Source organism: Streptomyces sp. NPDC057010 (genome assembly GCF_042673805.1).
GTDB lineage: Bacteria > Actinomycetota > Actinomycetes > Streptomycetales > Streptomycetaceae > Streptomyces.
Genome location: NZ_JBHUSC010000018.1, coordinates 1 through 56,767 on the forward strand (window position 1 = coordinate 1; position 56,767 = coordinate 56,767).

General features: G+C 72.1%; 45 protein-coding genes and 1 pseudogene (1 of these 46 cut by a window edge). 27 read left to right on the forward strand and 19 right to left on the reverse strand.

What is annotated here, in order from left to right; genetic code table 11:
• Nucleotides 1-401: 401 nt before the first annotated feature.
• Nucleotides 402-1,373, reverse strand: a complete 972-nt coding sequence (iolC, locus tag ACFTXQ_RS17465; RefSeq protein ID WP_382641615.1) for a 5-dehydro-2-deoxygluconokinase — start codon at nt 1,371-1,373, stop codon at nt 402-404.
• Nucleotides 1,374-1,415: 42 nt separating this feature from the next.
• Here iolC and ACFTXQ_RS17470 point away from each other — a divergent pair, with 42 nt between their 5' ends.
• The 3 genes from ACFTXQ_RS17470 (at nt 1,416) to ACFTXQ_RS17480 (ending at nt 3,805) form a co-directional block, all read left to right on the forward strand.
• Nucleotides 1,416-2,330, forward strand: a complete 915-nt coding sequence (locus tag ACFTXQ_RS17470) for a sugar phosphate isomerase/epimerase family protein (protein WP_382641617.1) — start codon at nt 1,416-1,418, stop codon at nt 2,328-2,330.
• A gap of 20 nt (nt 2,331-2,350) precedes the next feature.
• Nucleotides 2,351-3,361 carry a Gfo/Idh/MocA family protein gene (locus ACFTXQ_RS17475; RefSeq protein ID WP_382641619.1) on the forward strand — a complete coding sequence of 337 codons (1,011 nt, stop codon included), beginning with the start codon at nt 2,351-2,353 and terminating at the stop codon, nt 3,359-3,361.
• 243 nt (nt 3,362-3,604) lie between these two features.
• Nucleotides 3,605-3,805: an AlpA family transcriptional regulator gene (locus tag ACFTXQ_RS17480; RefSeq protein WP_030710687.1), complete on the forward strand. Its 201-nt coding sequence runs from the start codon at nt 3,605-3,607 to the stop codon at nt 3,803-3,805.
• Between the two features lie 64 nt (nt 3,806-3,869).
• On the opposite strand, the gene ACFTXQ_RS17485 is transcribed toward ACFTXQ_RS17480, so the two are convergent.
• Nucleotides 3,870-6,137: an MMPL family transporter gene (locus ACFTXQ_RS17485; RefSeq protein ID WP_382641621.1), complete on the reverse strand. Its 2,268-nt coding sequence runs from the start codon at nt 6,135-6,137 to the stop codon at nt 3,870-3,872.
• Nucleotides 6,138-6,268: 131 nt separating this feature from the next.
• Between ACFTXQ_RS17485 and ACFTXQ_RS17490 the strand changes: the two genes are divergently transcribed.
• Complete coding sequence (locus tag ACFTXQ_RS17490; protein ID WP_382641623.1) at nt 6,269-6,940, forward strand: TetR family transcriptional regulator; 672 nt, start codon at nt 6,269-6,271, stop codon at nt 6,938-6,940.
• Here ACFTXQ_RS17490 and ACFTXQ_RS17495 read toward each other — a convergent pair.
• Nucleotides 6,918-8,153 carry a cation:proton antiporter gene (locus ACFTXQ_RS17495; RefSeq protein ID WP_382641625.1) on the reverse strand — a complete coding sequence of 412 codons (1,236 nt, stop codon included), beginning with the start codon at nt 8,151-8,153 and terminating at the stop codon, nt 6,918-6,920. The two genes, ACFTXQ_RS17490 and ACFTXQ_RS17495, sit on opposite strands and share 23 nt — an antisense overlap.
• 165 nt (nt 8,154-8,318) lie before the next feature.
• Here ACFTXQ_RS17495 and ACFTXQ_RS17500 point away from each other — a divergent pair, with 165 nt between their 5' ends.
• The gene (locus ACFTXQ_RS17500) at nt 8,319-8,549 is read left to right on the forward strand and encodes a heavy-metal-associated domain-containing protein (RefSeq protein ID WP_382641627.1); all 231 of its coding nucleotides are present in this window, start codon (nt 8,319-8,321) and stop codon (nt 8,547-8,549) included.
• Between the two features lie 124 nt (nt 8,550-8,673).
• The gene (locus ACFTXQ_RS17505) at nt 8,674-10,938 is read left to right on the forward strand and encodes a heavy metal translocating P-type ATPase (protein ID WP_382641629.1); all 2,265 of its coding nucleotides are present in this window, start codon (nt 8,674-8,676) and stop codon (nt 10,936-10,938) included.
• A gap of 368 nt (nt 10,939-11,306) precedes the next feature.
• Here ACFTXQ_RS17505 and ACFTXQ_RS17510 read toward each other — a convergent pair whose 3' ends face one another.
• Both ACFTXQ_RS17510 and ACFTXQ_RS17515 read right to left on the reverse strand, forming a co-directional pair.
• On the reverse strand, nt 11,307-12,596 hold the full coding sequence (locus tag ACFTXQ_RS17510) for a citrate synthase (protein WP_031149943.1): 1,290 nt from the start codon (nt 12,594-12,596) through the stop codon (nt 11,307-11,309).
• A gap of 183 nt (nt 12,597-12,779) precedes the next feature.
• Entirely contained in the window at nt 12,780-15,026 is a 2,247-nt protein-coding gene (locus ACFTXQ_RS17515; protein ID WP_382641631.1) for an ATP-dependent RecD-like DNA helicase, read from the reverse strand.
• A gap of 300 nt (nt 15,027-15,326) precedes the next feature.
• On the opposite strand from ACFTXQ_RS17515, the gene ACFTXQ_RS17520 reads away from it, so the two are divergent.
• Nucleotides 15,327-15,851: a DUF937 domain-containing protein gene (locus ACFTXQ_RS17520; RefSeq protein ID WP_382641633.1), complete on the forward strand. Its 525-nt coding sequence runs from the start codon at nt 15,327-15,329 to the stop codon at nt 15,849-15,851.
• A gap of 108 nt (nt 15,852-15,959) precedes the next feature.
• A pseudogene (locus ACFTXQ_RS17525) lies at nt 15,960-16,457 on the forward strand (GNAT family N-acetyltransferase); the annotation flags it as partial.
• Here the strand turns inward: ACFTXQ_RS17525 and ACFTXQ_RS17530 are convergent.
• On the reverse strand, nt 16,408-17,343 hold the full coding sequence (locus tag ACFTXQ_RS17530) for an EamA family transporter (protein WP_382641635.1): 936 nt from the start codon (nt 17,341-17,343) through the stop codon (nt 16,408-16,410). The pseudogene ACFTXQ_RS17525 and the gene ACFTXQ_RS17530 sit on opposite strands and share 50 nt — an antisense overlap.
• Before the next feature lie 101 nt (nt 17,344-17,444).
• On the opposite strand from ACFTXQ_RS17530, the gene ACFTXQ_RS17535 reads away from it, so the two are divergent.
• Complete coding sequence (locus ACFTXQ_RS17535) at nt 17,445-18,359, forward strand: LysR substrate-binding domain-containing protein (protein WP_382641637.1); 915 nt, start codon at nt 17,445-17,447, stop codon at nt 18,357-18,359.
• Here ACFTXQ_RS17535 and ACFTXQ_RS17540 read toward each other — a convergent pair.
• Complete coding sequence (locus tag ACFTXQ_RS17540) at nt 18,298-19,299, reverse strand: GlxA family transcriptional regulator (RefSeq protein WP_382641639.1); 1,002 nt, start codon at nt 19,297-19,299, stop codon at nt 18,298-18,300. The genes ACFTXQ_RS17535 and ACFTXQ_RS17540 overlap by 62 nt on opposite strands.
• Nucleotides 19,300-19,402: 103 nt before the next feature.
• Here ACFTXQ_RS17540 and ACFTXQ_RS17545 point away from each other — a divergent pair, with 103 nt between their 5' ends.
• Together ACFTXQ_RS17545 and ACFTXQ_RS17550 are read left to right on the forward strand one after the other, a co-directional pair.
• Complete coding sequence (locus ACFTXQ_RS17545; protein ID WP_382641641.1) at nt 19,403-19,999, forward strand: MBL fold metallo-hydrolase; 597 nt, start codon at nt 19,403-19,405, stop codon at nt 19,997-19,999.
• 155 nt (nt 20,000-20,154) lie between these two features.
• Complete coding sequence (locus tag ACFTXQ_RS17550) at nt 20,155-21,951, forward strand: glycoside hydrolase family 3 protein (RefSeq protein WP_382641800.1); 1,797 nt, start codon at nt 20,155-20,157, stop codon at nt 21,949-21,951.
• On the opposite strand, the gene ACFTXQ_RS17555 is transcribed toward ACFTXQ_RS17550, so the two are convergent.
• Nucleotides 21,948-23,378 carry a S28 family serine protease gene (locus ACFTXQ_RS17555; protein WP_382641643.1) on the reverse strand — a complete coding sequence of 477 codons (1,431 nt, stop codon included), beginning with the start codon at nt 23,376-23,378 and terminating at the stop codon, nt 21,948-21,950. The two genes, ACFTXQ_RS17550 and ACFTXQ_RS17555, sit on opposite strands and share 4 nt — an antisense overlap.
• A 151-nt stretch (nt 23,379-23,529) precedes the next feature.
• Between ACFTXQ_RS17555 and ACFTXQ_RS17560 the strand changes: the two genes are divergently transcribed.
• Together ACFTXQ_RS17560 and ACFTXQ_RS17565 are read left to right on the forward strand one after the other, a co-directional pair.
• On the forward strand, nt 23,530-23,814 hold the full coding sequence (locus ACFTXQ_RS17560) for a hypothetical protein (protein ID WP_382641645.1): 285 nt from the start codon (nt 23,530-23,532) through the stop codon (nt 23,812-23,814).
• 350 nt (nt 23,815-24,164) lie between these two features.
• Nucleotides 24,165-24,719: an EF-hand domain-containing protein gene (locus tag ACFTXQ_RS17565; protein WP_382641646.1), complete on the forward strand. Its 555-nt coding sequence runs from the start codon at nt 24,165-24,167 to the stop codon at nt 24,717-24,719.
• A gap of 40 nt (nt 24,720-24,759) precedes the next feature.
• Here the strand turns inward: ACFTXQ_RS17565 and ACFTXQ_RS17570 are convergent, their stop codons facing one another.
• Nucleotides 24,760-28,542 (reverse strand): ABC transporter ATP-binding protein, encoded by a 3,783-nt coding sequence (locus ACFTXQ_RS17570; RefSeq protein ID WP_382641647.1) that lies wholly within the window; start codon nt 28,540-28,542, stop codon nt 24,760-24,762.
• A 225-nt stretch (nt 28,543-28,767) separates the two neighbouring features.
• Here ACFTXQ_RS17570 and ACFTXQ_RS17575 point away from each other — a divergent pair, with 225 nt between their 5' ends.
• The gene (locus ACFTXQ_RS17575; RefSeq protein ID WP_382641649.1) at nt 28,768-29,817 is read left to right on the forward strand and encodes a hypothetical protein; all 1,050 of its coding nucleotides are present in this window, start codon (nt 28,768-28,770) and stop codon (nt 29,815-29,817) included.
• Here the strand turns inward: ACFTXQ_RS17575 and ACFTXQ_RS17580 are convergent.
• The 6 genes from ACFTXQ_RS17580 to speB form a co-directional block, all read right to left on the reverse strand.
• On the reverse strand, nt 29,795-30,409 hold the full coding sequence (locus tag ACFTXQ_RS17580) for a hypothetical protein (protein WP_382641651.1): 615 nt from the start codon (nt 30,407-30,409) through the stop codon (nt 29,795-29,797). The two genes, ACFTXQ_RS17575 and ACFTXQ_RS17580, sit on opposite strands and share 23 nt — an antisense overlap.
• 87 nt (nt 30,410-30,496) lie before the next feature.
• Nucleotides 30,497-31,165 carry a hypothetical protein gene (locus ACFTXQ_RS17585; protein WP_382641653.1) on the reverse strand — a complete coding sequence of 223 codons (669 nt, stop codon included), beginning with the start codon at nt 31,163-31,165 and terminating at the stop codon, nt 30,497-30,499.
• The gene (locus ACFTXQ_RS17590; protein WP_382641655.1) at nt 31,146-33,302 is read right to left on the reverse strand and encodes a hypothetical protein; all 2,157 of its coding nucleotides are present in this window, start codon (nt 33,300-33,302) and stop codon (nt 31,146-31,148) included. Before ACFTXQ_RS17590 ends, ACFTXQ_RS17585 begins: the two co-directional genes overlap by 20 nt.
• Nucleotides 33,303-33,321: 19 nt before the next feature.
• Nucleotides 33,322-33,744, reverse strand: a complete 423-nt coding sequence (locus ACFTXQ_RS17595; protein WP_382641657.1) for a hypothetical protein — start codon at nt 33,742-33,744, stop codon at nt 33,322-33,324.
• Between the two features lie 61 nt (nt 33,745-33,805).
• Nucleotides 33,806-35,476: a thiamine pyrophosphate-binding protein gene (locus tag ACFTXQ_RS17600; protein WP_382641659.1), complete on the reverse strand. Its 1,671-nt coding sequence runs from the start codon at nt 35,474-35,476 to the stop codon at nt 33,806-33,808.
• 25 nt (nt 35,477-35,501) lie between these two features.
• On the reverse strand, nt 35,502-36,464 hold the full coding sequence (gene speB, locus ACFTXQ_RS17605) for an agmatinase (protein WP_363054390.1): 963 nt from the start codon (nt 36,462-36,464) through the stop codon (nt 35,502-35,504).
• A gap of 130 nt (nt 36,465-36,594) precedes the next feature.
• Here speB and ACFTXQ_RS17610 point away from each other — a divergent pair, with 130 nt between their 5' ends.
• Complete coding sequence (locus ACFTXQ_RS17610) at nt 36,595-38,154, forward strand: helix-turn-helix domain-containing protein (protein ID WP_382641661.1); 1,560 nt, start codon at nt 36,595-36,597, stop codon at nt 38,152-38,154.
• A gap of 15 nt (nt 38,155-38,169) precedes the next feature.
• Here the strand turns inward: ACFTXQ_RS17610 and ACFTXQ_RS17615 are convergent, their stop codons facing one another.
• The gene (locus tag ACFTXQ_RS17615; RefSeq protein WP_382641663.1) at nt 38,170-39,045 is read right to left on the reverse strand and encodes a hypothetical protein; all 876 of its coding nucleotides are present in this window, start codon (nt 39,043-39,045) and stop codon (nt 38,170-38,172) included.
• A gap of 305 nt (nt 39,046-39,350) precedes the next feature.
• Between ACFTXQ_RS17615 and ACFTXQ_RS17620 the strand changes: the two genes are divergently transcribed.
• Nucleotides 39,351-40,508, forward strand: a complete 1,158-nt coding sequence (locus ACFTXQ_RS17620) for an acyl-CoA dehydrogenase family protein (RefSeq protein WP_382641665.1) — start codon at nt 39,351-39,353, stop codon at nt 40,506-40,508.
• 25 nt (nt 40,509-40,533) lie between these two features.
• Nucleotides 40,534-41,421 carry an acyl-CoA thioesterase II gene (gene tesB / locus ACFTXQ_RS17625; protein WP_382641667.1) on the forward strand — a complete coding sequence of 296 codons (888 nt, stop codon included), beginning with the start codon at nt 40,534-40,536 and terminating at the stop codon, nt 41,419-41,421.
• Nucleotides 41,422-41,482: 61 nt separating this feature from the next.
• Here the strand turns inward: tesB and ACFTXQ_RS17630 are convergent, their stop codons facing one another.
• Nucleotides 41,483-42,295 (reverse strand): phosphatase, encoded by an 813-nt coding sequence (locus tag ACFTXQ_RS17630; RefSeq protein ID WP_382641669.1) that lies wholly within the window; start codon nt 42,293-42,295, stop codon nt 41,483-41,485.
• A 56-nt stretch (nt 42,296-42,351) separates the two neighbouring features.
• The gene (locus tag ACFTXQ_RS17635) at nt 42,352-42,930 is read right to left on the reverse strand and encodes a TetR/AcrR family transcriptional regulator (RefSeq protein WP_382641671.1); all 579 of its coding nucleotides are present in this window, start codon (nt 42,928-42,930) and stop codon (nt 42,352-42,354) included.
• Between the two features lie 99 nt (nt 42,931-43,029).
• Here ACFTXQ_RS17635 and ACFTXQ_RS17640 point away from each other — a divergent pair, with 99 nt between their 5' ends.
• From ACFTXQ_RS17640 to ACFTXQ_RS17685, 10 genes are all read left to right on the forward strand, one after another.
• Nucleotides 43,030-44,646 (forward strand): carboxyl transferase domain-containing protein, encoded by a 1,617-nt coding sequence (locus ACFTXQ_RS17640; protein ID WP_382641673.1) that lies wholly within the window; start codon nt 43,030-43,032, stop codon nt 44,644-44,646.
• Nucleotides 44,647-44,671: 25 nt separating this feature from the next.
• The gene (locus tag ACFTXQ_RS17645) at nt 44,672-46,774 is read left to right on the forward strand and encodes an acetyl-CoA carboxylase biotin carboxylase subunit (protein ID WP_382641675.1); all 2,103 of its coding nucleotides are present in this window, start codon (nt 44,672-44,674) and stop codon (nt 46,772-46,774) included.
• A complete protein-coding gene (locus tag ACFTXQ_RS17650; protein WP_382641677.1) occupies nt 46,771-47,703 on the forward strand; it encodes a hydroxymethylglutaryl-CoA lyase in 933 nt (310 codons plus the stop codon). The genes ACFTXQ_RS17645 and ACFTXQ_RS17650 overlap by 4 nt, the downstream gene beginning before the upstream one ends.
• An 8-nt stretch (nt 47,704-47,711) precedes the next feature.
• Complete coding sequence (locus ACFTXQ_RS17655) at nt 47,712-48,872, forward strand: acyl-CoA dehydrogenase family protein (RefSeq protein ID WP_382641679.1); 1,161 nt, start codon at nt 47,712-47,714, stop codon at nt 48,870-48,872.
• Between the two features lie 150 nt (nt 48,873-49,022).
• Nucleotides 49,023-50,060, forward strand: coding sequence for an ABC transporter substrate-binding protein (locus tag ACFTXQ_RS17660; protein WP_382641681.1), 1,038 nt, complete (start codon nt 49,023-49,025; stop codon nt 50,058-50,060).
• Nucleotides 50,061-50,178: 118 nt separating this feature from the next.
• Nucleotides 50,179-51,084, forward strand: a complete 906-nt coding sequence (locus tag ACFTXQ_RS17665; RefSeq protein ID WP_382641683.1) for a siderophore-interacting protein — start codon at nt 50,179-50,181, stop codon at nt 51,082-51,084.
• A 154-nt stretch (nt 51,085-51,238) separates the two neighbouring features.
• Nucleotides 51,239-52,729 carry a pyridoxal phosphate-dependent decarboxylase family protein gene (locus ACFTXQ_RS17670; RefSeq protein WP_382641685.1) on the forward strand — a complete coding sequence of 497 codons (1,491 nt, stop codon included), beginning with the start codon at nt 51,239-51,241 and terminating at the stop codon, nt 52,727-52,729.
• Nucleotides 52,713-54,014, forward strand: a complete 1,302-nt coding sequence (locus ACFTXQ_RS17675) for a lysine N(6)-hydroxylase/L-ornithine N(5)-oxygenase family protein (protein ID WP_382641687.1) — start codon at nt 52,713-52,715, stop codon at nt 54,012-54,014. The genes ACFTXQ_RS17670 and ACFTXQ_RS17675 overlap by 17 nt, the downstream gene beginning before the upstream one ends.
• A complete protein-coding gene (locus ACFTXQ_RS17680; protein WP_382641689.1) occupies nt 54,011-54,601 on the forward strand; it encodes a GNAT family N-acetyltransferase in 591 nt (196 codons plus the stop codon). Before ACFTXQ_RS17675 ends, ACFTXQ_RS17680 begins: the two co-directional genes overlap by 4 nt.
• Nucleotides 54,598-56,379, forward strand: a complete 1,782-nt coding sequence (locus ACFTXQ_RS17685) for an IucA/IucC family protein (RefSeq protein WP_382641691.1) — start codon at nt 54,598-54,600, stop codon at nt 56,377-56,379. The genes ACFTXQ_RS17680 and ACFTXQ_RS17685 overlap by 4 nt, the downstream gene beginning before the upstream one ends.
• A gap of 11 nt (nt 56,380-56,390) precedes the next feature.
• On the opposite strand, the gene ACFTXQ_RS17690 is transcribed toward ACFTXQ_RS17685, so the two are convergent.
• On the reverse strand, nt 56,391-56,767 hold the 3' portion of the coding sequence (locus ACFTXQ_RS17690; RefSeq protein ID WP_382641693.1) for a hypothetical protein. Its footprint extends 118 nt past the window's final position; only the last 377 of its 495 coding nucleotides appear in the window; the start codon falls outside the window, past its right edge — the gene reads right to left on this strand; its stop codon occupies nt 56,391-56,393.

Below are 56,767 nucleotides of genomic sequence, written 5' to 3' on the forward strand. Positions count from 1 at the left end.
GATTTGCCCCGCCCGACGCCGCCGGAACGGCGCTCCGCGCGCCCTCTCCGCCAGGTGGCGCGGCGGCCGGGTTGCCGCGCAGCGGCAATTCCGCGCCCGCCACACCATCCAGCCCCGCCGGCGCTCGAGGCACGGGGCCCGGGGCGGAGCCCCGATCGGTAGCCCGCACCGAACCACCAGGCCCCGCCACATCCAGCCCCGCCGGCGTTTGAGGCGCGGGGCCCGGGGCGGGGCCCCGGTGTCCCGGCTCCGCATCACCCGGCACGCCAGGCTCCGCGCAGCGGACCTGGCAGGGGCCCGAGAGCGGGAGCACGATCCATTCCGACTCCCCGCACCGGTGTGCGTAGGACTCCCCCGGAGCGAGGTCGAGGACGACCAGCCTCGTCCACTCCATCCCCCACTCAGCAACCACCGGCACGGCCGAGCACCTCCTCCACCTCGTCCGGGAACGGCATCGCCGACGAGCACGCCAGCCGCGAAGCCACGATCGCCCCGGCCGCGTTGGCGAACCGCATCACCCGCTCCAGCCCCCACCCCGCGAGCAGCCCGTGGCACAGCGCGCCGCCGAACGCGTCCCCGGCCCCCAGCCCGTTCACCACCTCCACCGGCACCGGCGGCACCTCCGCCACCGTCCCGTCGCGGTGCACCGCCAGCACGCCCTCCGGCCCCCGCTTGACCACCGCCAGCTCCACGCCGGCGGCGAGCAGCGCCCTCGCCGCCGCGTACGGCTCGGCCGCCCCCGTGGCGATCTCGCACTCCTCGAGGTTGCCGACGGCCACCGTCGCCCCGGCTAGCGCCCGCTCGTAGTACGGCCCGGGTTTCTCCCGCCACAGCATGGGCCGCCAGTCCAGGTCGAACACGGTCGTCCCGGAGCGGCCCCGGGCCTCCAGCGCCGCCAGTGTGGCCGCCCGCGAGGGCTCCTCGCTCAGGCCGGTCCCCGTCATCCAGAACACCCGCGCGTCGCGTACCGCCGCCAGGTCCAGTTCCTCCGCCGCGATCTCCAGGTCGGGAGCCTTCGGCAGCCGGTAGAAGTACAGCGGGAAGCGGTCGGGCGGGAAGATCTCGCAGAAGGTGATCGGGGTGGGGAAGTCCGCGACCTCGGCCACCCACCGGTCGTCCACCCCGAACCCCCGCAGCTCCGCCCGCAGATACGCCCCGAAGGGGTCCGCCCCGGTACGGGTGATCATCGCCACGCGCCGCCCCAGCCGGGCTGCGGCGACGGCCACGTTGGCCGGGGAGCCGCCCAGGAACCTGCCGAAGGTGTCCGCGTCCGCCAGTGCTACGCCCGTCGTCAACGGGTAGAGATCCACCCCGATCCGTCCCATCGTGATCAGGTCGAACGCGAACGGATCGCCGGTGCCTGTGCCGGTCACAGTCGGACCTCCCATTTCGTCTCGCACCCTAAGGTGGCCGCCATGACGTCCTCCCCGCCCGCGTTGACCCGTATCCGCATCGGATCGGCTCCGGACTCCTGGGGTGTCTGGTTCCCCGACGACCCCCGGCAGACCCCTTGGGAGCGGTTCCTCGACGAGGTCGCCGACGCGGGATACGAGTGGATCGAGCTCGGCCCCTACGGGTATCTGCCCACGGATCCCGCCCGACTCGCCGAGGAAACCGCCAAACGCGGACTGCGGGTCTCGGCCGGAACCGTCTTCACGGGACTCCATCACGGGCCCGCCGTGTGGGAGGACACCTGGGAGCACGTGTCGCGGATCGCGGCGCTCACCGAGGCCATGGGGGCTGCGCATCTCGTGGTCATCCCCTCCTTCTGGCGGGACGACAAGACCGGAGAGGTGCTGGAGGACCGCACCCTCACCCCCGGCCAGTGGCGGGAACTGGCCGCCCAGACCGAGCGGCTGGGCCGTGAGGTGCGGGACCGGTACGGGTTGCGGATCGTGGTCCACCCGCATGCCGACACGCACATCGACACCCCTGAGAACGTGGCCCGCTTCCTGGACGCCACCGACCCCGGCCTCGTCTCGCTGTGCCTGGACACCGGGCACTACGCGTACTGCGGCGGCGACAGCGTCCAGGCGATCGAGACCTTCGCCGAGCGCATCGGGTACCTCCACCTCAAGCAGGTGGATCCGCGGATCCTCGCCGAAGTCGTCGCCGGGCAGGTGCCCTTCGGCCCGGCCGTGGCCCGCGGGGTGATGTGCGAACCGCCCTCGGGGGTGCCCGCCCTGGAACCGGTGCTGGCGGCGGCCCAGCGGCTCGGCGTGGACCTGTTCGCCATCGTGGAGCAGGACATGTACCCCTGCGAGCCGGACCGGCCGCTGCCGATCGCCCGCCGCACCCGTGACTACCTGCGCTCCTGCGGCGCCCGCTGACTCCCCGGGAGGGATACGACATGAGCACGCTCGCCATCGCCGTGATCGGCACCGGGAAGATGGGAACGGACCACGTCCGCCGGATCGGCCGGACCGTCGGCGGGGCCCGGGTCGTGGCCGTGGCCGACCCGGACGGGGACCGGGTCAAGGAGGTCGCCGCCGGCCTCCACGGGGCCGGCGCGTACACCGACCCGGCGGCCGCGATAGCCGCGCCCGGAGTGCAGGCCGTGCTCATCGCCTCCCCCGGGCCCGCCCACGAGGAGGCGATCGGGCACGCGCTGGCGCGGGAGCTGCCGGTGCTGTGCGAGAAGCCGCTCACCCCGGACCCGGAGGGAGCCCTGCGGATCATGGAGGCCGAGCGGCGGCTGGGACGGCGGCTGGTCCAGGTGGGGTTCATGCGCCGGTACGACGCCGAGTACGAGCGCCTCAAGGAGTTGCTGGACGCGGGCGGGATCGGGCGGCCGCTCTTCCTGCACTGCCGGCACCGCAACGCCTCCTCGCCGTCCTTCTTCACCAGCGACATGCTGATCAGCGACTCGGTGGTGCACGAAGTGGACGCGGCCCGCTGGCTGCTGGGGCAGGAGGTCACGGCCGTCACGGTGCTCTCCCCGGCCTCCACGGCAGCCGCCCCCGAGGGGCTGCGCGATCCCCGGCTGGTGCTGCTGGAGACCTCCGGCGGGGCCGTCGTCGACGTGGAGATCTTCGTGAACTGCGGTTTCGGCTACCAGGTGCAGTGTGAGGCGGTCGGCGAGTCGGGCAGCGCCCGGATCGGTGACGGCCACGCGATGGTGGTGCAGTCGGGGGGCCGCTGGGGCGGTGCGATCGACCAGGACTTCACGGTGCGCTTCGCCGACGCCTACGACCGGCAGCTGCGCAGCTGGGTGGCCGCGGCGGCGCGGGGCCGGGTGGCGGGCCCGGACGCGTGGGACGGCTACGCCGCGGCCGCCGTGTCCGAGGCGGGCCTGGCGGCCGCGCGCAGCGGCGTACGGACCCTGGTGGAGCTGGCGGAGAAGCCGGCCCTGTACCGCTGATCCTCCCCGGCGTTCCGTTTCCCCCCGTGCGACCCCTGTGCCACGTCTGTCACAGGGGTCGCCCTTGTGTCACGCATGTCCGCATTACACGGGTCTTCCGTCACAGGCGGTCGACAGCCCCTCCCCTGCGCTCACCCGGCCTCGTTCCCCCGGGCAGAACCCCGAGTGATCGTCAGTGTCCGCGCGCCGGCTCCCCCGACGGCCTCCCGGCCGGCCCCGCGGCGTGGACAAGGAGGTGTCGTCATGAGCGACCGACAGCTGTGGTCGTACAAGGAGATCGCTGCCCACATCCGGGTCCAGCCGGACACCGTGCGCTCCTACCGCAAGCACGGGCTGCTCCCTCCACCCGATCATGTGGAGGGCGGCAAGCCCTATTGGTATGCCGACACCGTCCGCGCCTGGGTGGCGCGCCGGCCCGGCAACCGGGGCCGCCGCGAAGACTGACCCCCCGGCTCCCCCACCCCCGGGACGGGACCGGCCGGCCCCGTCCCCAGCGGCCTACCGGGCCCTACCGGGCCCCTGCCGGGACCGGTTCCCGGTGCTCCGCCTCCGCCGGCGGCTGCGGCGACTCGCCCTCGCTGAGGCCGATCCGCTCGTGCAGGCGGCGCAGCGGGCCCGGTGCCCACCAGGTGGCCTTGCCGGTCAGCTTCATGACCGCCGGGACCAGGAGGCTGCGGACGACCATGGCGTCCATCAGCACCGCCAGCGCGATCCCGAGGCCCAGCATCTTGGTGTTGGTCACCCGCGAGGTACCGATGGCCACCATCACCACCGCCAGGATCACGGCCGCCGCGGTGATCAGTCCGCCGGTGCGGGCCAGACCGGCGCGCACGGCGCCTTCGTGGTCCCCGGTCCGGTCGTACTCCTCCTTGATGCGGGATATGAGGAACACCCCGTAGTCCATGGACAGTCCGAAGGCGATGCAGAACATCAGCACGGGCAGCGTGGTCTCGATGTCCCCGGTGGAGGTGAAGGAGAGCAGTTCGGAGAGGTGCCCTTCCTGGAAGACCCACACCACCGCCCCGAACATCGCGGTCAGGCTCAGCGCGTTGAGCAGCACCGCCTGGAGCGGTATCAGCAGGCTCCCGGTGAGCAGGAACACCAGCAGCAGCGTGGCCAGCACCACCAGGGCCAGCGCGGCGGGCAGCGCGTCCGCGATGGCCTTCTGGGTGTCGACCAGCCTCGCCGCCTGTCCTGCCACGGAGGTATTGAAACCGGCATCGACCTTCCGCACCGCGCCGACCAGATCCTGGGCCTGCCGGCCCACCGCCTCGCCTTCGGCGGTGATCGAGAAGTACGCGGAGCGCGCCCCGGCGCCGGTGCTCACCGGGCCGTCGATGCGGACCACCCCCGGCAGCGCGGCCACCCGGTCCCGGTAGGAGGCGAGCTCGGCGGGGCCGGCCGCTCCCTCGGCGAGCACGGTGAGCCCGCCGCCGGGGCTGCCCGGGAAGGCGTCCCGGATGTGCTGCTGGACCACATGCGACTCGGCGGACTCGGGTAGCTGCCGGTCGTCCACGGTGCCGAACTTCACGCCGAGGAAGGGGAGTCCGAGGAGGAGCAGTCCGGCTGTGGTGGCCGCCGCGAACACCGGTGCCCGGCGCATCACCAGTGCGGCCGCCCGGCCCCAGCCCCGCCCCGGCTCCGCCGTGCCGGCAGGAGCGGCACCGGGCGCGGATCGCCGCTGCCACAGCCGCCGCAGGTCCAGGGAGTTGACCCGCTCGCCGAGCAGCACGAGGGCCGCCGGCAGCAGGATCAGCGCGGCCGCCGCCGCGAGCAGGACCACCGCGACTCCGGCGTAGGCGAAGGAGCGGAGGAAGGACATCGGGAAGAAGGCCATCGCCGAGAGGGCGACCGCGACGGTCAGCGCCGAGAACAGCACGGTGCGCCCGGCGGTGCGCAGGGTGGCCCCGACGGCGCCGGCCGGGTCCCGGCCGGCCGCGAGCTCCTCGCGGAACCTGCGGACGATGAACAGCGCGTAGTCGATGGCGAGTCCGAGGCCGAGCGCGGTGGTCAGGTTCTGCGCGAAGACGGAGACCTCGGTGAACTCGGTGAGTCCGCGCAGCACCGCGTTGGTGCCGAGGATGGCCACGATGCCCACGCCGAGCGGCAGCAGGGCCGCGACGGCGCTTCCGAAGACGAGGACGAGCAGGACGAGGGTGACCGGCAGGGCGATCAGCTCGGCGCGCAGCAGATCCTCCTGGATGGTCGTGGTCACCTCGTGCTGGACCGCGACCGGTCCGCCGAGGGAGACCCGCACCGGCCCGTGGTCGCCCCGGTAGCGGGGGGCGATCCGCTCCAGCACCTCGGTGGCCGCCTTCTGGTCGCCCGGCACCCTGGCGGCTATCAGGGCCTGCCGGCCGTCCTCGGAGCGCAGCGCGGGCAGGTGCGTGCGCCAGTACGAGCCGACGCCGACGACCCCTTCTTCGGTGGCGAGCTGCGCGGTGAGCCGCTCCGCCTCGGCGGCGACGGCGGGATCGTCCACCCCGGCGGCCCCGACGCCCTCCGCGGCATCGACGAGCAGCAGCAGGTTGGGCTGGGAGGCGGGGAACTCGCGTTCCAGGGCCGCGGCGGCGTAGGTGGACTGGGCGTCCGGGTCCTCCCAGCCGCCACTGCTCATCCGCTCGGCGACGCCGCCGCCCGCGAACACGGCCAGCGCCGTGACCACGAGCGCGAGCAGCAGCGAGAGCCGCGGCCGGGCCGTGACGAACCGGGTCCACCTGCCGCCCTTCCCGGGCCGCTCTCCCCCGGACGACGGTGGATTTTTGACTTCGGACATGACTCGGTGTCCCCTTCACCGTGATTGCCAGGCCGAATAGACTGGCAAACACGAGCAGTCGCTCGCGTTCCCTCAGAATGCGAGCGATCTCTCGCGTTTGTCAATCACCCACGGGAAGCAAGGGATTGGACATGCCGGGGACCGCCAAGGACAAATCCGCCGGAACAGGTGAAAACGGTGACACCGCCGCGGCCGCCCCGCGCCGCCGCCAGGCCCGCGGCGAGCGCCGGATCAGCCAGCTCCTGGCAGCCGCCGCCGGGGTGTTCTGCCGTACCGGCTACGCCGCCGCCAGCACGAACGCCATCGCGCGCGAGGCCGGCGTATCGCCGGGCACGCTCTACCAGTTCTTCCCGAACAAGGAGGCCATCGCGATGGAGCTCGGCGGCCAGCTGCTCCACCGCGCCCAGGAGACGCACGGGCAGGCGTTCCTGCCCGAGAACCTGTGCCGCCCGCTGCCCGAGCTGCTGGACGCCGTCCTGGACCCGCTGATCGCCTTCAACTGCGAGAACCCGGCCTTCTGGGCCCTCATGCACGGTTCCGGCATCCCCGGCATCGACCGGGAGCACGAGGAGCTGCACTCCACCATGCTCGGGCGGGTCGAGGGCGCCCTGCGCACCCTCACCCCCGGGGCCACGCCAGCCGAGCTCGCCCACAGCTCGAACATGATCCTGGGCATCTTCAAGGCGTCCCTGGACCTGATCCTGGCCCACGAGGGAGCCGAACGCGAGGCGTACATCGCGGAGCTGAAGACCGTCCTGCTGCGCTACGTGGAGCCGATGGTCACCACGACTCCTCCCCGCTGACCCGCCGCGGACGCCCGCGCTCCACCCCCGCCTCCACCCCCGTTCGCGCACCCGCCCGCAGCCGCAGCCCCACCAGCGGGAACACCAGCACGGACAGCATCCCGGCGCCCACCAGCGCCGCCGCCTCCCCGGGCTCCACCATCCCGTCCTCCACCCCCAGCGTGGTGATCGCCACCACCAGCGGCAGCGCGGTGGACCCGAAGAGCACGAGCGCCGATCGGTCGCGCCGCCCCAGGTCCCGGGGCGCCAGCAGCCACATCGGCAGGCCCCGGACGACCAGGAAGAGCACCAGGAACACCGGCAGCAGGAGGAGCACCCGCCCGCCGGCGAGCAGCGCCTCCAGGTCGAACTCGATCCCGGTGACCACGAAGAACAGCGGCACCAGGAAGCCGAATCCCATGGCCTCCACCTTCGACAGCACGGTCTCGCTGCTCTCCGGCGCGGCCCCCTGGAGCACCAGCCGGGTGATCAGCCCCGCCGCGAAGGCCCCGAGCAGGATGTCGAGCCCGAGCACCTGGGCGAGCGCCAGCATCGCCACCAGCAGCAGGACCACCAGCCGGACGGCGAACTGCGCACTGCTGTGCAGGGTCTTGGCGATGACCCGCGAGAACCAGGGCGGCTTGGGCCGCAGCGCCCAGAGCACCGCCACCGCGGTCAGCACCGCGAAGGCGGCGAGCAGCCCCGCCGAACGCGCCGGCGCCCGCCCGCTCAGCAGCAGCGCCATCGCGATGATCGGCCCGAACTCGCCGATGGAGCCCATCGCCATCATCACGGAGCCGAACCTGCTCTGCAGGTCCCCGGAATCCCGCAGTACCGGCAGGATCGTGCCCAGCGCGGTGCTGGTGAGCGCGGTGCCGACGTAGACGCCCTTCTCGAAGCCGCCGCCGTGGGCGAGCAGGGTCCCGGTCCCGAGCCCCAGCGCGAGGGCGATCAGCCAGGCCCACACCGACCTCTTGAGGGTGTCCCCCCTGACCTGGTCGAACCGTATCTCGTAGCCCGCCAGGAAGATCAGCATCGCGAGCCCGAGCCGGCTCAGTACGTCGACCACCTGGCCGGTGTGCGCCCAGCCGAGCACGTCCGGCCCGATCAGGACGCCGAGGAGGATCTCGAAGATCACCAGGGGGACGGGCAGCCACCGCGCGACGGCGTACGCGAACAGGGGCGCGAGGACGGCGACGACCATGATCAGAACGAACGTTCCCGGATGATCCATAGAGGCCATTTACGTACACTTCGGGAATATCGGCATCCCAAAAGAAGGGCGCCCGACACTCGCATTAATACCCCCTAGGGGTATAGTCTCTGAGTGTCGGGAGAGAGTGGAGCCATCCACCGCCTCCCCCGCGCGACCGGATACGCCCCTGAAGAGGAGAACGACATGACCGCCGAGACGGACACCCTGACCACCACCGTCTACCGCGTGACCGGCATGACCTGCGGGCACTGCGAGGGTTCGGTGACCAAGGAGCTCTCCGCCCTGCCCGGCGTCAGCTCGGTCAAGGCCGTCGCCGCGACCGGCGAGGTCACCGTGGTCTCCGCCGCCCCGCTCGCCGACGAGGACGTCCGCGCCGCCGTGGACGAGGCCGGCTACGAGCTCGCCGAGGCCTGATCACCCGGCGGCACCCGCGCCGCCCGCACCACCCGCAGCACGGGCAACATCCCGCCGGGCCGTACGCGACCAGCTCATACTGGTTGCGTACGGCCCGGCCCGCCCTCCCCTCTGGAGCCGGAACATGACCAGCACAGTGCACGACGGACCCATAACGGCGGTCGAGCTCACCATCGGCGGGATGACCTGCGCCTCCTGCGCGGCCCGCATCGAGAAGAAGCTCAACCGGATGGACGGCGTCGAGGCCACGGTGAACTACGCCACCGAGAAGGCCCACGTCTCCTACACCGGGGACGTCCAGGTCGCCGACCTCATCGCGACCGTCGTCAAGACCGGCTACACCGCGCAAGAGCCTCCTCCGCCCGCCCCGCCCGCCACCGAGACGGCCACCGAGGAGGGAGCGGAAGCAGAGGCCCCGGACCGGGTGCTCGCCGCCCTGCGCCAACGGCTCGTCGTCTCCGCCGCCCTCGCCCTGCCGGTCGTGCTGCTCGCCATGGTCCCTGCCCTCCAGTTCGACAACTGGCAGTGGCTCTCGCTGACCCTCGCCGCCCCCGTCGTGGTCTGGGGCGGGCTCCCCTTCCACAAGGCCGCCTGGACCAACGCCCGGCACGGCGCCGCCACCATGGACACCCTGGTCTCCGTCGGCACGCTCGCCGCCTTCACCTGGTCGCTGTGGGCCCTGTTCTTCGGCCACGCCGGCATGCCCGGCATGCGTCACGAGTTCACCTTCGGCATCTCCCGTACGGACGGCTCCTCCGCCATCTACCTGGAGGTCGCGGCCGGAGTCATCTCCTTCATCCTCCTCGGCCGCTACCTGGAGGCCCGCTCCAAGCGGAAGGCCGGCGCGGCCCTGCGGGCCCTGATGGAACTGGGCGCCAAGGAGGTCGCCGTCCTGCGGGCGGGCCGCGAGGTGCGCATCCCGGTGAGCGCGCTCGCGGTCGGCGACCGGTTCGTCGTCCGCCCGGGAGAGAAGATCGCCACCGACGGCACCGTCGTCGAGGGCAGCTCCGCCGTGGACGCCTCCATGCTGACCGGCGAGTCCGTCCCCGTCGAGGTCACCGCGGGCGACTCCGTCACCGGCGCCACCGTCAACGCCTCCGGCCGCCTGGTCGTCGAGGCCACCCGGATCGGCGCCGACACCCAGCTCGCCCGGATGGCCCGGCTGGTCGAGGAGGCCCAGAACGGCAAGGCCGAGGTCCAGCGCCTCGCCGACCGGATCTCCGCGATCTTCGTGCCCGTCGTCCTCGCGCTCGCGCTGGGCACCTGGGTCATCTGGCTGCTGATCACCGACGACCCGACCGCCGCCTTCACCGCCGCCGCGGCCGTCCTGATCATCGCCTGCCCGTGCGCCCTGGGCCTGGCCACCCCGACCGCGCTGATGGTCGGCACCGGCCGGGGCGCGCAGCTCGGCATCCTCATCAAGGGCCCCGAGGTGCTGGAGTCCACCCGTCGCGTGGACACCGTCGTCCTGGACAAGACCGGAACCGTCACCACCGGCCGGATGACCCTGGCCGGCGTGCACACCGCCCAGGGCGTCGGGGAAGCGGAACTGCTGCGCCTGGCCGGGTCCCTGGAGCACGCCTCCGAGCACCCGATCGCGCGGGCCGTCGCCACGGCGGCCGCCGAGCGGGCCGGGGCCCTGTCGGTCCCGGAGGGCTTCGAGAACCGCGGCGGCCTCGGCGTCCAGGGCGTGGTCGACGGACACGCCGTCCTCGTGGGCCGCGAACAGCTGCTGGCCGACTGGTCGATCGACCTGCCCGCCGACCTCAAGGAGGCCAAGGCGGCCGCCGAGGCCGAGGGCGGCACCGCCGTCCTGGTGGCCTGGGACGGTGCCGCGCGCGGGGTCCTGACCGTCGCGGACGCGGTCAAGGAGACCAGCGCCGAGGCGGTCGCCCGGCTGCGGGCGCTCGGGCTGACCCCGGTCCTGCTGACCGGCGACAACCGGGCGGTCGCCGATACGGTGGCCCGCGCGGTGGGCATCGACGAGGTGATCGCCGAGGTGCTCCCGCAGGACAAGGCCGATGTCGTACGCGGCCTCCAGGCCAAGGGCCGTACGGTCGCCATGGTCGGCGACGGGGTCAACGACGCGGCCGCGCTGGCCCAGGCCGACCTGGGCCTGGCCATGGGCACCGGCACCGACGCGGCCATCGAGGCGGGCGACCTGACCCTCGTACGGGGGGACCTGCGGGTCGCGGCCGACGCGATCCGGCTGTCACGCCGGACCCTGGCCACGATCAAGGGCAACCTGTTCTGGGCCTTCGGCTACAACGTGGCGGCCCTGCCGCTGGCGGCCGCCGGACTGCTCAACCCGATGATCGCGGGGGTCGCCATGGCCTTCTCCTCGGTCTTCGTGGTGACCAACAGCCTGCGGTTGCGTTCGTTCCGCTAGTGGGCCTTCTCCGCACGGAGCACACGCTTCCTTCACAGGAGACGCAGATCACAGTGATCGCAACGTAACCATCCGGGGTCGTCGCGGGTCTAATGGGGCGATGCCCGGGAACGTCTTGGGGGACGTTCCACGGAAGTCTTGGGGGACGACCGGGGCATCTGCCGGCCGGGACGCGTGGCCGTGGGAAGCTTTGAGCGGCCTTCCCGACCCGAACGGGTCCCGGCACACACCGACGCCCCGGCGCGGGTCCCGTGGGGGGAATCCGTACCGGGGAAAGGAAAGCGCCCCGACCGTCGACCCGTGGGGGGATCGACGGCGGGGCGCTTTTCGCAGGCGCGTGAGCGGACCTCGGGTCAGCGGGCCTCGGGTCAGCGGGCCTCTACGGGCACGAAGTCGCGCAGGACCTCGCCGGTGTAGATCTGGCGCGGGCGGCCGATGCGGGAACCCGGCTCCTTGATCATCTCGTGCCACTGGGCGATCCAGCCGGGAAGGCGGCCGATCGCGAACAGCACGGTGAACATCTCCGTCGGGAAGCCCATGGCCCGGTAGATCAGGCCGGTGTAGAAGTCCACGTTCGGGTAGAGGTTGCGCTCGACGAAGTACTCGTCGGCCAGCGCGTGCTCTTCCAGCTTCAGCGCGATGTCGAGCAGCTCGTCGCTCTTGCCGAGCGCCGAGAGGACGTCGTGCGCCGCCGCCTTGATGATCTTCGCCCGGGGGTCGAAGCTCTTGTAGACGCGGTGCCCGAAGCCCATCAGGCGGACGCCGTCTTCCTTGTTCTTCACCTTGCGGATGAAGGCGTCGACGTCGCCGCCGTCGTTCTTGATGCCTTCCAGCATCTCGAGGACGGACTGGTTGGCGCCGCCGTGCAGCGGGCCCCACAGCGCCGAGATGCCGGCCGAGATCGAGGCGAACATGTTCGCCTGCGAGGAGCCGACCAGGCGCACGGTGGAGGTCGAGCAGTTCTGCTCGTGGTCCGCGTGCAGGATCAGCAGCTTGTCGAGCGCCGAGACCACGACCGGGTCCAGGTCGTACTCCTGGGCCGGCACGGAGAAGGTCATGCGCAGGAAGTTCTCGACGTAGCCGAGGTCGTTGCGCGGGTAGACCACCGGGTGGCCGACGGACTTCTTGTACGCGTAGGCCGCGATCGTCGGCAGCTTGGCCAGCAGCCGGATCGTCGAGAGGTGGCGCTGCTTCTCGTCGAACGGGTTGTGACTGTCCTGGTAGAACGTCGACAGTGCGCTGACCACGGAGGACAGCATCGCCATCGGGTGCGCGTCGCGCGGGAAGCCGTCGTAGAAGCGCTTGACGTCCTCGTGCAGCAGCGTGTGCTGGGTGATTTCGTTGCGGAACGACGCGAGCTGGTCGACGGTCGGCAGCTCACCGTTGATCAGCAGGTACGCGACCTCGATGAAGGTCGAACGCTCGGCCAGCTGCTCGATCGGGTAACCGCGGTAACGCAGGATGCCCTGCTCGCCGTCGAGGTAGGTAATCGCGGACTTGTAGGCCGCGGTGTTTCCGTAGCCACTGTCCAAGGTGACGAGCCCGGTCTGGGCCCGCAGCTTCGAGATGTCGAAGCCCTGGTCACCGACGGTGCTCTCGACCACCGGGTAGGTGTATTCACCGTCCGCGTACCGGAGTACTACAGAGTTGTCGCTCACGTCATCCCTCACCGACGTAGTGCCTCTTCTTCGAGGTGCCCTGACTGCCTCTACCTTCCCCCATTTGGCGCAGGAGAGTGCACTCGGGGTCGGCGTTTGGTGCTTCCGACGGCACTCAGTGCCGTCAAGCTGCTCATCCTGCCCCCTCCGCACCTGTTGGTGGAACCCCAAATGATCGATCATCTAGGTGATGTTTCCCACCGGTATGCGGCCGGACAGCCTGGGCGCCACCGCCGTGAACCTCCTGCCTGCGGAAACGGTACGCACCGCCTGGCCCAGGGCCTTGCGGGACCCGACCAGGACGACCAGTTTCTTCGCCCTCGTCACCGCCGTGTAGAGCAGATTTCGCTGGAGCATCATCCAAGCGCCGGTGGTGACCGGGATCACGACCGCCGGATATTCACTCCCCTGGGAGCGGTGGATGGTGACGGCGTACGCGTGCACCAGCTCGTCGAGCTCCGAGAACTCGTAGCCGACCTCCTCGTCCTCCTCCGTCCGGACCGTCAGGCGCTGTTCGTCGAGGTCGAGGGCGGTGACCACGCCGACCGTGCCGTTGAAGACACCGTTGGCGCCCTTCTCGTAGTTGTTCCGGATCTGGGTGACCTTGTCACCGACCCGGAAGACCCGGCCGCCGAACCGCTTCTCGGGCAGGTCCGGCCGGGCGGGCGTGATCGCCTGCTGGAGCAGGCCGTTCAGGTTTCCGGCCCCGGCCGGGCCGCGGTGCATGGGCGCGAGCACCTGGACGTCGCGGCGCGGGTCCAGCCCGAATCTGGCCGGAATCCTTCGGGCCGCCACGTCCACGGCGAGCGCCCCGGCCGCCTCGGTGTCCTCCTCCGGGAAGAGGAAGAAGTCCGGCAGCCCGTCCGTGATCGGCAGGACCCCGGTGTTGATCCGGTGGGCATTGGTGACCACGCCCGACTGCTGGGCCTGCCGGAAGATCCGGGTCAGCCGGACCGCGGGCACCGGCCCGCCCTCGGCCAGCAGGTCCCGCAGCACCTCCCCGGCGCCGACGGAGGGCAGCTGGTCCACATCCCCGACGAGCAGCAGGTGGGCACCCGGTGCCACCGCCTTGACCAGCTTGTTCGCCAGCAGGAGGTCCAGCATGGAGGCCTCGTCGACCACGACCAGGTCGGCATCCAGCGGCCGGTCGCGGTCGTAGGCCGCATCCCCGCCCGGTTTGAGCTCCAGCAGCCGGTGCACCGTGGAGGCCTCCGCCCCGGTGAGCTCGGCCAGCCGCTTCGCCGCCCGGCCGGTGGGCGCGGCCAGCACCACCTTGGCCTTCTTGGCCCGGGCCAGCTCGACGATCGAGCGCACCGTGAAGGACTTCCCGCAGCCGGGCCCGCCGGTGAGGACGGCGACCCGGCGGGTCAGCGCCAGCTTGACGGCGTCCCGCTGCTCGGGGGCGAGGGTGGCTCCCGTCCGCCCGGCGAGCCAGCCCAGGGCCTTGTCCCAGTCCACGTCCCGGAAGCCCGGCATCCGGTCGTCCTCGGCGTGCAGCAGCCGGCGCACCTGCCCTACCAGTGACAGCTCGGCCCGGTGGAACGGCACCAGGTACACGGCGGTCAGCGGGTCCGGGCCGCCCTGCGGATCCGGCACGGATTCCCGTACGACCCCCTCCGGGTCGGCGGCGAGCTCGGCCAGGCACTCGATGACCAGCCCGGTGTCCACCTGGAGCAGCTTGACCCCGTCGGCGATGAGCCTTTCCTCGGGGAGGAAACAGTGCCCCTGGTCGGTGGACTGGGACAGGGCGTACTGGAGCCCGGCCTTGACCCGCTCGGGGCTGTCGTGCGGTATGCCGACGGCCTGGGCGATGCGGTCGGCGGTGAGGAAGCCGATGCCCCAGACGTCGGCGGCGAGCCGGTAGGGCTGGTTCTTCACCACCGAGATGGAGGCGTCGCCGTACTTCTTGTAGATGCGCACCGCGATGGAGGTGGAGACGCCGACGCCCTGGAGGAAGACCATGACCTCCTTGATGGCCTTCTGCTCCTCCCAGGCGGCGCCGATCAGCTTCGTGCGCTTGGGGCCGAGCCCGGGCACCTCGATCAGCCGCTTCGGCTCGGCCTCGATCACGTCGAGGGTGTCGGTGCCGAAGTGCTCCACGATGCGGTCGGCGATCCTCGGGCCGATGCCCTTGATCAGGCCGGATCCGAGGTAGCGGCGTATGCCCTGGATGGTGGCGGGCAGGACCGTGCGGTAGTTCTCCACCGTGAACTGCCTGCCGTACTGCGGGTGGGAGCCCCAGCGGCCCTCCATGCGCAGGGATTCGCCGGGCTGGGCTCCGAGCAGGGCGCCGACGACCGTGAGCAGGTCTCCCCCGCCACGGCCGGTGTCGACGCGGGCGACGGTGTACCCGCTCTCCTCGTTGGCGTAGGTGATGCGCTCGAGCACCCCCTCGACCACCGCCAGTTGCACAGCCCCGTTGGTTGCCATGCCCCGAAGCTACCGTCCGGCTCCGACAGCGCGTCAGCCCTGTGGGCAACCGGGGCGGAAGCCGGCGGAAGGCGGGTGGGAAACCAGAAGGGGGTCCAGCCTCGCGGCCGGACCCCCATCACGGTTACCCCTCCCGTGCCGGACTTCCCGATCCCCCCAGATCCCCTCCCGGAAGTGCCGACGCACCATACGACCCGCGATCCGTCCGAAGGGTTGCACCCGGAACCACAGCTTTACTTTTCCATTACCCGGCGTCTGCCCGAGGTGCCGTCAAATCATCGCAGAAGTAGCGTTTCCGGCATGAGCGAACCTTCATTCCAGGACGACGTCCTCAACGAGCTCGGCGACGACAAGCTGACCGAGATCGCGGGACTGCTCGGCACCGACGCGAACGGCGCCCGCGACACCGTCGCGCAGACGGTCGGCGCCATGACCGGCGACCTCCACCAGAAGGCCGGCGCCGATGACGACGACGGCGCGGAGGTCCGCCAGGCCTTCGCGGAGGTGGCGGACACGCCGCTCCAGGGCGTGTCGACGCTCGGCGGCGGCCTGGGCGGTCTGCTCGGCGGCGGGATGATGGCCGGGGTGCTCGCCAAGGTGAGCAAGCCCGTGGCCAACGCCGTCTCGAAGAAGACCGGCATCCCCGCCCCCACGATCGCCCGGGTCATCGAGATGCTGATCCCGGTCCTGCTGGCCGTCTTCGCCAAGCGCGCGGCCGCCGGCAAGGGCGCGGGCGCCGGCGCCCCCACCGCGGGCGCGGCCCCGGCCGAGGGCGGCCTCGACCTGGGCGACCTGCTGGGCCAGATCATGGGCGGCAAGAAGTAACACGTACGGGTGAACGGCGCCCCGGGAACCACGACCCATCCCCCGGCGCCGCCCCCCGCGCTATCCTCGGGCGCCATGGACACGCCCAAGGACGCCCCCGCCGGCCCGGTGCGCCTGCGTGATCCCGAGCCCGGTGACCTGGGCTGGATCGTGCAGCGGCACGGCGCGCTCTACGCCGCCGAATACGGCTGGAACGCGGAGTTCGAGGGCCTGGTGGCCCGGATCGTCGCGGACTTCGCCGAGGACCACGACCCGTACCTGGAGCGGGTCTGGATCGCCGAACTGGACGGCCGCCCGGTCGGTTCGGTGATGTGCGTACGGGAGGACGGCGCACCCGGCACCGCCCGGCTGCGGCTGCTCCTCGTGGACCCGCAGGGCCGCGGCCACGGCATCGGCACGCAACTCGTCGACGCCGTCGTCGCCTTCGCCCGGTCCGTCGGCTACCGCGAACTGGTGCTGTGGACCAACGACGTGCTGACCTCTGCCCGTTCCCTCTACCTGCGCGCCGGCTTCACCCTGGTCGCCGAGCGCCCGCACCGCTCGTACGGGGTCGCCCTCACGGGGCAGGACTGGCGGCTGCCGCTGCAGGAGAACTCCCCGCGCTGACGCCCGAACCGACCCCCGTACGGTTCGAGGCCCGAGCGGGCGCCAGCGAGGTGAGCGCCACCCCGCCGACCAGGAGCACCGCCGCCAGCCAGCGCAGCCCCGAGACGGACTCCCCCAGCACCAGGGCCGCCGAGGACATCCCGAAGACCGGGACCAGCAGTGAGAACGGCGCCACCGAGGAGGCCGGGTAGCGGCGCAGCAGGTAGCCCCAGGCGCCGAAGCCGAAGACGGTGGAGATCCAGGCGACGTAGCCGATGACGGCCGCCCCGGACCAGTCCAGGGCGCGCAGCGCGGCCAGGTCCCGCTCGGGCCCCTCCAGCAGCAGCGAGAGCGCGAACAGCGGCAGCACCGGCACCGTGCACACCCACACCATGAAGTTGAGCGCGTCGGGCGGGGCGGCCTTGCGGGTCAGGACGTTGGACACGCCCCAGCAGGCGGCGGCCGCGACGACGAGCACGAAGCCGGTCACCGGCCCGGAGATGCCGCGGTCCACGGCGGCGACCCCGATCCCGGCGAGTGCCACGGCCATGCCCAGCACCCGTACCCGGCCGGGCCGTTCGCGCAGGACGACGGCGGCGAGGACGGCGGTGAAGACGGCCTGGATCTGAAGGACGAGGGAGGACAGCCCGGCCGGCATCCCGGCGGCCATGCCCGTGAAGAGGAAGCCGAACTTGGCGATGCCGAGCGCCGCGCCGACCCCGAGGATCCACTTCCAGGCGACCTTGGGCCGCCCGACGAAGAACACGGCGGGCAGGGCGGCGACGAGGAAGCGCAGGGCGGAGAGGAGCAGGGGAGGGAAGTGGTCGAGTCCGATCTCGATGACGACGAAGTTGAAGCCCCAGACGGCGGCTACGAGCACGGCGAGAGCAGTGTGTACGGGACGCATGATCCGAGCATCGGCGCCCCGACCGTGTAGCACCAGCGCGAATCTCTTCTGCGATGGATGAAGCATTGCTTACGAATGCTCGAGGCTGCCACGATGGGGCCATGCTCGATCTCGCCCGGCTGCGCGCCCTGCACGCCGTCTCCGTCCACGGCTCGGTCGCGGGCGCCGCGGCCGCCCTCGGCTACACCCCCTCCGCGGTCTCGCAGCAGATCTCCAAGCTGGAGCGGGAGACCCGCACCACCCTGCTGGAGCGGCGCGGCCGCGGGGTCGCGCTGACCGAGGAGGCCCGGCATCTGGCCGATACCGCGCAGGAGTTGCTGGCGATCGTGGAGCGCGCCGAGACCACCCTGGAGGAGCGCCGCGGGCAGCCGAGCGGGCTGCTGACGGTGGCCGCGTTCGCCTCGGCGGCGCGCGGCCTGGTGCCGGGGGTGCTCGCCGATCTGGCCCGCCGTCATCCGGCGCTCGACGTGCGCCTGACCGAGGTGGATCCGCACCTGTCGGTGGATCTGGTGGCCCGCGGCGTCACCGATCTGGCGGTGGCCCACGACTGGGACATCGCGCCGCTGCCGGCCCCCGAGGGCATCGAGCAGGCGGTGATCGGGGACGACCTCTGCGACCTGGTCGTGCCCGAGGGGCATCCGTTCACCGGGCGGCAGGTCATCCGCCGCGCGGACCTCGGCGGCCAGCGGTGGGTGTGCCAGCCGCCCGGGCGGGTCTGTCACGACTGGCTGGTCCGCACGATGCGCACGGCCGGCTTCGAGCCCGAGATCGCGCACGTGGCGGAGGAGAACCACACCATCGTGGCCCTGGTCGCGGCCGGCCTCGGGGTGGCGGTGGTCCCCCGGCTGGGCACGGGAGGGCTGCCCCCGGGCGCGGTGGCCGTGCCCCTGGAGCCCGGGCCCGTACGCCGGTTGTACGCCCTGTGGCGGACCGGGGCCGCCCGCCGGCCCGCGATCACCGAGGCGGTGCGGACCCTTCAGGAGCACTGGAACCACTCGGGGCGGGCGTCCGCGTGAAGGAGCGGCGGTACGCGCGGGGAGGCACGCCCCGGCGGCGTACGAACTGCTCGCGCAGGACGGCCGCGCTCCCGTAGCCGACCCGGCGGGCGACCTCCTCGACCGGCAGGTCCGTGGTCTCCAGGAGCTCCTCGGCGCGGCTGAGCCGCAGGTTGAGGAGCCAGGTGTGCGGGGTGGTGCCGGTCGCGGCGGTGAACCGGCGGGCGAAGGAGCGCCGGCTCATCAGGGCGCGCCGGGCCAGTTCCGCGACGGGCAGCGGCTCGTGGAGGTGCTCGCGGGCCCAGGCGAGCACCTCGGCCAGGCGCTCGTCGCGGCAGTCCTCCGGGACGGGTGCCGCCAGGTACTGGGCCTGCCCGCCGTCCCGGTGCGAGGGCAGCACCAGGTCGCGGGCGATGGCGTTGGCGGTCGCGGCCCCGTGCTCCCGGCGCAGCAGGTGCAGGCAGAGGTCGAAGCCCGCCGCGGCCCCGGCTCCCGTGATGATCCGCCCCTCGTCGACGTACAGGGCGTCGGGGTCGACGGTGACCTCCGGGTGGCGGCCCGCCAGCAGTGCGGCGAACCGCCAGTGGGTGGTGGCGCGGCGGCCGTCGAGGAGGCCGGCCGCGGCGAGCGTGAACGCGCCGACGCAGTGCGCCGCGACCAGCGCTCCCCGTTCGTACGCGGCGCGCAGGGCGTCGAGCACGGGGGGCGGCGGGGGCGTACGGAAGTCGGCCCCGGGCAGGGCCAGTACGAGATCGGCGGTGGCCAGCCGCTCCAGACCGTGGGCGACGGCGAGCGGCACGCCGAGGTCGGTGGCGACCGGGCCCGGCCGGTCGGCGCACAGGGCGAAGTCGAAGCGGGGCAGCCCCTCGGCGCGCGGGCCGAACACCTCGGCGACGACCCCCACCGCCAGCATGCCGACACCGGACGGGGCGTAGGCGGCGACGGTCGTGAAGGCGGGCATGCGGGCAGTGTGCCAGGAGGCACGCGCCGCGTGGCACATTTCCTGCGATCGGTGGCAGCACGGCCACTCGTGGGCGGCCGGTCCGGGCGGAAGGATGATCGTCATGACAGAGACCCCGCTCGGCCGCAGCGCCGTGTACACCGTCCTGACCACCGGCTACGTCGGCTCCACCGGCCCCGGAGTCGCCGCCACCGTCAGCTACGTCTCCGACGCCGGCCGGCACGTGATCTTCGACCCGGGGATGGTGGCCGACCGCGACCACATCCTCGGCCCGCTCGCGGAGCTGGGGCTCGGCCCCGACGACATCACCGACGTGGTGCTCAGCCACCACCACCCCGACAACACCGTCAACGTGGGCCTGTTCGGCCGCGCCCGGATCCACGACCACAAGGTGGAGTACCGGGGCGACCAGTGGACGAACCGCGAGGCGGAGGGCTACGAGCTCACGCCCTCACTGCGGCTGATCCGCACCCCGGGGCACAGCGCCGAGGACATCACCCTGCTCGCCGGCACGGAATCGGGCGTCGTGGCGTTCGCCGGCGACCTGTGGTGGCACGCGGACGGCCCGGCCGACGACCCCGTCGCCCCGGACCGCGAGCTGCTGCGTGCCTCCCGGCGGCGGGTGGTGGCGGCCGCCGACGTGATCGTGCCGGGCCACGGCGCCCCGTTCGCGGCCGACGGCGCCGGCGTGCCGCTCTGAAGGGCGGTTCCGGCGAACGGCGACGCGAGCGCCCCGCCGAAGGGGGGCATCCGGGGGACCTCCCGAGTGTCCGGGTCTCCCCGGGCCGGGCCCGGAGTAGGGTCCGGCGCGTGCCGAAACACGCCTCCCGCCGGACCCTGCTCGCCGTGGCCGCCATGGCCGCCGTCACGGCCGCCGGGGTCGCCTCCACCGCCATCGGGACCGGCCCCGCCCCCGAGGACGACCACCGGCCCGGGGACCTCGCGCCCGGGCGCCACCCCAACCTGGCCCGCCTGCGCCGCCTGCTGGACGGGATGACCCTCGCCGAGAAGGTCGGACAGCTCTTCGTGTCCCGGGCCTACGGCCACTCGGCGACCGACCCCGACCCGGCCGACGCCGAGAAGAACCAGTCGCTGTTCGGGGTGCGCACCGCCGCCGAGCTGGTCTCCCGCTACCACCTCGGCGGGATCATCTACTTCGCCTGGGCCCACAACACCCGCACCCCGCACCAGATCGCCGAGCTCTCCGGGGGCCTCCAGCAGGCCGCCCTGGCCACCGGCGCCGGCATCCCGCTGCTGCTCTCCACCGACCAGGAGCACGGCATCATCGCCCGCATCGGCAAGCCGGCGACCCTGCTCCCGGGGGCGATGGCCCTCGGGGCCTCGGGCTCCGCCGCGGAAGCCCGCCGGGCCGCGCGCATCGCCGGTCGGGAGCTGGCCGCCATGGGCATCCGGCAGGACTACGCGCCGGTGGCGGACGTGAACGTCAACCCGGCCAATCCGGTCATCGGCGTACGGTCCTTCGGCGCCGACCCGCACGCGGTGGCGGACCTGGTCGCGGCCCAGGTCCGCGGCTACCAGAGCGCCGGGGTGGCGGCCACCGCCAAGCACTTCCCGGGCCACGGGGACACCGAGACCGACAGTCACGTCGGGCTGCCGCTGATGCGGCACAGCCGGGCCGACTGGGAGGAGCTGGACGAGCCCCCGTTCCGGGCCGCGGTGGAGGCGGGGGTGGACGCCGTCATGACGGCGCACATCGTCTTCCCCGCACTCGACCCGTCGGGGGACCCGGCGACCCTCTCGCGGCCCATCGTCACCGGCATCCTGCGCGAACGCCTGGGCTTCCGGGGGGTGGTGGTCACCGACGCCCTCGACATGGCCGGTGTCCGGCAGAAGTACGGGGACGACCGGGTCCCGGTGCTGGCCCTGCTGGCGGGCTGCGACCAGCTGCTGAACCCGCCGGACCTGGGGCTGGCGCACCGCAGCGTGCTGGCGGCCGTCGAGGCGGGCGAGCTGACCGAGGAGCGGATCGAGGAGTCGGTGCTGCGGATCCTGGAACTGAAGGCCCGCCGGGGCCTGTTCGACGAGGCCCTCCCCGCCGCCGCGGAGCTCGACGCCACCGTCGGCATCCCGGAGCACCTGGCGGCCGCCGACGAGATCGCGGCCGCGACGACGACCCTGCTGGCCAATCCCGCCGGGCTGCTGCCGCTGGACGCCTCGGCCGGTCCCCGGCTGCTGGTCACCGGCACGGACCCGGCCTCCCCGAGCGGCACGACGGGACCGCCCACGGCCGTGCTGGCCAAGGAGCTGACCGCGCTGGGCTGCCGGGCCGAGGCGGTGGCGCCCGACCGGGCGGTGGCGGCCGCGGCCGGTCACGCGGCGGTGCTGGTGTGCACGTACAACGTGCCGGAAGGGGAGAGTCCGCAGCGCACCCTGGTGGCGGACCTCGTGGCGACCGGCGTCCCGGTGGTCGCGGTGGCCGTCCGCAACCCCTACGACCCGGCCCGCCTGCCGGCCTGCGCGGCGGAGCTGGCGACGTACTCCTGGACGGACGTGGAGATGCGGGCCGCGGCCCGGGTGCTCACGGGCGCGCAGCGGCCCGTGGGCCGCCTGCCGGTCCCGGTGCCGGGCCGCTATCCGCTGGGCCACGGGCTGTCCTACCCGCCCGCGGCCCAGCCGGAAGGCGCGCGTTAGGGCCGCAGCTGCGGCTCGCGCTCGTCGCGCTGGTCGAGCTGCGCGTCGGGCGCCGCCAGCGGCGCCGCCCGGCCCGCGTCGGCGAGCGCGGCGGCCGGGGCCACCCCGGCCCACTGGAGGATCTTCGCGGTCGCCAGGGCCTTCTCGCCGTCCAGGAGCTTGGCCACGTTCGCGCCGTGGTTGGCGCCCGGCGCGATCATCACGTAGCTGTCGCGCGCCCCGTAGCCGAGGCGGAACGGTTCGGCGCCCCACGGGTCGTTCTGCCCGTAGACGAAGAGCATCTGGTGGGCGTTGTTGCGGACCCACGTGTCCACGTCTCGCATGACCTGCGGCTGGAAGGTCATGGGGATGTCGCGGGGCACGAAGTTGCGCGGCGGCTGGTAGCCGTAGCGGCTCAGGCCGTCCAGGTGCGGCTGCTTGATGTCCGGGGAGCCGAGCTGCGTGCCGGCCTGGTAGTAGTACGGCGTGTACGTCTCCAGGCCCTGGTCGGTGTAGGCGGAGAAGCCGGAGATCGCGTCGACCGTGTCCCAGATCTCCTGGTCGGAGGCGGTGGCGGCGGTGGGGATGGAGGCGCAGTCCGCGAGCAGGCTGTACTGCCAGAAGGCCCACACGTAGTCGAGCACGACGGCCTCGTAGGCCTTGTCGAGGTTGCCGATCGTGGTGAAGGTCCAGCCGTTCTCGGCGGCCGCGGCCGCGTACTTGGCCTCCAGCGGCTCACGGCGTACGAGGGCCTCGCGCTGGACGGCGTTCAGCTTGTCGCGGCACTCCTTGGTGCCGACCTTGGCGAAGAACCGGTCGTAGGCCGAGTCCTCCTTGTTGACGACGTCGTTGGGGGCGACGTACGCGACGACGCCGTCCATGTCGCGCGGGTAGAAGCGCTCGAAGTACGTCGCCGTCATGCCGCCCTTGCTGCCGCCCGTGGCCAGCCAGTTCTTGGTGTAGATCTTCTTCAGGGCGGTGAAGATGCGGTGCTGGTCGCTGGCGGCCTGCCAGATGTCCAGGTTCGCCCAGTTGGCCGGGGTGGGGCGGGAGGGGTTGAAGAATCGATACTCCAGCGACACCTGGTTGCCGTCGACGATGGTCGTCGGCTCACTGCGCCGCGGGTTGGTGTTGACGTTGTAGCCGGAGGTGAAGAACACCGTCGGCCGCGAGACGTCCTTGTGCAGAAGGGTCAGGCGCTGCTTGAAGGTGCCCTTCCACGGCTGCCGGTGGTCGACCGGCTGCTCGTAGTTCAGTACGAAGAAGCGGTAGCCGGGGTACGGCTTCTCCTCGATCAGGCTCATCCCCGGGATGCCGAGGATCTGGTCCTTGATGTCCGTGGCGGCCGCCGGCTGCGCGGCGGTGGCCGCTTGTGCCGTGGCGCCGGCCGCGCCCATGGTGCCGATCAGCACCACGAGCGACAGCAGCCATCCGAGCGTCTTGCGCATTCACCCTCCCCTTGAGTTCACTTCGGTCGCCGTGAACCTAGCGGGGTCAACGCACCGCTGACCAGACCCAGTTGGGCCGGTACGTCAGCACAGGATCCAGCCGGAATCGGCGGATCCGGCTCCCACGCTCCCCTTTACATACACGCAGCGGTTGATCGCACTCACGGTGACAGGACCGGCGTACCGGGTGAATTGCCCGATATCGCGGATCGGAGCCCCGCCGCGCGGCTGGATGCTCACCGCCATCGGGCGCCGCCGCCCGGGGTCGTGGGCCACGGTCACCGCACAGGCCTGGGTGCGGCTCTTGTACACGCGCACCTCACCCGTCTCGAACGGCAGCGTCCTGGCCAGCCGGCCCCCGCAGCCGGCGCCGTCCGGGCGCACCCCCGACGTGGTCCGCACGGTCTGCGCCGCCGGAACCGCCCGCTCCCCCTGAGTGGCCGCCCGTGCGGACGGCGCCGCGAACAGCCCGCCGGCACAGAGCCACAGCGCCGCCGCGAACACCCCGAGGGGTGCGGCCCACCGGCCGCACCCCTTCCACCCCTCCAGCACCCTGTCCCCCGATCGGTCGTACGTACAACGTGTGCCCGTACGTACGACTCCCAGGGCTCCCCGAAGGTTGCAGCGGACAACGAGTCGACGCGGAGCGGCAAGGACCGGACCCGCCGCGCCCTCGTACGAGTGCATCCGCCGCCCCCCTGCCGGAGAGCGCGAGTTCGGGGGCCGCACGGACCCCTACGCTGGGTGACCTTGTACCCACCCGCCGTAGCCACGGAAGGCACCGCCATGACGAACGACCTGCTCGACCGCAAGCTGGAGCGCTCCTTCAACCGCCTCGACGCGGACGGGAGCGGCGTCATCGACGCGACCGACATCATCGCCCTCGGGTCCCGGCTGCTGACGGCCCTGAACGAGCCCGCCGACTCGCCGAAGGCGGACGCGGTGATGAACGGGCTCGCCGACTTCTGGCAGGACCTGTTCACCGAGCTGGACATCGACCGGGACGGCAAGGTCACGCCGGAGGAGTACAAGCTGGGCATGACGCGGCTGTACGCGCAGGGCGGGCCCGCCTACGACCGTTCCTTCCGGCCGATGATGAAGGCGCTCCTGACGATCGTCGACACCGACGGTGACGGCCGCATCAGCCCGGAGGAGTTCCACCGGGCGCAGGAGGCCTTCGACACGGACGTGAGCCCCGCCGACGCCGAGGTGCTGTTCCGGCGGATCGACGCGAACGGGGACGGCACGCTGAGCGTGGACGAACTCCTCGCCGCCGTCCGCGAGTACTACACGGGCATGGACGAGGACGCCCCGGGCAACCTGCTCTTCGGCGAACTCTGAGCGGCTGACCGGGGGCGGCGGCCCCCGGCTCGCGCAGGACTCACGCCGCCGCGGCGGGCTCGTCCTCCCCGACGAAGGTGCGCCACAGCTCGGCGTACCGGCCGCCGCGCGCCACGAGTTCGGCGTGGGTGCCGTCCTCCACGACCCGGCCGCGGTCCATGACCACGACCCGGTCGGCGCGGGCCGCGGTGGTCAGCCGGTGCGCCACCACGAGGGTGGTGCGCTTGCCGGCGAGCCGCTCGGTGGCCAGGTTGACCTGGGCCTCGGTGGCCAGGTCGAGCGCGGCGGTGGCCTCGTCGAGCAGCAGCACGTCCGGGTCGACGAGCTCGGCGCGGGCCAGCGCGATCAGCTGGCGCTGGCCGGCGGAGAGGTTGCGGCCGCGCTCGGCGACGGTGTGCAGGTAGCCGCCGTCGAGGGTGGCGATCATGTCGTGGGCGCCGACCGCGCGGGCGGCGGACTCCACTTCGGCGTCGCTCGCCCCGGGCCGCCCGTAGGCGATGGCGTCGCGGACGGTGCCCGGGAAGAGGTAGGGCTCCTGCGGAACGACGCCCAGGCGGTGGCGGTACGCCGTCAGGTCGAGCTCCCGCAGGTCGGCGCCGTCGGCGGTGATCCGCCCTGAGGTCGGGTCGTAGAACCGGGCGACCATCTTGACCAGCGTGGACTTGCCGGCTCCGGTCTCGCCGACGAACGCCACGGTCTGGCCGGCGGGTATCCGCAGGCTGATCCCGGCCAGCGCCTCGCCCTTCTCCCCCCGCTCCTCGGCGGTCCCGTACTGGAAGCGGACGTCCTCGAAGGCGATCTCGCCGCGCAGCTCCGCAAGCGCGACGGGCGCGTCCGGGCGCGGGGTGGTGGTCGGCTCGCGCAGCAGCCCCTGGATGCGGCCGAGGGAGACGGTGGCCTGCTGGTAGCCGTCGAAGACCTGGGAGAGCTGCTGGACGGGGGCGAAGAACAGGTCGATGTAGAGCAGGTACGCGACCAGCGCGCCGGTGGTGAGCGTCCCGGCCTCCACCCGGCCCGCGCCGACGATCAGCACGGCGGCCGCGGCGCCCGAGGACAGCAGCTGGACGAAGGGGAAGTAGACGGATATCAGCCACTGGCCGCGGACCCGGGCGGACCGGTACGAGTCGCTGCGCTCCGCGAAGCGGACGGCTCCGGCGCGCTCGCGGCGGAAGGCCTGGACGATGCGCAGCCCGGCGACGGACTCCTGGAGGTCGGCGTTGACGAGGCTGACCCGGTCGCGGGCGAGCTCGTACGCCGCGACCGACTTGCGGCGGAAGACGATCGTGCCGAGCACCAGCAGGGGCAGGGTGGCGAAGACGATCAGCGCGAGCTCGACGTCGAGGACGAGCAGGGCGATCAGGATGCCGAAGAAGGTCAGGACGGAGACGACGGCGGTGACGAGCCCGGTCTGCAGGAAGGTGGACAGGGCGTCCACGTCGGTGGTCATCCGGGTCATGATCTTGCCGGTGAGTTCGCGCTCGTAGTAGTCGAGGCCAAGGCGCTGGAGCTGGGCGAAGATCTTGACGCGCAGCGCGTACAGCACGCGCTCGCCGGTGCGGCCGGTCATCCGGGTCTCGGCGAACTGCGCGGCCCACTGCGCGACGACCACGGCGAGGGCGAGGCCCGCGGCGACCCAGACGGCGCCGAGCGCGGCCTGCTCCACGCCCTTGTCGATGCCGTGCCGGATCAGGATCGGCAGCAGCAGGCCGGAGCCCGCGTCGACGGCGACGAGGCCGAGGCTGATGGCGAGCGGAGCCCAGAAGCCGCGGAGCAGGCGGCGCAGGCCGTAGCTCTCCTCGGCGGCCGTGGCGCGGGTCTCGTCCACCTCGGGGGTGTCCTCGGCGGGCGGCAGCGCGGCCACCTGGGCGAGGAGTTCGGGGGTGGCGCCCGGCATGCCGTGGGCCGCGGGCACCCCGGCGCTGTCGGATTCGTCCTGGCGCCGCCAGAGCTCGGGGGTGATCCCGCCCGCGACCCGGCGCTTGGCGTTGACGGGCTCGGAGTCGATCTCGGCCTCGAGCTCGATGTCCCGCTCCAGGTCCCGCTCGAACTCGGCCATCGCGGCAGCCGCGTCGGGGGTGCGCGGCGAGGCGGCCCCGAGGGCGTCCGGGTCGGTCAGCAGCCGCCGGTACAGGGCGGAACCGCGCTCCAGCTCCTCGTGCGTGCCGATGGCGGCGAGCCGCCCGTGGTCGAGTACGGCGATCCGGTCGGCGAGCGCGAGGGTCGAGCGGCGGTGGGCGATGAGGAGGGTGGTGCGGCCGGCCATGACGGACCGCAGCGCCTCGTGGATCTCGTGCTCGACGCGGGCGTCCACGGCGGAGGTGGCGTCGTCGAGGAGGAGCAGCCGGGGGTCGGTGAGGATGGCCCGGGCGAGGGCGATGCGCTGGCGCTGGCCGCCGGAGAGGGTGAGCCCCTGCTCGCCGACCTTGGTGTCGTATCCGGCGGGCAGCGCCTCGATGAAGCCCTCGGCCTGGGCCGCCCGCGCGGCGGCGCGTATCTGCTCGTCACTGGCGCCCGGGTGCCCGTAGGCGAGGTTGGCGCGGATGGTGTCGGAGAAGAGGAAGGAATCCTCGGGCACCAGCCCGATGGCGTCGCGCAGCGAGGCGTAGGTCAGCTCGCGGACGTCGTGGCCGCCGACGCGGACGGCGCCGTGGTCGGCGTCGTAGAAACGGGGCAGGAGGAGCGCGAGGGTGGACTTCCCGCTGCCGGAGGTGCCGACGACGGCGACGGTCTCCCCTTCCGCGAGGGAGAGCGAGAACCCGTCGAGGACGGGCCGCTCGGCGTCGTACCCGAAGCGGACGGCGTCGAACTCGACGGTGGCGGGCGCGTCGGCGGGCAGTTCGTGCGTGCCCTCCTGGATGACGGGCTCGGTGTCGATGAGCTCGAAGACCCGCTCGACGCCGGCGCGGGCCTGCTGCCCGACGGTGAGGACCATGGCGAGCATGCGCACGGGGCCGACGAGCTGGGCGAGGTAGGTGGAGAAGGCGACGAAGGTGCCGAGGGTGACCTGGCCCCGGGTGGCCATCCAGCCGCCGAGGGCCAGCATGGCGACCTGTCCGAGGGCGGGCACGGCCTGGAGGGCCGGAGTGTAGCGCGAGTTGAGCCGGATGGTCCGCATCCGCCCGGCGAAGAGCCCGCGGCCGGCGGTGCGCAGCTTGGCCGTCTCCTGCTCCTCCTGCCCGAAGCCCTTGACGACGCGCACGCCGGTCACGGCGCCGTCGACGACGGTCGCGACGGCGGCGGCCTGGCCCTGGGCGTACCAGGTGGCGGGGAAGAGCTTCTTGCGGCTGCGCTTGGCGATGAACCAGAGCGCGGGGGCCATCAGCAGGGCGACGAGGGTCAGCAGCGGGGACAGCGCCAGCATGATGCCGAGGGAGATCCCGAAGAGCAGGAAGTTCCCGATGGTCATGGGCAGCATGAAGAGCAGGCCCTGGATCAGCTGGAGGTCGCTGGTGGCCCGGCCGACGACCTGCCCGGTGGAGAGCTCGTCCTGCCGGCGCCCGTCGAGGCGGGTGATGGTGTCGTACATGTCGGTGCGCAGGTCGTGCTGGACGTCGAGGGCGAGCCGCCCGCCGTAGTACCTGCGTATGTAGGTCAGCACGTAGACGAGGACGGCCGCGCCTATGAGCATGGCCGCCCACGGTGCCATGGGCTTGCTCTGGTCCCCGATGACGTCGTCCAGGATCACCTTGGTGACCAGCGGCACGAGCGCCATGACGGCCATGCCGGCCAGCGAGGAACCGAGCGCCAGCAGCACGTTGGTCTTGTACCGCCAGGTGTAGGCGGTGAGCCGCCTGGCCCACCCCTGTTTCTCCGCCGCCGCCACGTGCTGCCTCCCCGTTCGTCCTGTCCTGCCGGAAGCGCCAACGCTCCGACCGGCGGATTTCATCCCGCCGCAACAATTCGAACGTGTACGCCGGGAGGCTCCGGCGCACGCGGGGAGCGGCCGGAAGTGGCAGGGGCGGGCCGACGCCGGGCGGGCCGGCGCGCCGGTCAGCCGGGCGGCGCGGCCCCGCGTGCGGGGCCGGGGGGCGGCGGACAGACTGGGCGCATGTCCGAGCCGCAGGAGCAGCCGCCGCCCGGCGCGCGGGCGCCCGGCTGCGCGGCGGAGGCGGGTGCGGGTGCGGGTGCGGGTGCGGAGACGGATACGGGTACGGAGACGGATGCGGGGGCGGCGGCCGCTCCGGGTGCGGTCGCGGCTTCCGGGCCGCGCCCGGCGGCCTCCAGTCCGTCGAAGGCGTTCCTGGAGAAGGTCGCCTACATCGCGGCGCCGGGGACCATCGTCCTCGGCCTCCTCTACTACTTCGGCAGCACCTACACCGAGGCGTACTACGCCACCTTCGGCGTGCCGACGGCCGACCTCCAGTTCTCCGTCCAGGCGTATCTGGTCAAGAGCCCCGGCGCGATCTTCTTCCCCCTCTGGTTCCTGCTGTTCTGCGGGCTGGCCGTGCTCCTGGCGCTGGGGTGGGCGGGGCGACTGCTGGCCCGGCCGGGGCGGGAGGGCCGGCGCGGGACGGTGACCGCCTGGCTGCTCGCGGCCGGCCTGCTCCTGGTGCTGGCGGGCTTCCCGGTCTTCTTCTGGGAGGACCGACTGCCCCGGCTCCCCCGGGGCTGGCTCCGCGAGTTCGCGCCGTGTCTGGCGGTGGCCCTGGGCGCCACGCTCGCGTTCTTCGCGGTCCAGCTGCACCTGGGCGCCGCCCCGGAGCGACCGGGCCGCGAGAGCCGCACGGCCGACCGGCTGTGGCTGGCGGCCGGCGCCCTGCTCCTCGGGGTGCTCACGATGAGCCTGTTCTTCGGCATGGCCCGGTACGTGGCGATGGCGGGCCGCACCGAGGCCCTGGGCGACGCCGAGCGGGGCTACGTCTCCAGCCCGAGGGTGGTGGTCTACTCCCGGGTGCCCGTGAGCCACCACGCCCCGGGCATCGAGTTCGAGGACCTGGGCAGCGGCAGGGCCCCGTACCGCTACCAGTACGCCGGCTTCCGCGTCCTGGCGAAGACGCCGACCCGCTTCTACCTCGTCTCCTACCTGCGGCGGCAGCCGACGCGCACGCTGGTGGTGCTGCCCGACGACGACAGCGTCAGGATCGAGCTCCGCCCATGAGGGGGGACGCGTAGCCGTCCGTGGGCACGGGCGCCCCTGACGTCGCATCCGGAGTCGGCGAAGGCGACGGGGTCTGCGCCCCCGTGGTGCCCTCCCCGCTGGGTGCTGCCCCGCCCAGCGCCTCCCCGGAGATGCCGACGGTCAGCACGTTGCCGTCGGAGGTCCTCGCGGTCAGCTGCCCGGTGAAGGGACCGGCCGCCGTCGCGACGTGCCGCACCCGGATGCGGCAGGTACCGCCCGGCTGCAGGGCGACGCCCGAGCAGCCGTCGTCGACGACCGACATCTCGCCGCTCTCCGCGGTGACGGCGACGTTCTGCACGGTGACGGCGTTGCCGCCGGTCGGGTTGACCACGGTGACGTCCTCGCCGGCGGGCTCGCCGACCCTCGCGGTCGGGACGCTGACCTGCGACGCGGAATCGTCGGCCCCCTGCCCGAGGAACACCGAGGCCGAGGCGTCGGGGGTGGCGCTCTCCTGGGGCGCCGGGGTCTGGGTCTGCGGGGCCGACGACTCGGCCCCGCCGCCACACCCCGCGGCCGCGGCCAGCACCCCGGCCACCACCACCCCGGCAAGACCGCGGACGACTGCACGCATCACGGCACCACCACCTCCGCGGCCAACGTCCCACACCCCCGCCCCACCGGAGCCCGTGGCACAGCGTCATCACCCGAAGGGACGCGGCTACGGGCTGGGCAGGGGCCTCACCACCGGGGGCTGCTGCAGCGGCTTGTTCTCGCAGCCCAGGGCTTCGGTGACCCGGCGGGCCATGAGGTAGGTGAGGGTCATCCGTCGGCCTTTGGTCGCCTGGTCCACGTCCGGACGGGACGGGCTGAACCTGTACGTGGTGTCCGCTGTGAGCCACACCTTCTGCGACTGCGCCCCGAGCTCACCGGGCAGGTCGCACGGGACGAGCAGCGTCGAGCTGCTGCTTCGCGCTACACCGCGCGCACCGTTCAATTCGTAGGACACGTCGTTGGGGAAAGAGGGCAGTTCGGAGGTCCGAAGAAGCCACCCGGCCAGGAAGGTCACACCGGAGTCACCCTGTTCTCCACCCACGCTGTACCCGCATGCGTTCGTGTAGAACATGTCCCTCTTGGGCATCTTCGGCAGCGCGCGCTCCATCTTGTCCACCAAGGCGCTCGTGCTGCCGTAGGCCTTCGTCACGAAGTCCTCTTTCCCGAGGACCTCGCGCACCAGCGATTCCTCCTCCGAGGACGGACTGATCCCGCAGGGGTCCGCGGACTTCGACGCGGAATCGTCCGAGGTGCACGATGCCAGGGTCACTACGCAGAGGAGCGCGAGCGCCGACCCGGCGAGAGCCTTCCGCACGTCAGGGCCGAAGGTGCGCACGGGCAGCCTCCCGCCCACTCGTGTAGGCCACGCCCGCTGCGTTCTGGGCGTGTTCGGCCTCCGGGTCGCCGCCGTCCGACCGCCGCAGGTCCCTCCACTCGTCGAACAGCTTGTTGGTCCCGTCCATGCCCGCCGAGTAGTTGTCGCTGGACTCCTTCTTGCTCAGTTCCTCAGCCGCGTCCTTGACACCCTCGACCCAGTCGTACTTGGCCGCGTCCATCAGCGAGCCACCTACCGTGCCCACCACCGGGATCTCGCCGATGAGCCCGTTCACGCTCGCGGCCGTGTACTCGGCCGTGCCCTCGGCCCACTTGACCTTGTCGTCTTCCTTGTCCTTGTAGACGTCGGCGCCGATGCCGTTGAGGGCCCCGGATGCCGCTCCGATGTCGTGCGCACGGTTGTCCCAGTCGATACTGGCCTCGTGCGGAGATCCGGCCTTGTACGGCACGGCAGTCGCGAGCTGTTCCGCCGAATAGGCCCGTTCCGCCTGAACCATCAGGCCGTAGGACGGGCCGTCGTCCGCGATGCCGCGCATCACACGGATCAAACTGCCCTGTCCGACCGCGATCTGGGCCTTGTCACCCGAACCGTAGATGGAGTCGCTGCCGGCGTGACCGCCCAGATCGGTGTTCTTACCGCCGAGGATCTCGTGGGTGTCGGCCACGTAGTCCACCAGCGCCCTCGCCATCGGCTGCTGCAAGCCCTGCAGGTCCTCCGGGAACTCGTCCCCGCCCATCTCGTCGTCGAGCAGACGAATCGCGTGGTGCATCACGCGCGCCTGGCCCTCCGTGTGGGGGCCGGGCGGGCCGAGCTTTTCGCCGTCCGTGTGGCCCGTGGCCGCGGCCTGGATGGCCGCGCCCAGGCCCGCCGTCTTGTCCCCGTGCATCACGATCGGCTGGCCGACGCCGGTGGTCGAGATCCAGGGGTCCGGCATGTCGCGGTCGTTGAGCATGTACTTCAGGTGCTCGTTCTTGTTGCCGGGCGCTTCCGGGTCGAGGAAGTACGTCGCCGAGTCCGGGTCCTTGGCCATGATGCCGAGCAGGCCGTCCAGCGGGTCGGAGACCAGGTTCGGGCGCTGGGAGTCGTAGGCGTGGTCGTACATGTGCGGCTTGGACTTCTCGGCCGCGATCATGCCGTCGCCGAGGTCGTTGAGGAACTGCTTTCCGTAGCCGCCGCCGTTGCCCATGAGGGTGACCAGCGCCTGGTAGCCGTACGTGGGCCGCAGGCCCTTGGCGACCAGTTCCCTGCCCTGCTCGTTGAGCCCGTTGACGAAGGGCTTGTAGGCGTAGCTGTCCGGGTCCTTCGTGCCCGAGGCGATCGTGTTCGCGAGGCCCGTGTTGATCGACTCGTAGAGCTTCTTGTCGGCCGCCGACGCGCCGCGCTCGTTGGACGCCAGGTTCATCTGGTCGGCGAGCAGCAGGGTGTCCTTCGCGCCCAGCGAGTTCAGGTACGCCTCGCTGAAGTGCTTGTCCCCGGAGTTCTGCTTCAGGACCTCGTTGTAGTGCTGCAGCTCCTCCGGAGAGGCCTTGCCGTCGCGGATCTTCTGGGTGAGGGCCAGCGCCTCCACGGCCTCGACGTCGCCCACGGGCTTGGAGTTGAAGCCGAACATCGCCGTGCCGTCCGCGCCCGAGGCGTTCAGGAGAGCGACCTTGACGTCCGCGTCGAACTCCGTGACCGCCTTGACCGCGTCGGCGATCCGGCTCGTCCAGGACCGCTCGACCTCCGGCAGGTCGGGGTCGTGGCGGATCGCCCTCGCCGTGTCCGGGTCGGTCTTGCCGAAGTCGTAGCTCGCGATGCCGGCGTCCGAGACCTTCATGCCGGCGGCCACGGCGTCCGCGGCGGCGGACGTCACCTTGCCCTTGAGCTCCGTGAACCGGGCGAAGGCGTCGCGGAGCAGCGACTCCATGGCCAGCGCCTCGGTCTGGGCCGCGTCGAACTCGTTGCGGGTGATGGCGGAGTTGTTGGCGGAGACGTTCGCGGCGCTGCCCTGCCAGCCGTTGCCCTTCGAAACGCTCTGGACTTCCTTCTCGTAGACGTCCTCGAGCGTCTTGAACTGCCTCGCCATCTCCTTCCAGCCGTCCGCGGCCGTGTTCAGGGTGGACAGGTCCGTGGTGATGACCTCGTGGTAGTTCGGCATGGCTCGCTCCCCCGCTCGCCTAGAGTCCCGAGACCTTGGACTGGACCGGCTGGAAGCCCTGGCCCGTCAGCTGGTCGTTTCCGGTGAACAGGTTCGACGCGCCGCGCAGTGCCGTCTTCTCCGAGTTCAGCCGTCCCATCAGGCGCTTCACCTGGTCGTCCCAGTGGGTGTGCGCCTGCGTGAGGCCTGCCGCCGTGTCCCAGCCGGTGAAGGCCTTGACGGCGTTCTTGGTCGGCTCGTCGGCCGCGTCCGCGGCCTTCGTCGTGCCGGGCTGCAGGACGTTCTCGATGGTGTTGGCCGCCTTCTTCTTCTCGGGCGGGGCGGTCGCCAGGACTCCCTGCCCGCCGCCTTGGTCGGCCGGGAGCTGGTTCAGTCGCATCTGCGGCGACGGGCCTTCGCCCGTGCTCTGCTTCTGCCGGGCCCACTCCTGCTCGAACGACACTGCTCCCCCTCGGACACCACGCCGGACGTGATCACAACCACCCTAACGAGGCGTTTTCAGGTCACTGAACGTGAGTTGGGGCGAACATGTGAAGGTTGGCGGGAAGTACCAGCACGGACGGGCCGGGTGCGGCCAGGGACTTGGCGAGGTCCTCGCGCAGGGTGGCCGGGGTGGTGGTGGCGGCCGGGACGCCGAAGGATTGCGCCAGGGCCACGAAGTCGGGGGTGAGCAGGTCCGTGCCGGTCCCGGCGCCGTACTCGCGCAGGATGCCGTAGCCGCCGTCGTTCACGATCAGCCAGGTGACGTCGAGGTCGTGCTGCTTCGCGGTGGCCAGTTCCGCGAGGGAGTACATCGCGCCGCCGTCGCCCGAGACGGCCAGGACCGGGGTGCCGGGTTCCGCGACGCAGGCGCCGAGGGCGGCGGGGAAGGCGTAGCCGAGGCCGCCGGCGCCCTGGGCCGAGTGCATGGTGTTGGGGTGCTTCGGGTCGAAGGCCGACCAGGCCCAGTACGACAGGATCGTCATGTCCCAGAAGGACGGGGAGCGGGGCGGGAGGGCCTGCCGGATCGAGGTGAGGAGCTGCTGTTCCAGGGCCACGTCCTGGGCGGCCAGGCGGGTCGCGATGTCGGAGAGGACGAGGCGGACGCGCTCGGGGGCCTGGGGGTCCTCGCGTTCGGGCACCGTTTCCAGGAGGGCCTGGAGGGCGAGGCGGGCGTCCGCGTGGATGCCCAGGGCCGTGTGGTTGGACTCCAGCTTGCCGAGGTCGGCCTCGATCTGGACGACCCGGCCGGTCGGGAAGAACGTGTGGTAGTTGGAGGAGAGTTCCCCCAGGCCCGAGCCCACGACGAGGAGGACGTCCGCGTCCTCCAGGAAGTCGGTCATGTGGCGGTCCTCCAGCCAGGACTGGAGGGAGAGCGGGTGGGTCCAGGGGAAGGCGCCCTTGCCGCCGAACGTGGTGACCACCGGGGCGTTCAGGCGTTCGGCCAGCTGCTTCAGCTTGCCCGCCGCGTCCGCGCGGACGACGCCGCCGCCCGCGATGATCACCGGGCGGGCGGCCGTGGACAGCCAGTGCGCCGCCACCGCCGTCAGCTCCGGGCGCGGGGCGAGCTCGTGCGGGGTCGCGTCCATGCCCGTGACCTGCGGGATGAACGTCTCGGCGCGGATCACGTCCTCCGGGATCTCCACCCACACCGGGCCGTGGGGCGCCGTGAGGGCCGACTCCCAGGCCTCGGCGACGACCGAGGGGATCTGGGAGGGGGTGCGGGCCACGTGGACCGACTTGACCACGTCCCGGAAGGAGGCGGACTGGTCGCGCAGCTCGTGCAGGTGGCCGCGCCGGCCGCCGCCCAGGCCCGCCACCGGAACCTGGGAGGAGATCGCCAGGACGGGGGCGGAGGCGGCGGCCGCCTCCTGCAGGGCCGGCAGGGCCGTCAGCGCGCCCGGGCCAGTGGACAGCAGGAGCGGGACGGCCTCGCCCGTGAGGCGGCCGTACGCGTCCGCCGCGAAGCCCGCGTTGTTCTCCACCCGGAGGGTGACGAGGCGGAGGTCGGAGCGGCCGACCGCGTCGAAGAGGCCGAGCGCGTGCTGGCCGGGCAGCCCGAAGACCGTCGTCGTGCCGAGGGAGCGCAGCGTCTCCACGACCAGGTCCCCGCCCGTGCGCCCCGGCGGCGGGGCCAGGGCGGCCGCCGTCTGGGCTTCGGTGGGACGGAGTACCAGGTCGTGGTCGTGCGTCACGCGCGTACGTGCCCTTCTTGCTTCGTTACTTCGCCTTCGCCGCCGCGATCTGGCGGCTCATGATCGTGGTGAGCTCGTACGCGGTGTGCGAGGCCGCGACCGAGGTGATCTCCGCGTGATCGTACGCCGGGGCCACCTCCACCACGTCGGCGGAAACGAGGTTGCAGGAGGACAGCCCGCGGATGATCTCCAGCAGCTCGCGGGAGGTCATGCCGCCCGCCTCGGGGGTGCCGGTGCCGGGCGCGTGCGCCGGGTCCAGGACGTCGATGTCGATGGAGATGTACAGCGGGCGGTCGCCGATGCGCTGGCGCAGCTGGTCCGCGACCTCGTCGGCGCCGCGGCGGTAGACGTCCGCCGACGTGACGATGCCGAAGCCCATCTTGGCGTCGTCGTCCAGGTCCTGCTTGCCGTACAGCGGGCCGCGCGTACCGACGTGGGACAGCGCCTCGGTGTCGAGGATGCCCTCCTCGACGGCGCGGCGGAACGGGGTGCCGTGGGTGTACTCGGCGCCGAAGTAGGTGTCCCAGGTGTCCAGGTGGGCGTCGAAGTGGAGCAGGGCGACCGGGCCGTGCTTCTTCGCGACCGAGCGGAGGAGGGGGAGGGCGATGGTGTGGTCGCCGCCGAGGGTCATCAGGCGGGAGCCGGAGGAGAGGAGCTCGTCGGCGGCGGCCTCGACCGTCTCCACGGCCTCGTTGATGTTGAAGGGGTTGACGGCGATGTCACCGGCGTCCGCGACCTGCGCGAGGGCGAAGGGGGAGGCGTCCTGGGCCGGGTTGTACGGGCGCAGCAGGCGGGAGGCCTCGCGGATGGCGTTGCCGCCGAAGCGGGCGCCGGGGCGGTAGGAGACGCCGGAGTCGAAGGGCACGCCGACGACGGCGACGTCGGCGGAGCCGACCTCGTCGAGGCGCGGCAGGCGGGCGAAGGTCGCCGGGCCCGCGTAGCGCGGGATGCGGGAGGAGTCGACGGGGCCGCGCGGCTGCGTGCTCATGGGGGATGCCCTTCTGGAGGTCCTGCGGGTTCTGCTGGTGCGGTGCTTCGAGCGTAAGCCGACACCTCCGGGCCGCGAAGTGTACGTTCTATCCACAGAGCACCCCACGATGTGTACGGAGTATCTATTCATGGAGGCCCCGCCCACCCCGCCCGTCCCCCTCGGCGCGCTGCTCGCCGACCGGGAGCTGGGCCTGCGGCACCTCGCGGGGCCGGTGGAGGCCGAGGTGCACGGGGTGCACGCCTCCGAGATGGCGGATCCCTCGCCGTACCTGCTGGGCGGGGAGCTGCTGCTGACGGCGGGGGCCGACCTCGCGGGGCCGGCGCCCTCGCCGGCCGGGACGGACCCCGGGGAGTACGTCGCCCGGCTGGTGCGCGCCGGGGTGGCCGGGGTCGGGTTCGGGGTGACCCCGGTGCACGAGACGGTGCCGGGGGCCCTGGTGGCCGCCTGCGCCCGACACGGCCTGTCCCTGGTCGAGGTGCCGCCCGGGACCCCGTTCACGGCGGTCGCCCGGACGGTGTGGCGGCTGATGGCGGAGGCCCGGACCCGGGAGCTGCGCCGGGTCGCCGAGGCGCAGCAGTCCCTGGCCGCGGCGGCCGGCCGCCCGGAGCCGGTCGCGGCCGTGCTCTCCCGCCTGGCGGCGAGCCTGGGCGGCTGGGCGGCCCTGCTCGCCCCGGAAGTCCCGGAAGCCACGGACACAGGCTCGCCGGGCACGGCGCCGAGGCCCTCCGGAACGGGCGCCACCCGCCCGAGCTCCACCGGCACGACCCCCGTCGGCACGCGCCCCACCGACCCGGACAGCGCCCGAACGGGCCCCGCCGGGCCGGGCGCCGGCGCCCCCCGCCCGGTCAGGGCCGCCGCCGGGAGCGAGCCCGAGGCAAAGGTTCGGGCGGCCCTGGACGCGCTCGTCCGCCGCGTGGCGCCGGGTGCCGCCGCGACCGCCACCGACACGCTGGGCGGGACGAGCCTCGCCGCCTACGCGGTGGGCGGGGGGCGGGTGCTCGCGCTCGCCACCCCGGCCCGCACCGCCGGCGACCACACCATCGCCTCGGCCGCCGCCGTGCTGCTCACCCTGCTCACCGCCGGCCGCCCGGCCGGGACGCAGGCGGCCGCCCTCACCCGGCTGCTGCTCGACGGCGACCCGGCCGCGGCCCTCGCCCCCGGCCCCTGGTACGCCGTGCACGCCCGGGGCGCCGGCGACCCGCAGGCCCTCGCCGCGGCGCTGGGCACCGTACTGCTGGACCCGCGCGGGCCGGTCGTACGGCTGCTCACCGACCGGGAGCCCGGCCCGCAGCCCGGCTGGCGGCTGGGGGTGAGCGCCGCGGCCCCGCCCGAGGGCCTGGCCGCCGCCGACGCCCAGGCCGGGCGGGCCCTGGAGCGCGCCGAGGCGGCCCGTACCGCGCTGGCCCGGCACCGGGACCCCGGCTTCGCGGGCCTGGTCGGCGAGGCCGAGGCGCGTGCCCACGCCGAGGCCCTGCTCGGCCCCCTCTCACCCGCCCTCCGCGAGACCCTGCGCGCCTGGCTGGCCCACCACGGCAGCTGGGACCGCAGCGCCGCCGTGCTCGGCGTCCACCGCAACACCGTCCGCCAGCGCATCGGCCGCGCCGCCGAGCTGCTGGGCGCCGACCTGGACGACCCGGACACCCGGATGGACCTGTGGTTCGCGCTGCGCCGGCTGCCCGGGGCGTAGGGGGCGGGCCACCCGTCAGGGGTTCGCGGTCACCTCGAAGCCGGCCCCGAACACGTCGGCGGGGTCCGCGGCGTCGCGGGCGCGCAGGTCGGCCAGGATGTTCGCCGAGCTGGTGTACACGTACCAGGGATACGAGATGATCATCCCCTTGGTGATGCCCGCCCACGGGCCCTCGGCCTTGAACCCGTTGGCCTCCGAGGGGTACGCCGACCCCGGCACGTGCCAGATCGTGGGCCCGCCCGAGTCGCCGGCCTTGTGCTGGGGGTGGGCCTGGTAGACGCCCCGGTCGTTGTTGGTGATCCGGCCATACCAGACGCCCAGCTGGCCGGAGACGACGAGCTCGTTGTTGTTGAACCAGGCCGCGCCGAGCAGCCGCTCGCTGTTCAGGGCGGGGGTGAGGGCGTTGGGGCTGGGGGTCCCGCCGGGCACCTCCAGCACGCCGGTCTGCTTCAGGTGCGGCCCCTGGGAGGAGAGCGTGACGCCCGGGACCAGCTCGATGACCATGTAGTCCTTGGTGAGGTGCCCCGTCATGGAGCCCTCCGGGTCCTTGAACCAGCGGACGTGGCCGATGGGCCCGTAGCCGATGTCCTGCCGGTGGTAGACGGGGATGATGTCCTCGCGGATCTCGCGGTCGGCGTAGGCGGGGGCGGAGAGGCAGTGCCCGGCCGATATGGCGATCCTGCGCCCGTAGTCGTCGTTGCCCACGGCCCCGATGGTGCAGAAGGCGTCCGGCTGCGCCGGGTCGAAGGCGATCTGCATCGCGTTGTACACGCGCTTCTCCGCGCGGGGTGCCTGCGCGTCGGCGCGGGCCGCGCCCGCGCCGAGCACCAGGGTGACGGCCATGGCGGCCGCGAGGCCCGACAGCCTCCTGGACAACAGCCTGCTGAGCATGCGGGGTTTCCTGTTCCTTCGGGGACGAGGACCGGAGGAACGAGTCAAGCCGCGGGCCCGGTGACACAGAAGGGGGTATCCAGCCACTCGCCGTGACCCTCGACGAGGCCTCGACCGGGCCTCGACCGGCGGGTGCCCGAATGGAACTGTGGTTCGCGCTACGTCCTCTGGACAGCAGGGATAACCCGCCGGTAACTTAATCTGAGCAAGCGCTTAGACGTAAGCCATCAATGGAGCAACCACGACGGCGCGCAACCACCTCCGCGAGAGCGGCGGCGGTTTGGCCGCAAAAGGGAGTGTCGGCTGTGCGCCGTACCGTTTTCAACGAGGACCACGAGGCGTTCCGCGAGACGATCCGCGCCTTCATCGAGGCCGAGGTCGTCCCCGTCTACGACGAGTGGTTCGCTGCCGGCCAGGCGCCGCGCGACTTCTACTACAAGCTCGGCGAGCTGGGCGTCTTTGGCATCAACGTCCCCGAGGAGTTCGGCGGCGCGGGCCTGGACACCCACAAGTTCGAGGCCGTCCTCTACGAGGAGACCTCCCGCGCGGGCGTGAACTTCGGCGGCTCCGGCGTGCACGTGCTGCTCGCCCTGCCCTACATCAAGATGCTCGCCACCGACGAGCAGAAGAAGCGCTACCTCCCGAACTTCGTCTCCGGCGAGGAGATGTGGGCCCTGGCGATGACCGAGCCGGGCACCGGCTCCGACGTCGCGGGCATGAAGACCACCGCCAAGCTCTCCGAGGACGGCACCCACTACGTCCTCAACGGCGCCAAGACCTTCATCACCGGTGGCGTCCACGCCGACCGCGTGATCGTCTGCGCCCGCACCTCCGCCCCGCGCGAGGACGACCGCCGCTTCGGCATCTCCCTCTTCGCCGTGGACACCAAGTCCGAGGGCTACTCCATCGGCCGCAAGCTGGACAAGCTGGGCCTGCGCACCTCCGACACCGCCGAGCTGGCGTTCGTCGACGTGAAGGTGCCGGTCGAGGACCTGCTCGGCGAGGAGAACAAGGGCTTCTACTACCTCGGCCAGAACCTGCCCTCCGAGCGCTGGGGCATCGCCTTCGGCGCGTACGCGCAGGCCAAGGCCGCCGTCCGGTTCGCCCAGCAGTACGTGACGGAGCGCACCGTCTTCGGCAAGCCGGTCGCGCACTTCCAGAACACCAAGTTCGAACTGGCCGCCTGCCAGGCCGAGGTGGACGCCGCGGAGGCCGTCGCCGACCGCGCCCTGGAGGCGCTGGACGCCCACGAGCTGACCGCCGCCGAGGCCGCCTCCGCGAAGCTGTTCTGCACCGAGGTCGCGCACCGCGTCATCGACAAGTGCCTCCAGCTGCACGGCGGCTACGGCTACATGAACGAGTACCCGATCGCCCGCCTGTACGCCGACAACCGCGTGAACCGCATCTACGGCGGCACCAGCGAGGTCATGAAGTCCATCATCGCCAAGTCGATGGGCCTGTAAGGACGAGGAACCTAGTCTCAGTCCCATGAACGAGGCACTGACGACGCTCCTCGATCTGCTCGACCTGGAGCAGATCGAGGAGAACATCTTCCGCGGCACCAGCCGTCCTTCGCTGGTGCCGCGCGTCTTCGGCGGCCAGGTCGCGGCCCAGGCGCTGGTCGCCGCCGGCCGTACCGTGCCCGAGGACCGCACCGCGCACTCGCTGCACTCGTACTTCCTGCGCGCCGGCGATCCGGGCGCGCCGATCGTGTACTCGGTGGACCGGATCCGCGACGGGCGCTCCTTCACCACGCGCCGGGTCGTCGCCGTCCAGCACGGGCAGCCGATCTTCCACCTCTCCGCGTCGTTCCAGACGTACGAGGAGGGCCTAGACCACCAGGCCACCATGCCGGCCGCGCCCGACCCGGAGACCCTGCCGACCGCGGCCGAGTCGCTGCCCGCGTACCGGGAGATCTTCCGGGACCCGGGGACGGTGGAGCGGCTGATCGAGGCGCGCGGCGCGGTGGACCTGCGGTACGCCACCACGCCGCCGTGGGGCAGCGTCGGCGAGCCGGTGGAGCCGCGCACGCAGGTGTGGTTCCGTACGGCCGGCAAGCTGGAGCGCGACGACTCCCTGCTGCACACCTGCCTGGCCACCTACGTCTCCGACATGACCCTGCTCGACTCGGTGCTGCTCGCGCACGGCCGGGGCGGCTGGGCCGTCGGCGACGTGGTCGGGGCCTCGCTGGACCACGCGATGTGGTTCCACCGGCCGTTCCGTGCCGACGAATGGCTGCTGTACGACCAGGAGTCCCCCTCGTCGTCCGCCGGCCGCGGCCTCGGCCAGGCCCGGATCTGGACGCAGGACGGCCGCCTCGCCGTGACGGTCATCCAGGAGGGCGTCGTCCGCGTCCCCCGCGGCCGGGAGGGCTAGGAGGGGCGGGCCCTGCGGGGCTCGTCCCCCGCCCGCCCTTCCACCGTTCCCGGGGCGCCGACTAGGTGTTCAGGAGGCCCGCCGCGGACAGGAGGTACGCCACCACCGGGTCGTAGAAGCGCGGGTCGCGGACGTGGTCGTCCAGCGGGACCGCCACCTGGAGGGTGCCCTCGGCCTCGCCGAGGAACAGCGCCGGGTCGTTGCAGTCGGCGTAGCCCACCGCGTCCAGCCCCCGCTGGGCCGCGCAGCCCGCCCAGCCGTGGTCGGCGACGACCAGGTCCGGCTGGGGGCGGCCCGCCGCGGCGAGCCCGTCCAGGATCGCGGCCATCGGCTCCGGCGAATGGGTGTGCCACAGCGTCGCGCCCCGCTCCAGCACGGCGACGTCCGCGAACTGCCACACCGCGCCCTCGTCCGCGATCAGTCCCGGCGGGATCACGACGATCTCGCAGCCCGCCGCCCGCAGCGCGTCGGCCGTGGCCCGGTGGACGTCCAGCAGCCCGCCCGGGTGCCCGGTGGCCAGCAGCACGCTCTGCCGGTCCAGGGCCGCCTTGCGCAGCCGCGCCGCCATCCGGTCCAGGCCCGCCACGGTCAGTTCCGGGTCGATCGTGTCCTGGCCGGCACGGTGCGCCGGATCGTCCACGACGCCGACGCGCTCGGCCATCACCGCCAGGACGTCCTGCTCGTCGGTCCACCGGTCGCCCAGTTCCAGGCCGAGCCAGTAGTGCCGGTCGCCGTTGGCGAGCTTCCTGTAGTGGGAGAGGTTGTTCTCGCGCGGGGTGGCCACCTGCCCGGCGATCCGCGTGCGGACCAGATGGTCGATGAGTTCTGCGCGAGTGGGTACGGGCGTCTCTATCGGCTTCGGCATACGGGCCATTCTGCCGCCGCGCAGGCGGAGGCGCCGCGTCCATCCCAGCCGGCGGACGCCCCCGCTCACCCCGACAGCGCCCCGAACGCCCCGTGCGCGAGCCGCCGGAGCAGCGACTCCGTCGCCTCGCGCCCCAGGGCGGCCAGGTGGGGGGTGGAGTTCAGCAGGCCGAAGACCGCGTGCACGGAGACCCGTACCTCCGCCTCGGCCACCTCCGGGTGCAGTTCCCGTACGACCTCCACCCACAGTTCCACGTACTGCCGCTGCAACTGCCGTACGAGCTTGCGGTCGGCCTCCCGCAGCCGGTCCAGCTCCCGGTCGTGCAGGGTGATCAGCGCCCGGTCGTCGAGCGCGAAGTCGATGTGGCCGTCGATGAGGGAGGACAGCACCAGGGCCGGATCGCCCGCCGCCTCCTCCACCCGGCGGCGCCCACCCGTCAGCAGGCGTTCGCTGATGCCGACGAGGAGCTCGGCGAGCATGGCGTCCTTGCCCGCGAAGTGCCGGTAGAGGCCGGGGCCGCTGATGCCCACCGCCGCCCCTATCTCGTCGACGCCGACGCCGTGGAACCCGCGCGCGGCGAAGAGGCGGGCGGCCTCACTGAGGATCTGCTCGCGACGGGTCGGGGCGGCCGCTCTGGTGCTCATGGGAAACCATTCTAGACAGGGCCGTTAGCGGTCGTTAACCTAAGCGGTACATGCGTTAACGCTCATTAACAGCGTGCACCGAGCAAGGGAGCTCGACCGATGCAGCAGGCACCAGTGCTGACGAGCGCCGCGGACCCGGCGTCCGAGGCCTGGCGGACCAACGAGGCCGCCCACCGCGAGCTCGCCGAGGGCCTGCGCGCCCGGCTGGAGGCGGCCCGCCTCGGCGGCGGCGAGAAGGCCCGCGCCCGCCACACCGCCCGTGGGAAGCTCCTCCCCCGCGACCGCGTGGACACCCTCCTCGACCCCGGATCCCCCTTCCTGGAGCTGGCCCCGCTGGCCGCCGAGGGCATGTACGGGGGCGCCGCCCCCGCAGCCGGGGTCATCGCGGGCATCGGCCGGGTCAGCGGGCGCGAGTGCGTGATCGTCGCGAACGACGCCACCGTCAAGGGCGGCACGTACTACCCGATGACCGTCAAGAAGCACCTGCGCGCCCAGGAGGTGGCCCTGGAGAACCGTCTCCCCTGCCTCTACCTGGTCGACTCGGGCGGTGCCTTCCTCCCCATGCAGGACGAGGTCTTCCCCGACCGGGAGCACTTCGGCCGCATCTTCTACAACCAGGCCCGCATGTCGGGCGCCGGCATCCCGCAGATCGCGGCCGTCCTCGGCTCCTGCACGGCGGGCGGGGCGTACGTCCCGGCGATGAGCGACGAGGCCGTCATCGTCCGCGGCCAGGGCACGATCTTCCTCGGCGGCCCGCCGCTGGTGAAGGCCGCCACCGGCGAGGTGGTCACGGCCGAGGAGCTGGGCGGCGGCGAGGTCCACTCCCGGACCTCCGGCGTCACCGACCACCTCGCGGAGGACGACGCGCACGCGCTGCGGATCGTACGGAACATCGTGGCGACCCTGCCCGGGCGCGGGGCCCTGCCCTGGTCGGTCGAGGCGCCCGAGGAGCCGAAGGTGGACCCGTACGGGCTGTACGGCGCGGTCCCCGTCGACTCCCGCACCCCCTACGACGCCCGCGAGATCATCGCGCGGATCGTGGACGGCTCCCGCTTCCAGGAGTTCAAGGCGGAGTTCGGGCAGACCCTCGTCACCGGCTTCGCCCGGATCCACGGGCACCCGGTCGGGATCGTCGCCAACAACGGCATCCTGTTCTCCGAATCCGCCCAGAAGGGCGCCCACTTCATCGAGCTGTGCGACCAGCGCGGCATCCCGCTCCTCTTCCTCCAGAACATCTCCGGCTTCATGGTCGGCCGCGACTACGAGGCCGGCGGCATCGCCAAGCACGGCGCCAAGATGGTGACGGCGGTGGCCTGCACGCGGGTCCCGAAGCTGACGGTGGTGGTCGGCGGCTCCTACGGCGCGGGCAACTACTCGATGTGCGGGCGGGCGTACTCGCCGCGGTTCCTGTGGATGTGGCCCAACGCGAAGATCTCGGTGATGGGCGGCGAGCAGGCGGCCTCCGTACTGGCCACGGTCAAACGGGACCAGATCGAGGGCGCGGGCCAGGAGTGGCCCGCCGAGGACGAGGAGGCCTTCAAGGCCCCGGTCCGCGCGCAGTACGAGGAACAGGGCAACGCCTACTACGCGACGGCCCGGCTGTGGGACGACGGGGTCATCGACCCGATGGAGACCCGGCAGGTGCTGGGACTGGCCCTGACCGCGTGCGCGAACGCCCCCCTGGGCGACTCGGGCTTCGGCATCTTCCGTATGTGACGTGAGTGACGTGAGGACCTCTTCGATGTTCAGCACTGTTCTGGTCGCGAACCGCGGCGAGATCGCGATACGCGTCATCCGCACCCTGCGGGAGCTCGGCATCCGCTCCGTGGCCGTCTTCAGCGACGCGGACGCGGACGCCCGTCACGTACGGGAGGCCGACACGGCCGTCCGGATCGGCCCGGCGGCGGCCGCCGAGAGCTACCTGTCGGTGGAGCGGCTGCTCGACGCGGCGCGGCGTACGGGGGCGGAAGCCGTCCACCCCGGCTACGGCTTCCTCGCGGAGAACGCCGCCTTCGCGCAGGCCTGTTCCGAGGCGGGCCTGGCCTTCATCGGGCCGCCTGTCTCGGCGATCTCCCTGATGGGCGACAAGATCCGGGCCAAGGAGACCGTGCGCGCCGCGGGCGTCCCGGTCGTGCCCGGCTCCTCCGGGAGCGGCCTGTCGGACGCCGAACTGGTCGCGGCGGCCGAGGAGATCGGCATGCCGGTGCTGCTGAAGCCCTCGGCGGGCGGCGGCGGCAAGGGCATGCGGCTGGTCCGCGACGCGGCCGTCCTGGCCGAGGAGATCGCGGCGGCCCGCCGCGAGGCGCGGTCGTCCTTCGGCGACGACACGCTGCTGGTCGAGCGGTGGGTGGACCGGCCGCGGCACATCGAGATCCAGGTGCTGGCGGACGCGCACGGCAACGTGGTGCACCTGGGCGAGCGCGAGTGCTCGCTCCAGCGGCGGCACCAGAAGGTGATCGAGGAGGCGCCGAGCGTCCTGCTGGACGAGGAGACGCGGGCCGCGATGGGCGCGGCGGCGGTGGAGGCGGCGCGTTCGTGCGGGTACGTCGGCGCGGGCACGGTGGAGTTCATCGTCCCGGGCGGGGACCCCTCCTCGTACTACTTCATGGAGATGAACACCCGGCTGCAGGTGGAGCACCCGGTGACGGAGCTGATCACCGGGCTGGACCTGGTGGAGCAGCAGCTGCGGGTGGCGGCGGGCGAGCCGCTGGGGTTCAAGCAGTCCGACGTCCGCCTGACGGGGCACGCGATCGAGGCCCGCGTCTGCGCGGAGGACCCGGCGCGGGGGTTCCTGCCGTCCGGCGGTACGGTCCTGGCCCTGTCGGAGCCGAACGGCGGCTCGGTGCGCACCGACTCCGGGCTGACGGCGGGGGTTCCGGTGGGCTCCACGTACGACCCGATGCTGTCGAAGGTCATCGTCCACGGCCCGGACCGGGCCTCTGCCCTGCGCATGCTGCGCGCGGCCCTCGCCGACACGGTGATCCTGGGCGTCCAGACGAACGCCGGCTTCCTGCGGCGGCTGCTGGCCCACCCGGACGTGGTGTCCGGGGACCTGGACACCGGCCTGGTCGAGCGGGACCTCCCCTCCCTCCTGCCGGAGGGCATCCCGCCGGAGGTGTACGCGGCGGCGGCGCTGCTGAACGCTCCCCTCCCCCACCCCGCCCCGGACCCCGCGCCTCAAACGCCGGCGGGGCTGGACGGGTGGATCGACCCGTTCGACGCCGCCAACGGCTGGCGCCTCGGCGGCACACCTGCCTGGACGGTCCACCACTTCCGGCTCCCGGGCCAGGACCCCGTCAGCGTCCGCACCCGGCAGCAGGGCACGCAGCAGGAGGTCCTGCTGGACGCAGTCGACGGCGGCGGCGCGCCAAACTCAGCCTCGCCGGCGTTTGAGGCGCGGGGTCTGGGGCAGAGCCCCAGCGCACCGGCCCGCGCCCGGATCATCACCCGCACCGCCGACACCGTCACCATCGAACTCGACGGCGTCACCCACCGGTTCAGCCACACCCCCTCCCCGGAGGGGACCTGGCTCGGACGCGACGGGGACAGCTGGCACCTCCAGCACCACGACCCCGTCGCCGCGAACCTCAGCGGCGCCGGACGCGGCGGCGCCGAGACCCTCGCCGCCCCCATGCCCGGCACCGTCACCGTCGTCAAGGTCGCCGTCGGCGACAAGGTGACCGCCGGTCAGAGCCTCCTCGTCGTCGAGGCGATGAAGATGGAGCACGTCATCTCCGCCCCGCACGCCGGGACCGTCACCGAGCTCGACGTCACCCCCGGAAGCACCGTCGCCATGGACCAGGTCCTGGCCGTGGTCACCCCTGACGAGGAGGGCGACGCATGAACCGCCTGCCCATGACCGTCCCGGGCACCGGCCTGCCGGCACGGGTCCGGATCCACGAGGTCGGTGCCCGCGACGGGCTGCAGAACGAGAAGACGGCCGTACCCACCGCCGTCAAGGCCGAGTTCATCCACCGGCTCGCCGCCGCCGGCCTCACCACCGTCGAGGCCACCAGCTTCGTCCACCCCAAGTGGGTGCCCCAGCTCGCCGACGCCGAGCAGCTCTTCCCGCTGCTCGGCGACGTCGAGGCGGCGCTTCCGGTCCTCGTGCCGAACGAGCGCGGCCTCGACCGCGCGCTGGCCCTCGGGGCCACCCGTATCGCGGTCTTCGGCTCGGCGACCGAGACCTTCGCCTCACGCAACCTCAACCGGACCGTCGCCGAGTCGCTCGCCATGTTCGAGCCCGTCGTGGCCCGCGCCAAGCAGGAGGAGGCGCACGTCCGCGGCTACCTCTCGATGTGCTTCGGCGACCCCTGGGAAGGCCCGGTCCCCGTCCACCAGGTGGTCCGCACCGCGAAGGCCCTGCTCGACCTCGGCTGTGACGAGCTGAGCCTCGGCGACACCATCGGCGTCGCCACACCCGGCCACGTCCGGGAGCTGCTCGGCGCCCTCAACGAGGCGGGCGTCGGCACCGACCGGATCGGCGTGCACTTCCACGACACCTACGGCCAGGCCCTGTCCAACACCCTCGCCGCGCTCCAGCACGGCGTGACCACGGTCGACGCCTCCGCCGGCGGCCTCGGCGGATGCCCGTACGCCAAGAGCGCCACCGGCAACCTCGCCACCGAGGACCTGGTGTGGATGCTCGACGGCCTCGGCATCGAGACCGGAGTCGACCTGGCCGCCCTCACCGCCACGAGCGTGTGGATGGCCGAACAGCTGGGCCGTCCCAGCCCCTCCCGTACCGTCCGCGCACTCTCCCACAAGGAGTAACGAAGACCATGGCCCTCGACCACCGGCTCACCCCCGAGCACGAGGAACTCCGCCGCACCGTCGAGGCGTTCGCGCACGACGTGATCGCGCCGAAGATCGGCGACCTGTACGAGCGCCACGAGTTCCCGTACGAGATCGTCGCCGAGATGGGCCGCATGGGCCTGTTCGGCCTGCCCTTCCCCGAGGAGTACGGCGGCATGGGCGGCGACTACCTCGCCCTCGGCATCGCCCTGGAGGAGCTGGCCCGCGTCGACTCCTCGGTCGCCATCACCCTGGAGGCGGGGGTCTCCCTCGGCGCCATGCCGATCTACCTCTTCGGCTCCGAGGAGCAGAAGCGGCAGTGGCTGCCGAAGCTGTGCTCCGGGGAGGTCCTCGGCGCCTTCGGCCTCACCGAGCCCGGCGCCGGCTCCGACGCGGGCGGCACCCGCACCACCGCCGTCCGCGAGGGCGACGAGTGGGTCATCAACGGCTCGAAGTGCTTCATCACCAACTCCGGTACGGACATCACCGGTCTGGTCACCGTCACCGCCGTGACGGGCCGCAAGGCCGACGGCCGCCCGGAGATCTCCTCGATCATCGTCCCGTCCGGCACCCCGGGCTTCACGGTGGCCGCGCCCTACTCCAAGGTCGGCTGGAACGCCTCGGACACCCGCGAGCTGTCCTTCGACGGCGTACGGGTCCCCCTCGCCAATCTGGTGGGCGAAGAGGGCCGCGGCTACGCCCAGTTCCTGCGCATCCTCGACGAGGGCCGGATCGCGATCTCCGCGCTGGCTACGGGCCTGGCCCAGGGCTGTGTGGACGAGTCGGTGAAGTACGCCAGGGAGCGGCATGCCTTCGGCAAGGCGATCGGCGACAACCAGGCCATCCAGTTCAAGCTGGCCGACATGGAGATGCGCGCCCACATGGCCCGCATCGGCTGGCGTGACGCGGCCTCCCGCCTGGTGGCGGGCGAGCCGTTCAAGAAGGAGGCGGCGATCGCGAAGCTGTACTCCTCCACGGTGGCCGTCGACAACGCCCGTGACGCCACCCAGATCCACGGCGGCTACGGGTTCATGAACGAGTACCCCGTGGCCCGCATGTGGCGGGACTCCAAGATCCTGGAGATCGGCGAGGGCACGAGCGAGGTCCAGCGCATGCTGATCGCGCGCGAGCTGGGCTTCGCCGGCTGATCGCACCACCGCTACGTCCGCAGTTCCGCAGGTCAGGCGAGGGGGCCCGAGAAAACTTAGGGCCCCCTTACCAATTTCGGCCAAGGTTAGGCTAACCTTCCCTCCGAACGGCCCAGTGATCTCCCTGCACGCACGAAAGCGGACATCGACATGCCCAAGTCCCGAAACCTCCCCCTCACCCGTCGCGGGCTCATCGCGGCCGGCGGCGCCCTCGGCCTCGTCGCGGCGCTCACCGCGTGCGGCGGCGCCGACTCGGCGAAGGGTGACGGCGGCTCGGACAAGTCCGCCGCCTCGGGCGCCTGGACCTTCACGGACGACGCCCTGAAGAAGGAAGTCAGCCTCAAGGCCAAGCCGAAGAACATCGTCGCGTTCACCGGCACCGCCGCCGCGCTGTACGACTACGGCATCCCGGTCAAGGGCGTCTTCGGCCCGACCAAGACCGCCGACGGCAAGCCCGACGTCCAGGCCGGCTCCATGGACATCTCCAAGGTCGAGATCCTGGGCAACGTCTACGACGAGTTCAACGTCGAGAAGTACGCGGCCCTCCGGCCCGACCTGCTCGTCACCAACACCTGGGACGGCAGCTACTGGTACGTGCCCGAGGCCTCCAAGGACAAGATCCTGAAGGTGGCGCCGGCCGCCGCGATCGGCGTGGGCGGCGACGTCTCCATGGACAAGGCCCTGGAGCGCACCGCGGAGCTCGCGAAGTCCCTGGGCGCCGACCTGAACGCCAAGAACGCCGTCGACGCGAAGGCCCGCTTCGAGGCCGCCTCCGCGAAGGTCCGCGAGGCCACCAAGGCCAACCCGGGCATCAAGGTGCTCGCCGGCTCCGGCTCCGCCGACCTGTTCTACGCGTCCACCGCGGACACCTCGGCCGACCTGAAGTACTTCAAGTCCCTCGGCGTCGAGTTCATCACCCCGGAGAAGCTGGACGAGGGCGGCTTCTTCGAGAGCCTGAGCTGGGAGAACGCCGGCAAGTACAAGGCCGACCTCATCCTGCTCGACAACCGCACCGGCACCCTGCAGCCCGAGGAGCTGAAGGCCAAGGCCACCTGGGCTGAGCTGCCCGCGGTGAAGGCCGGCCAGGTCGCCCCGCGCACCACCGAGCCGATCTACTCGTACGACAAGTGCGCCAAGATCCTGGAAGACCTCGCGAAGTCCATCCAGAACGCGAAGAAGGTCAGCTGACCCACGGCGCCTGCCGACCCGGCGCCTTTCGACCCCGGCGACCGCCGACCCGGCGCCCGGAGCCCGCAGCGGCTCCGGGCGCCCCGCGCCGTACCGATTCCCAGGGGGGACTCCTCGTATGACCGCCACCGCCAAGGACACCGACGCACCGGCCGCCGCGCACTTCCGCTTCTTCGCGCTCGAAGTGCTCCGCACGCGCCGCCTCGGCCACTCGTTCCTGCGCGTCACGTTCGGCGGCGAGTCCCTCGCCGGCTTCCGCTCGGGCGGCTACGACCAGAGCCTGTCCCTCTTCCTGCCGCCGCCGGGACGGGAACACACCGCGCTCCCCTCCACGGACGAGGACACCTGGTTCGCCGCCTGGCGCGGGATGCCCGACGAGGAACGCCCGGTGATGCGCTCCTACACCGTGCGCGAGCAGCGCCGTACGGACGGGGGCGTCGACGAGGTCGACATCGACTTCGTGCTCCACGGGGACACCTCGCCGGCGTCGCACTGGGCGGGGCGGGCGGTGACCGGCCGCCGGATCCTGGCGATCGGGCCGGCCGTCGCCGAGAACAAGTCCGTACGGTTCCAGCCGCCGGCCGCCACCGACGCGATCTGGATGTACGCGGACGAGACGGCCCTGCCGGCCGCGGCGGCGATCCTGGACCGGCTGCCCGCCGGGCGCCGGGTCCGGGCCTGGTTCGAGGTCCCGCACGAGGACGACCGGCTGGAACTGGCCGCCCCCGCCGAGGCGGACATCACCTGGATCGTGCGCGCGAGCGCGGGCCGGGAGCGGACCGAGCAGGTGCTGGACGCCCTGCGCGCCGGCGAACCCGCCACGGCCGAAGTCCCGTACGTATGGCTCGCGGGCGAGGCGGGCACGGTCCGTGCGGTGCGCCGCCACTTCGTACAGGAACGTTCCGTCGACCGCCGCGCCGTGCGCTTCACCGGCTACTGGCGGCTCGGTGCGAGCGAGGAGGAGCTGCTCGCGGAGGCGTACGCGGGACAGGCTCCGAGCGAGGACCCCGCGTCCGAGCTCTAGTCGACCGTCTGGTCAACAACCGCAGTTCAGCAGCTATTTGAGCGAAGGGCCCCGGCTTCGGCCAGGGCCCTTCGCCATTTGGTGTCTCAGTTAGGTTAGGCTAACCTAATCAAGCCTTCCCCACCCCCTTCTCCCCCTGCCCGGAGGAAAGTTGATGCGCCAGCATCTGCTGAACGAGACGACCGCGGATCTCTACCGGCGTTCTGTCACCGAGGGCGTCGACCGCGTCGCCGCCAAACTCGCCACCACGGAACGGCCCCACACCGGCATATCCGTCGACGAACTCGCCCCGGTCATCAACGGGATCGACCTCGACACCCCGCTGGCCGACGCCTCGGCCGCGCTCGCCGAGCTGGAGGACGTCTACCTCCGCGACGCCGTCTACTTCCACCACCCGCGCTACCTGGGCCACCTCAACTGCCCGGTGGTCATCCCCGCGGTGGTCGGCGAGGCCGTCATGGCCGCCGTCAACTCCTCCCTCGACACCTGGGACCAGTCCATCGGCGGCACGCTCATCGAGCGCCGCCTGATCGACTGGACCGCCCGCCGCATCGGCCTCGGGGAAGGCGCGGACGGCATCTTCACCTCCGGCGGCAGCCAGTCCAACTTCCACGCCCTGCTGCTGGCCCGCGACGAGGCCTGCCGGACCGTCATGAAGCGCGCGATGGACGCGGGCATCGGCCTGACCAAGGCCGAACTCCTGCCGAAGCTGCGCATCTTCACCTCCGAGGCCAGCCACTTCAGCGTGCAGAAGTCGGCCGCCATGCTGGGCCTGGGCTACGAGGCGGTCATCTCCGTCCCGGTCGACCGGAACCGGCGCATGGACACCTCCGTCCTCGCCCTGGAGCTGGAGAACTGCGCCGCCGAGGGCCTCTTCCCGATGGCCGTCGTCGCCACCGCCGGCACCACCGACTTCGGGTCCATCGACCCGCTCCCCGAGATCGCCCGCCTGGCCGCCGCGCACTCCGCGTGGATGCACGTGGACGCCGCGTACGGCTGCGGACTGCTGGTCTCCCCCACCCGCCGGCACCTCCTCGACGGCATCGAGCACGCCGACTCGGTGACCGTCGACTACCACAAGTCCTTCTTCCAGCCCGTGAGTTCCAGCGCGATGCTGGTCCGCGACCGTGACACCCTCAAGCACGCCACGTACCACGCGGACTACCTCAACCCGCGCCGCATGGCCGAGGAGCGGATCCCGAACCAGGTCGACAAGTCCATCCAGACCACGCGCCGCTTCGACGCCCTCAAGCTGTGGATGACCCTGCGCATCATGGGCGCGGACGGCGTCGGCTCCCTCTTCGACGAGGTCGTCGACCTGGCCGCCGCCGGCCACGAGGTCATCGAGGCCGACCCGCGCTTCGAGGTCGTCGTAAAGCCGCAGATCTCCACCCTCGTCTTCCGCTTCCTGCCCGGCGAGGACGTCCCCGCGGCCCTCGCCGACGAGGCCCAGCTCCACGCCCGCAAGGCCCTGTTCGCCTCCGGCGAGGCCGTCGTCGCCGGCACCAAGGTGGACGGGAAGCAGTACCTGAAGTTCACCCTCCTCAACCCGCAGACCACGACGGCCGACATCGCGGCCGTCCTCGACCTCCTCGCCGCACACGCCGAGCAGTTCCTGGGAGAATCCCTTGCCGTCCACCACTGAGCCCCACGACTTCATCGGCATCGGCCTCGGTCCCTTCAACCTGGGACTCGCCTGCCTGACCGCGCCGATCGACGAGCTGGACGGCCTGTTCATCGAGTCGAAGCCGCACTTCGAGTGGCACGCGGGGATGTTCCTGGACGGCGCCCACCTGCAGACCCCGTTCATGTCGGACCTGGTCACCCTCGCCGACCCGACCTCGCCCTTCTCCTTCCTGAACTACCTGAAGGACAAGGACCGGCTGTACTCCTTCTACATCCGGGAGAACTTCTACCCGCTGCGCGCGGAGTACAACGACTACTGCCGCTGGGCCGCCGACCGGCTCGACAACGTCCGGTACTCCACCTCGGTCACCGAGGTCACCTACGACGAGCGGACCGCGCTCTACGAGGTCCACACCGACCGGGGCGAGACCCACCTGGCGCGCCGCCTGGTCCTGGGCACGGGCACCCCGCCCTTCGTCCCGGAGGCCTGCGAGCACCTCGCCGGCGACTTCCTGCACAACTCCTCGTACATGCAGAACAAGGCGGAGCTGCAGAAGAAGGAGTCGATCACCCTGGTGGGCTCCGGCCAGAGCGCTGCCGAGATCTACTACGACCTGCTGGCCGAGATCGACGTCCACGGCTACCGGCTCAACTGGGTCACCCGCTCCCCGCGCTTCTTCCCCCTCGAATACACGAAGCTGACGCTGGAGATGACCTCGCCGGAGTACGTGGACTACTTCCACGCCCTCCCCGAGGACACCCGCTACCGCCTCGAAACCCAGCAGAAGAACCTCTTCAAGGGCATCGACGGCGATCTGATCGACGCGATCTTCGACCTGCTCTACCAGAAGAAGATCAGCATGCCGGGTCCCGTCCCGACCACCCTGCTGACCAACACCTCCCTGAACAGCGCGGCGTACGACACCACGACCGGGACCTACACCCTGGGCCTGCGCCAGGAGGAGCAGGAGCGGGACTTCACCCTCGCCACCGAGGGCCTGGTGCTGGCCACGGGCTACAAGTACCGCCTGCCCGAGTTCCTCGCCCCCCTGCGCGGCCGCCTGAACTTCGACGGCCGCGGCCGCCTCGACGCCGCCCGCAACTACGCCGTCGACGTGACGGGCCGCGGGGTGTACCTCCAGAACGGCACGACCCACAACCACTCCCTGACCTCGCCCGACCTGGGCATGGCCGCGTACCGCAACGCCTACATCATCGGTGAGCTCCTCGGCCGCGAGTACTACAAGGTCGAGAAGTCCATCGCGTTCCAGCAGTTCGCAGCCCCGGAAGGCACGCACGCATGAGCACCACCGAAACCCTCTTCACCCGGACGGACCCGGCCCTCGGGGAGTTCTCCATCCGCCCGCTGGACCCCTTCGCCGACGCGGAGCTGCTGCACGGCTGGGTCACGCACCCCAAGGCCTCGTTCTGGATGATGCAGGACGCCTCGCTCCCGGACGTCGAGCGCGAGTACATGCGCATCACCGCGCACGAACACCACCAGGCCTTCATCGGCCTCCACGACGGGCGCCCGGCCTTCCTGATGGAGAGCTACGACCCGTCCAGGCTCGAACTGGTCGGCCTGTACGAGGCCCGGCCGGGGGACATCGGCATGCACTTCCTGGTGGCCCCGACGCAGACGCCGCTGAGCGGATTCACCCGCGCGGTCATCACCACCGTCATGGCCTCCCTCTTCGCCGACCCGGCGACGGAACGGGTCGTGGTCGAGCCGGACGTCCGCAACACGGCGGTCCACGCCCTGAACGAGGCGGTCGGCTTCGTGGCCGACGGCCCGGTCCGGAAGCCGGAGAAGGAAGCGCTGCTCAGCTTCTGCACGCGCGCCCGGTTCGAGGCCGCCACCGGTATCACCACCCAGGAAGTGTCGATATGAGCCTCGCCGACGCCATATCCCACCTCTCCCCCGAGCTGTGGGCCCGCGCCAACCGCGCGCTGGTCCGCAAGGCGCTGGCGGAGTTCTCCCACGAGCGCCTGCTGACCCCGAAACCGCTGGGCTCCGACGCCTACTCGGTCCTGAGCGACGACGGCACCGTCGAGTACCGCTTCAAGGCGGTCCTCCACTCCCTGGACCACTGGGCGGTGGACGAGGCCTCCATCACCCGCCACGGCGACGGCAGGCAGCTCGACCTGGACGCCCTCGACTTCCACATCGAACTCCGGCAGACGCTGGGGCTGAGCGCCGAGGTCCTCCCGGTCTACCTGGAGGAGATCTCCTCCACCCTGGCCGGCGCGGGCTTCAAGTACACGAAGCCGCAGGTCCCCTCCTCGGTCCTCGCCAAGTCCTCCTTCCAGGACATCGAGACGGGCATGACCGAGGGCCACCCGTGCTTCGTGGCCAACAACGGCCGCCTGGGCTTCGGCGTGCACGAGTACCTCTCGTACGCCCCCGAGACCGCGAGCCCCGTCCACCTGGTGTGGGTCGCGGCCCGCAAGGACGTCTCCACCTTCACGGCGGGCGCGGGCCTGGACCACGACTCGTTCATGCGCGAGGAGCTGGGTGAGGCGGCCGTCGCCGGCTTCGCCGCGAAACTGGCCGCCCTGGGGCTGGACCCGGCCGACTACCACCTCTTCCCGGTCCACCCCTGGCAGTGGTGGAACAAGACCACGGTCACCTTCGCGGCCGAGATCGCGAACCGCCGCCTGGTCCTGCTGGGCGAGGGCGAGGACTCCTACCTCCCCCAGCAGTCGATCCGTACGTTCTTCAACACCACGACGCCGACGAAGCACTACGTCAAGACGGCCATCTCGGTCCTCAACATGGGCTTCATGCGCGGCCTGTCGGCGGCCTACATGGAGGCCACCCCGGCCATCAACGACTGGCTGCACCAGCTGATCGAATCGGACGAGGTCCTGAAGTCCGTGGACTTCTCGATCATCCGCGAACGCGCGGCGATCGGCTACCACCACCGCCAGTACGAGCGCGCGACGGACCGCTACTCCCCGTACCGCAAGATGCTGGCCGCGCTGTGGCGCGAGTCCCCGGTGAACTCCCTGCGGGACGGGGAGCGCCTGGCCACGATGGCCTCGCTCCTCCACGTGGACGCGGAGGGCAAGTCCTTCGTCGGCGCGCTCATCGAGGAATCGGGCCTCACCCCGGCGCAGTGGCTCAAGCCCTACCTGAAGGCCTACCTCCTCCCCCTCCTGCACTGCTTCTACCAGTACGACCTCGCGTACATGCCGCACGGCGAGAACACCATCCTGGTGATCAAGGACGGCGTGGTGCAGCGGGCGATCTTCAAGGACATCGCCGAGGAGATCGTGGTCATGGACGCGGACGCGGTCCTGCCGCCGGCGGTCGAGCGGGTGCGGGCGGACATCCCGGAGGACATGAAGCTCCTGTCCGTCTTCACGGACGTCTTCGACTGCTTCTTCCGCTTCCTGGGCTCGATCCTGGCGACGGAGGGCATCTGCACCGAGCAGACGTTCTGGAAGGCCGTGGCCGACTGCGCCCACGACTACCAGGACTCGGTCCCGGCCCTGGCGGACCGCTTCGCCCGCTACGACCTGTTCGCCGAGGAGTTCCAGCTGTCCTGCCTGAACCGCCTCCAGCTGCGGAACAACAAGCAGATGGTCGACCTCGCCGACCCGTCGGCGGCCCTCCAGCTGATCGGCACCCTCAAGAACCCGGTCGCGCCCTTCGCCCGGCGGTGACCGGGGCCGGGTCACCGCGGGCGTCGCCTGTACCCCCGTAACCAGGCGATGCCCGCGGTTCGCCCCGGCCGCGAGGCGGGGACCGTCGCCACAGCCCCGGCGGGCAGGCATGCGGCGAGCCACGGCACGGTCAGGTCCTCCAGGCCCGTGCCGGCCGTGGCGATCTCGACGGGCGGGCGGCCGCCGGGGCCGTACGCGGCCGTGCGGACGGCCGACAGGCCCTGCGCGGGCCACAGGGCCACCGCCACGAGCAGCCGCCCGGTGCCCGCCGCCAGCTGCTCGTGGACGTACACGGCGCATTCGGCGCCCAGCCCCGCGAGCCGTCCGCACACCGTCCCGCGCTCCAGCAGACTGACGGACGCGATGGAGCCGAGCGGATCCGGCTGCG

Excerpts from the sequence above, each read along its gene's own strand:
- ACFTXQ_RS17545 (WP_382641641.1), top strand. The coding sequence starts at position 19,403 with ATGACAGAGACCCCGCTCGGCCGCAGCGCCGTGTACACCGTCCTGACC.
- ACFTXQ_RS17635 (WP_382641671.1), bottom strand. The coding sequence starts at position 42,930 with ATGAGCACCAGAGCGGCCGCCCCGACCCGTCGCGAGCAGATCCTCAGT.
- ACFTXQ_RS17490 (WP_382641623.1), top strand. The coding sequence starts at position 6,269 with ATGCCGGGGACCGCCAAGGACAAATCCGCCGGAACAGGTGAAAACGGT.
- ACFTXQ_RS17480 (WP_030710687.1), top strand. The coding sequence starts at position 3,605 with ATGAGCGACCGACAGCTGTGGTCGTACAAGGAGATCGCTGCCCACATC.
- ACFTXQ_RS17610 (WP_382641661.1), top strand. The coding sequence starts at position 36,595 with ATGGAGGCCCCGCCCACCCCGCCCGTCCCCCTCGGCGCGCTGCTCGCC.
- ACFTXQ_RS17680 (WP_382641689.1), top strand. The coding sequence starts at position 54,011 with ATGAGCACCACCGAAACCCTCTTCACCCGGACGGACCCGGCCCTCGGG.
- ACFTXQ_RS17655 (WP_382641679.1), top strand. The coding sequence starts at position 47,712 with ATGGCCCTCGACCACCGGCTCACCCCCGAGCACGAGGAACTCCGCCGC.
- ACFTXQ_RS17485 (WP_382641621.1), bottom strand. The coding sequence starts at position 6,137 with ATGTCCGAAGTCAAAAATCCACCGTCGTCCGGGGGAGAGCGGCCCGGG.
- ACFTXQ_RS17640 (WP_382641673.1), top strand. The coding sequence starts at position 43,030 with ATGCAGCAGGCACCAGTGCTGACGAGCGCCGCGGACCCGGCGTCCGAG.
- ACFTXQ_RS17670 (WP_382641685.1), top strand. The coding sequence starts at position 51,239 with ATGCGCCAGCATCTGCTGAACGAGACGACCGCGGATCTCTACCGGCGT.
- ACFTXQ_RS17505 (WP_382641629.1), top strand. The coding sequence starts at position 8,674 with ATGACCAGCACAGTGCACGACGGACCCATAACGGCGGTCGAGCTCACC.
- ACFTXQ_RS17660 (WP_382641681.1), top strand. The coding sequence starts at position 49,023 with ATGCCCAAGTCCCGAAACCTCCCCCTCACCCGTCGCGGGCTCATCGCG.
- ACFTXQ_RS17495 (WP_382641625.1), bottom strand. The coding sequence starts at position 8,153 with ATGGATCATCCGGGAACGTTCGTTCTGATCATGGTCGTCGCCGTCCTC.
- ACFTXQ_RS17565 (WP_382641646.1), top strand. The coding sequence starts at position 24,165 with ATGACGAACGACCTGCTCGACCGCAAGCTGGAGCGCTCCTTCAACCGC.
- ACFTXQ_RS17650 (WP_382641677.1), top strand. The coding sequence starts at position 46,771 with ATGAACCGCCTGCCCATGACCGTCCCGGGCACCGGCCTGCCGGCACGG.
- ACFTXQ_RS17540 (WP_382641639.1), bottom strand. The coding sequence starts at position 19,299 with ATGCCCGCCTTCACGACCGTCGCCGCCTACGCCCCGTCCGGTGTCGGC.
- ACFTXQ_RS17535 (WP_382641637.1), top strand. The coding sequence starts at position 17,445 with ATGCTCGATCTCGCCCGGCTGCGCGCCCTGCACGCCGTCTCCGTCCAC.
- ACFTXQ_RS17555 (WP_382641643.1), bottom strand. The coding sequence starts at position 23,378 with ATGCGCAAGACGCTCGGATGGCTGCTGTCGCTCGTGGTGCTGATCGGC.
- ACFTXQ_RS17550 (WP_382641800.1), top strand. The coding sequence starts at position 20,155 with ATGGCCGCCGTCACGGCCGCCGGGGTCGCCTCCACCGCCATCGGGACC.
- ACFTXQ_RS17645 (WP_382641675.1), top strand. The coding sequence starts at position 44,672 with ATGTTCAGCACTGTTCTGGTCGCGAACCGCGGCGAGATCGCGATACGC.
- ACFTXQ_RS17575 (WP_382641649.1), top strand. The coding sequence starts at position 28,768 with ATGTCCGAGCCGCAGGAGCAGCCGCCGCCCGGCGCGCGGGCGCCCGGC.
- ACFTXQ_RS17475 (WP_382641619.1), top strand. The coding sequence starts at position 2,351 with ATGAGCACGCTCGCCATCGCCGTGATCGGCACCGGGAAGATGGGAACG.
- ACFTXQ_RS17665 (WP_382641683.1), top strand. The coding sequence starts at position 50,179 with ATGACCGCCACCGCCAAGGACACCGACGCACCGGCCGCCGCGCACTTC.
- ACFTXQ_RS17470 (WP_382641617.1), top strand. The coding sequence starts at position 1,416 with ATGACGTCCTCCCCGCCCGCGTTGACCCGTATCCGCATCGGATCGGCT.
- ACFTXQ_RS17685 (WP_382641691.1), top strand. The coding sequence starts at position 54,598 with ATGAGCCTCGCCGACGCCATATCCCACCTCTCCCCCGAGCTGTGGGCC.
- ACFTXQ_RS17530 (WP_382641635.1), bottom strand. The coding sequence starts at position 17,343 with ATGCGTCCCGTACACACTGCTCTCGCCGTGCTCGTAGCCGCCGTCTGG.
- ACFTXQ_RS17630 (WP_382641669.1), bottom strand. The coding sequence starts at position 42,295 with ATGGCCCGTATGCCGAAGCCGATAGAGACGCCCGTACCCACTCGCGCA.
- ACFTXQ_RS17500 (WP_382641627.1), top strand. The coding sequence starts at position 8,319 with ATGACCGCCGAGACGGACACCCTGACCACCACCGTCTACCGCGTGACC.
- ACFTXQ_RS17615 (WP_382641663.1), bottom strand. The coding sequence starts at position 39,045 with ATGCTCAGCAGGCTGTTGTCCAGGAGGCTGTCGGGCCTCGCGGCCGCC.
- ACFTXQ_RS17515 (WP_382641631.1), bottom strand. The coding sequence starts at position 15,026 with ATGGCAACCAACGGGGCTGTGCAACTGGCGGTGGTCGAGGGGGTGCTC.
- ACFTXQ_RS17590 (WP_382641655.1), bottom strand. The coding sequence starts at position 33,302 with ATGCCGAACTACCACGAGGTCATCACCACGGACCTGTCCACCCTGAAC.
- ACFTXQ_RS17580 (WP_382641651.1), bottom strand. The coding sequence starts at position 30,409 with ATGCGTGCAGTCGTCCGCGGTCTTGCCGGGGTGGTGGTGGCCGGGGTG.
- tesB (WP_382641667.1), top strand. The coding sequence starts at position 40,534 with ATGAACGAGGCACTGACGACGCTCCTCGATCTGCTCGACCTGGAGCAG.
- ACFTXQ_RS17520 (WP_382641633.1), top strand. The coding sequence starts at position 15,327 with ATGAGCGAACCTTCATTCCAGGACGACGTCCTCAACGAGCTCGGCGAC.
- speB (WP_363054390.1), bottom strand. The coding sequence starts at position 36,464 with ATGAGCACGCAGCCGCGCGGCCCCGTCGACTCCTCCCGCATCCCGCGC.